This is a genomic window from Bacteroides sp. AF39-16AC, from assembly GCF_003602735.1.
Lineage (GTDB): Bacteria > Bacteroidota > Bacteroidia > Bacteroidales > Bacteroidaceae > Bacteroides > Bacteroides uniformis.
In genome coordinates this window covers 57,672-115,342 of sequence record NZ_QTLN01000014.1, presented here as the reverse complement: position 1 = coordinate 115,342, position 57,671 = coordinate 57,672, and the positions used below count along the sequence as shown (strand labels likewise).

At 45.7% G+C, this 57,671-nt stretch carries 52 protein-coding genes and 1 tRNA gene (2 of these 53 cut by a window edge); 14 read left to right on the top strand and 39 right to left on the bottom strand.

Translation table 11 applies throughout. The annotated features are described in order from the left end of the window. The 14 genes in view from DW039_RS13010 to DW039_RS12945 are tightly spaced (at most 56 nt apart) and all read right to left on the bottom strand, a layout consistent with a single transcriptional unit that may run on beyond the window. Positions 1–885 carry the 5' portion of a polysaccharide biosynthesis protein gene (locus DW039_RS13010; RefSeq protein WP_008663517.1) on the bottom strand. 189 nt of this gene lie to the left of the window's left edge, so 885 of the gene's 1,074 nt are visible here — the first part of the coding sequence; its start codon is at positions 883–885; the stop codon falls past the left edge of the window. A gap of 18 nt (positions 886–903) precedes the next feature. Continuing rightward, on the bottom strand, positions 904–2,046 hold the full coding sequence (locus tag DW039_RS13005; RefSeq protein ID WP_008663516.1) for an N-acetyl sugar amidotransferase: 1,143 nt from the start codon (positions 2,044–2,046) through the stop codon (positions 904–906). Positions 2,047–2,054: 8 nt separating this feature from the next. Beyond that, the gene (locus DW039_RS13000; RefSeq protein ID WP_008663515.1) at positions 2,055–3,278 is read right to left on the bottom strand and encodes a glycosyltransferase; all 1,224 of its coding nucleotides are present in this window, start codon (positions 3,276–3,278) and stop codon (positions 2,055–2,057) included. An 11-nt stretch (positions 3,279–3,289) separates the two neighbouring features. Then, positions 3,290–3,982 (bottom strand): LicD family protein, encoded by a 693-nt coding sequence (locus DW039_RS12995; RefSeq protein WP_117681074.1) that lies wholly within the window; start codon positions 3,980–3,982, stop codon positions 3,290–3,292. Further along, complete coding sequence (locus DW039_RS12990; RefSeq protein ID WP_117681075.1) at positions 3,979–4,770, bottom strand: phosphorylcholine transferase LicD; 792 nt, start codon at positions 4,768–4,770, stop codon at positions 3,979–3,981. Before DW039_RS12990 ends, DW039_RS12995 begins: the two co-directional genes overlap by 4 nt. Positions 4,771–4,778: 8 nt before the next feature. Further along, positions 4,779–5,852: a phosphonoacetaldehyde reductase gene (locus DW039_RS12985; RefSeq protein ID WP_117681076.1), complete on the bottom strand. Its 1,074-nt coding sequence runs from the start codon at positions 5,850–5,852 to the stop codon at positions 4,779–4,781. Positions 5,853–5,856: 4 nt separating this feature from the next. Beyond that, on the bottom strand, positions 5,857–6,987 hold the full coding sequence (gene aepY / locus DW039_RS12980) for a phosphonopyruvate decarboxylase (RefSeq protein ID WP_117681077.1): 1,131 nt from the start codon (positions 6,985–6,987) through the stop codon (positions 5,857–5,859). A 38-nt stretch (positions 6,988–7,025) separates the two neighbouring features. After that, positions 7,026–8,327, bottom strand: a complete 1,302-nt coding sequence (gene aepX / locus DW039_RS12975; RefSeq protein ID WP_117681078.1) for a phosphoenolpyruvate mutase — start codon at positions 8,325–8,327, stop codon at positions 7,026–7,028. Further along, complete coding sequence (locus DW039_RS12970; protein WP_165852455.1) at positions 8,293–9,561, bottom strand: O-antigen polymerase; 1,269 nt, start codon at positions 9,559–9,561, stop codon at positions 8,293–8,295. The genes aepX and DW039_RS12970 overlap by 35 nt, the downstream gene beginning before the upstream one ends. A gap of 56 nt (positions 9,562–9,617) precedes the next feature. Further along, entirely contained in the window at positions 9,618–10,538 is a 921-nt protein-coding gene (locus tag DW039_RS12965) for a glycosyltransferase (protein ID WP_117681079.1), read from the bottom strand. Between the two features lie 4 nt (positions 10,539–10,542). Further along, positions 10,543–11,085, bottom strand: a complete 543-nt coding sequence (locus tag DW039_RS12960) for an acyltransferase (RefSeq protein ID WP_117681080.1) — start codon at positions 11,083–11,085, stop codon at positions 10,543–10,545. A 7-nt stretch (positions 11,086–11,092) separates the two neighbouring features. Then, the gene (locus tag DW039_RS12955) at positions 11,093–12,202 is read right to left on the bottom strand and encodes a DegT/DnrJ/EryC1/StrS aminotransferase family protein (protein WP_120138207.1); all 1,110 of its coding nucleotides are present in this window, start codon (positions 12,200–12,202) and stop codon (positions 11,093–11,095) included. Positions 12,203–12,228: 26 nt separating this feature from the next. Continuing rightward, positions 12,229–13,674, bottom strand: coding sequence for a lipopolysaccharide biosynthesis protein (locus DW039_RS12950; RefSeq protein ID WP_118940794.1), 1,446 nt, complete (start codon positions 13,672–13,674; stop codon positions 12,229–12,231). 15 nt (positions 13,675–13,689) lie between these two features. Next, the gene (locus DW039_RS12945) at positions 13,690–14,208 is read right to left on the bottom strand and encodes a UpxY family transcription antiterminator (protein ID WP_120178065.1); all 519 of its coding nucleotides are present in this window, start codon (positions 14,206–14,208) and stop codon (positions 13,690–13,692) included. A gap of 762 nt (positions 14,209–14,970) precedes the next feature. On the opposite strand from DW039_RS12945, the gene DW039_RS12935 reads away from it, so the two are divergent. Beyond that, on the top strand, positions 14,971–15,294 hold the full coding sequence (locus tag DW039_RS12935) for a hypothetical protein (RefSeq protein WP_005836962.1): 324 nt from the start codon (positions 14,971–14,973) through the stop codon (positions 15,292–15,294). 122 nt (positions 15,295–15,416) lie between these two features. Further along, complete coding sequence (locus DW039_RS12930) at positions 15,417–17,546, top strand: VapE domain-containing protein (RefSeq protein ID WP_009038515.1); 2,130 nt, start codon at positions 15,417–15,419, stop codon at positions 17,544–17,546. 129 nt (positions 17,547–17,675) lie between these two features. On the opposite strand, the gene DW039_RS12925 is transcribed toward DW039_RS12930, so the two are convergent. Then, complete coding sequence (locus DW039_RS12925) at positions 17,676–17,936, bottom strand: DUF4248 domain-containing protein (RefSeq protein ID WP_005829216.1); 261 nt, start codon at positions 17,934–17,936, stop codon at positions 17,676–17,678. 277 nt (positions 17,937–18,213) lie between these two features. On the opposite strand from DW039_RS12925, the gene DW039_RS12920 reads away from it, so the two are divergent. Further along, positions 18,214–18,723: an HU family DNA-binding protein gene (locus tag DW039_RS12920; RefSeq protein ID WP_005829218.1), complete on the top strand. Its 510-nt coding sequence runs from the start codon at positions 18,214–18,216 to the stop codon at positions 18,721–18,723. A gap of 54 nt (positions 18,724–18,777) precedes the next feature. Next, positions 18,778–18,879 carry a smalltalk protein gene (locus tag DW039_RS20945; RefSeq protein ID WP_005829220.1) on the top strand — a complete coding sequence of 34 codons (102 nt, stop codon included), beginning with the start codon at positions 18,778–18,780 and terminating at the stop codon, positions 18,877–18,879. A gap of 126 nt (positions 18,880–19,005) precedes the next feature. On the opposite strand, the gene DW039_RS12910 is transcribed toward DW039_RS20945, so the two are convergent. After that, positions 19,006–19,203 carry a hypothetical protein gene (locus tag DW039_RS12910; RefSeq protein ID WP_120382005.1) on the bottom strand — a complete coding sequence of 66 codons (198 nt, stop codon included), beginning with the start codon at positions 19,201–19,203 and terminating at the stop codon, positions 19,006–19,008. Between the two features lie 176 nt (positions 19,204–19,379). Here DW039_RS12910 and DW039_RS12905 point away from each other — a divergent pair, with 176 nt between their 5' ends. Together DW039_RS12905 and DW039_RS12900 are read left to right on the top strand one after the other, a co-directional pair. Next, a complete protein-coding gene (locus tag DW039_RS12905) occupies positions 19,380–19,613 on the top strand; it encodes a hypothetical protein (RefSeq protein ID WP_120382004.1) in 234 nt (77 codons plus the stop codon). After that, positions 19,604–19,939: a type II toxin-antitoxin system RelE/ParE family toxin gene (locus DW039_RS12900; protein WP_005836958.1), complete on the top strand. Its 336-nt coding sequence runs from the start codon at positions 19,604–19,606 to the stop codon at positions 19,937–19,939. The genes DW039_RS12905 and DW039_RS12900 overlap by 10 nt, the downstream gene beginning before the upstream one ends. 168 nt (positions 19,940–20,107) lie before the next feature. Here DW039_RS12900 and proS read toward each other — a convergent pair whose 3' ends face one another. From proS to DW039_RS12840, 12 genes are all read right to left on the bottom strand, one after another. After that, a complete protein-coding gene (gene proS / locus DW039_RS12895) occupies positions 20,108–21,601 on the bottom strand; it encodes a proline--tRNA ligase (RefSeq protein WP_005829226.1) in 1,494 nt (497 codons plus the stop codon). A gap of 115 nt (positions 21,602–21,716) precedes the next feature. Beyond that, entirely contained in the window at positions 21,717–22,274 is a 558-nt protein-coding gene (locus DW039_RS12890; RefSeq protein ID WP_005829228.1) for a YhcH/YjgK/YiaL family protein, read from the bottom strand. Positions 22,275–22,321: 47 nt separating this feature from the next. Next, a complete protein-coding gene (locus DW039_RS12885) occupies positions 22,322–23,401 on the bottom strand; it encodes a metallophosphoesterase (RefSeq protein ID WP_005829230.1) in 1,080 nt (359 codons plus the stop codon). After that, the gene (locus DW039_RS12880) at positions 23,398–24,483 is read right to left on the bottom strand and encodes an aldose epimerase family protein (protein WP_005829232.1); all 1,086 of its coding nucleotides are present in this window, start codon (positions 24,481–24,483) and stop codon (positions 23,398–23,400) included. Before DW039_RS12880 ends, DW039_RS12885 begins: the two co-directional genes overlap by 4 nt. A 5-nt stretch (positions 24,484–24,488) precedes the next feature. After that, positions 24,489–25,157 (bottom strand): D-lyxose/D-mannose family sugar isomerase, encoded by a 669-nt coding sequence (locus DW039_RS12875; RefSeq protein WP_005829234.1) that lies wholly within the window; start codon positions 25,155–25,157, stop codon positions 24,489–24,491. A 29-nt stretch (positions 25,158–25,186) separates the two neighbouring features. Further along, on the bottom strand, positions 25,187–26,818 hold the full coding sequence (locus DW039_RS12870) for a sialidase family protein (RefSeq protein WP_057087653.1): 1,632 nt from the start codon (positions 26,816–26,818) through the stop codon (positions 25,187–25,189). A 13-nt stretch (positions 26,819–26,831) separates the two neighbouring features. Continuing rightward, complete coding sequence (locus DW039_RS12865) at positions 26,832–28,325, bottom strand: RagB/SusD family nutrient uptake outer membrane protein (RefSeq protein WP_120172630.1); 1,494 nt, start codon at positions 28,323–28,325, stop codon at positions 26,832–26,834. 31 nt (positions 28,326–28,356) lie between these two features. Next, on the bottom strand, positions 28,357–31,536 hold the full coding sequence (locus DW039_RS12860) for a TonB-dependent receptor (RefSeq protein ID WP_005836952.1): 3,180 nt from the start codon (positions 31,534–31,536) through the stop codon (positions 28,357–28,359). A gap of 166 nt (positions 31,537–31,702) precedes the next feature. Next, the gene (locus DW039_RS12855; protein ID WP_005829247.1) at positions 31,703–32,620 is read right to left on the bottom strand and encodes a dihydrodipicolinate synthase family protein; all 918 of its coding nucleotides are present in this window, start codon (positions 32,618–32,620) and stop codon (positions 31,703–31,705) included. A gap of 37 nt (positions 32,621–32,657) precedes the next feature. Beyond that, entirely contained in the window at positions 32,658–35,126 is a 2,469-nt protein-coding gene (locus DW039_RS12850; protein WP_120382003.1) for a sodium/solute symporter, read from the bottom strand. An 11-nt stretch (positions 35,127–35,137) separates the two neighbouring features. Continuing rightward, the gene (locus DW039_RS12845) at positions 35,138–35,884 is read right to left on the bottom strand and encodes a FadR/GntR family transcriptional regulator (RefSeq protein ID WP_005829254.1); all 747 of its coding nucleotides are present in this window, start codon (positions 35,882–35,884) and stop codon (positions 35,138–35,140) included. 335 nt (positions 35,885–36,219) lie between these two features. Continuing rightward, positions 36,220–36,292: transfer RNA gene (locus DW039_RS12840), tRNA-Gly, on the bottom strand. A 141-nt stretch (positions 36,293–36,433) separates the two neighbouring features. On the opposite strand from DW039_RS12840, the gene cobU reads away from it, so the two are divergent. Genes cobU through cobC form a run of 4 tightly spaced genes read left to right on the top strand, consistent with a single transcriptional unit; the run spans position 36,434 to position 39,324 of the window. Continuing rightward, a complete protein-coding gene (gene cobU, locus DW039_RS12835; protein ID WP_005829269.1) occupies positions 36,434–36,955 on the top strand; it encodes a bifunctional adenosylcobinamide kinase/adenosylcobinamide-phosphate guanylyltransferase in 522 nt (173 codons plus the stop codon). Positions 36,956–36,985: 30 nt separating this feature from the next. Then, a complete protein-coding gene (gene cobT / locus DW039_RS12830; RefSeq protein WP_120172632.1) occupies positions 36,986–38,023 on the top strand; it encodes a nicotinate-nucleotide--dimethylbenzimidazole phosphoribosyltransferase in 1,038 nt (345 codons plus the stop codon). 1 nt (position 38,024) lies between these two features. Then, positions 38,025–38,768 (top strand): adenosylcobinamide-GDP ribazoletransferase, encoded by a 744-nt coding sequence (gene cobS, locus DW039_RS12825; protein ID WP_117703333.1) that lies wholly within the window; start codon positions 38,025–38,027, stop codon positions 38,766–38,768. Between the two features lie 16 nt (positions 38,769–38,784). After that, on the top strand, positions 38,785–39,324 hold the full coding sequence (cobC, locus tag DW039_RS12820) for an alpha-ribazole phosphatase (RefSeq protein WP_044467839.1): 540 nt from the start codon (positions 38,785–38,787) through the stop codon (positions 39,322–39,324). Here the strand turns inward: cobC and DW039_RS12815 are convergent. From DW039_RS12815 to DW039_RS12795, 5 genes are all read right to left on the bottom strand, one after another. After that, a complete protein-coding gene (locus DW039_RS12815; RefSeq protein WP_118264384.1) occupies positions 39,305–41,266 on the bottom strand; it encodes a sensor histidine kinase KdpD in 1,962 nt (653 codons plus the stop codon). The two genes, cobC and DW039_RS12815, sit on opposite strands and share 20 nt — an antisense overlap. Then, complete coding sequence (locus DW039_RS12810; protein WP_120382002.1) at positions 41,263–43,143, bottom strand: HAMP domain-containing sensor histidine kinase; 1,881 nt, start codon at positions 43,141–43,143, stop codon at positions 41,263–41,265. The genes DW039_RS12815 and DW039_RS12810 overlap by 4 nt, the downstream gene beginning before the upstream one ends. A 108-nt stretch (positions 43,144–43,251) precedes the next feature. After that, on the bottom strand, positions 43,252–44,220 hold the full coding sequence (cbiB, locus tag DW039_RS12805; RefSeq protein WP_057087668.1) for an adenosylcobinamide-phosphate synthase CbiB: 969 nt from the start codon (positions 44,218–44,220) through the stop codon (positions 43,252–43,254). Between the two features lie 3 nt (positions 44,221–44,223). Then, complete coding sequence (locus DW039_RS12800) at positions 44,224–45,258, bottom strand: threonine-phosphate decarboxylase (protein WP_120382001.1); 1,035 nt, start codon at positions 45,256–45,258, stop codon at positions 44,224–44,226. After that, positions 45,251–46,768 carry a cobyric acid synthase gene (locus tag DW039_RS12795; protein WP_207810794.1) on the bottom strand — a complete coding sequence of 506 codons (1,518 nt, stop codon included), beginning with the start codon at positions 46,766–46,768 and terminating at the stop codon, positions 45,251–45,253. Before DW039_RS12795 ends, DW039_RS12800 begins: the two co-directional genes overlap by 8 nt. 177 nt (positions 46,769–46,945) lie before the next feature. Here DW039_RS12795 and DW039_RS12790 point away from each other — a divergent pair, with 177 nt between their 5' ends. The 4 genes from DW039_RS12790 (at position 46,946) to pncB (ending at position 53,193) form a co-directional block, all read left to right on the top strand. Beyond that, entirely contained in the window at positions 46,946–48,373 is a 1,428-nt protein-coding gene (locus tag DW039_RS12790; protein WP_120381999.1) for a TolC family protein, read from the top strand. Positions 48,374–48,385: 12 nt separating this feature from the next. Next, positions 48,386–49,381, top strand: coding sequence for an HlyD family secretion protein (locus tag DW039_RS12785; RefSeq protein ID WP_009038534.1), 996 nt, complete (start codon positions 48,386–48,388; stop codon positions 49,379–49,381). Continuing rightward, entirely contained in the window at positions 49,378–51,768 is a 2,391-nt protein-coding gene (locus DW039_RS12780) for an ABC transporter permease (RefSeq protein ID WP_120381998.1), read from the top strand. The genes DW039_RS12785 and DW039_RS12780 overlap by 4 nt, the downstream gene beginning before the upstream one ends. Before the next feature lie 240 nt (positions 51,769–52,008). After that, entirely contained in the window at positions 52,009–53,193 is a 1,185-nt protein-coding gene (pncB, locus tag DW039_RS12775; RefSeq protein ID WP_005829296.1) for a nicotinate phosphoribosyltransferase, read from the top strand. A gap of 31 nt (positions 53,194–53,224) precedes the next feature. On the opposite strand, the gene DW039_RS12770 is transcribed toward pncB, so the two are convergent. The 6 genes from DW039_RS12770 to DW039_RS12745 all read right to left on the bottom strand — a co-directional run. Continuing rightward, the gene (locus DW039_RS12770; protein WP_008663456.1) at positions 53,225–53,797 is read right to left on the bottom strand and encodes a cob(I)yrinic acid a,c-diamide adenosyltransferase; all 573 of its coding nucleotides are present in this window, start codon (positions 53,795–53,797) and stop codon (positions 53,225–53,227) included. A 3-nt stretch (positions 53,798–53,800) separates the two neighbouring features. Beyond that, positions 53,801–54,394 carry a zeta toxin family protein gene (locus DW039_RS12765; protein WP_005829300.1) on the bottom strand — a complete coding sequence of 198 codons (594 nt, stop codon included), beginning with the start codon at positions 54,392–54,394 and terminating at the stop codon, positions 53,801–53,803. Next, positions 54,394–54,591, bottom strand: a complete 198-nt coding sequence (locus tag DW039_RS12760; RefSeq protein WP_005836934.1) for a hypothetical protein — start codon at positions 54,589–54,591, stop codon at positions 54,394–54,396. Before DW039_RS12760 ends, DW039_RS12765 begins: the two co-directional genes overlap by 1 nt. 143 nt (positions 54,592–54,734) lie before the next feature. Further along, complete coding sequence (locus DW039_RS12755; protein ID WP_008663455.1) at positions 54,735–56,477, bottom strand: fimbrillin family protein; 1,743 nt, start codon at positions 56,475–56,477, stop codon at positions 54,735–54,737. 59 nt (positions 56,478–56,536) lie between these two features. Continuing rightward, a complete protein-coding gene (locus DW039_RS12750; protein WP_008663454.1) occupies positions 56,537–57,610 on the bottom strand; it encodes a fimbrillin family protein in 1,074 nt (357 codons plus the stop codon). An 11-nt stretch (positions 57,611–57,621) separates the two neighbouring features. Continuing rightward, positions 57,622–57,671: the 3' end of a fimbrillin family protein gene (locus DW039_RS12745; protein ID WP_120381997.1), read on the bottom strand. Its footprint extends 1,090 nt past the window's final position; 50 of the gene's 1,140 nt are visible here — the last part of the coding sequence; its start codon lies beyond the right edge, outside the window; its stop codon occupies positions 57,622–57,624.

The window sequence follows — 57,671 nt, the reverse complement described above, 5'->3', positions numbered from 1 at the left end:
ACGGGTGTCGCAGGGGATGCGGTAGTAGTCGCCCATGTCGACAGCCTTTGCCATCTCTTCGCGGGTTACCAGTGTCTCATACAGTTTCTCGCCGTGGCGCGTGCCGATGGTCTTCACCTCCGTCTCACCGTATTTCGGATCAACCTGCGCGTATGTTTCCTTCAAGGCCTGCGCCAGTACATCCAAGGTGGCGGCAGGAGCCTTCTGCACGAACAGGTCACCGTTATGCCCGTGTTCAAACGCATAGATTACCAAATCCACGGCATCGTCCAGCGTCATCATGAAGCGGGTCATGTTGGGGTCCGTTACCGTAATGGGCCTGCCGTTCTTTATCTGCTCCACCCACAACGGTATTACAGAACCGCGGCTTGCCATCACATTGCCGTAACGGGTGCAGCAGATGGTCGTTCCTGCCTCTTCACCCAGCGCACGGCCCTTGGCTATGGCAACCTTCTCCATCATGGCCTTGCTGATGCCCATGGCATTGATGGGATAGGCAGCCTTGTCGGTAGAAAGCACTACTACATTCTTTACACCATGCGCTATGGCGGATTCCAGTACATTGTCGGTACCGATCACATTGGTCTGCACAGCCTGCAACGGGAAAAACTCGCAACTGGGAACCTGCTTCAAGGCGGCGGCGGAAAACACATAATCCACTCCCATCATGGCACCGTCCACAGACTGGCGGTCACGGACATTACCAATGTAGAATTTTACTTTGGGATTTTGCAGGTGATGACGCATGTCATCCTGCTTTTTCTCGTCACGGCTAAAAATACGGATTTCCTTGATGTCACTATCAAGAAAACGACGCAATACAGCGTTACCAAAAGATCCGGTGCCTCCGGTGATTAATAAAACTTTGTCCTTGAATATAGACATAACTCACTAATATTTTTCCTATTTTCTAATTCTTTTATCCAATCCCAATAGTTGATAAAGTCTAATACCAATCTTAAATGCCCAGGCATTATTCTTATAGTGCAAGTATTTTTTCGGCAATTTATGATATGACATTAGTTCTTCCTTACTAATAGCCAGTTTCTCTGCCACTTCATCAAACATCTTTTTACACTCCTCATCAGAAGCAGGAGGATTCTTTAAAATTTCAAGAGCTTCTTCACGGCTCATTTGTCCCGTAATAATCAAACTTGATAATTGCGCCCTACGAATATCATAGCCAAACCGAGTAGGAAGCCACCAAGCCTCTAGAAACTTAGTAAGCAAATCCTCAAAATGTTTTTGCCCATAAGGTTGATAATCATATTCACGTTGAAGGGTTGCCAACATTTCAGCTTTTGTAAAAGGAACATAATTTAGGAGTTGCAACGTCTTTACTCCTTTTATGTATGGAAGAACAAATTTATGTTTAAAACCTGTAGTATAAATATAATTCTTAGTCTTCACATTGCCGTGCTTTTTTAATACATCCTTTACATAGGTTTTATCTGCCGTAGGTCCTGCACCATCAAACCAAGAGTCTGGGTCAGCAACAATTTCAGTACAAATATTATAACCATTCAAAATGTATTTCACACCCAATTCTTCCGAATATTTATCTATTTGAGCAATGAAAGCATGGTCTTGAGGAACATCCAACCCGGCATGTCCGGTCTTGAAAAATGCAATCTGCATCTGCTTCAACTCTTCAAAATCCAACTTCTGAATATGAAGATGGACATTCAGTTTATCACAGAGCTTTTTAATATTCTCTTCTGCTACAGGCAGATTCCATCCGGCATCAATATGAAACACAAAGGGACGAAGCCCCCACTCTTTGACTGCAAGATGCAGCATATAACAACTATCCAATCCACCACTCAGTCCTAAAATACAATCGTATTTTTTACCTTTTCCTGAGATTCTTACTTGCTCCAAAATGGCTTTCAACTCAACTTCGTGGCCTTTGCCATGGTTCCACCAAGGTAATATATGTTGTTCATACTCTCGGCATCTGTCACATACACCATTTTCATCAAAAGTCAGATTAGAATCAGTCGTATCCATTACACAATGGGTACATACTTGGTAATTTTTATCCATACTCTTTTCTACTTTAACAAAGTATCATACAATTTTATATAATCTTCAAAGCGTTCATTTTTATCATAATATTTAACAGCTCGTTTTCGACATATATGATGATAAACTTCTTTTCCTCGCTTTACTATTTCAGCTACAGCCCTCTTTATGCCTTTTATATCCCCTTTTTCTACAATATATCCAGTTTCATCTGATACAGACTCAACACTTCCGCCAGTCCGATATGTAATGACAGGTGTTCCACAAGCTAAAGATTCTAGATTTGTTGTTGGAAATGTATCTTCCCAAGTTGGGTTAATAAAGACAGAAGCTAAAGTGTACAAAGTAGCTAATTGAGTAACATTTTCAGTTCTCTCAATTCCAATTATGCCATCGGGGATTTCTTTCAACTGTGTTTTTGATAATCCCACTAAAACAATAACCCAATCTTCAGAAATCATGTTATACAATTGAACGAAATCCTCAAGCCCCTTGCGTTTATCCCAAATACTAGCTACTCCTAATAAAACACTAGTTTGCTCTGCTAATCCCAATTTATTTCTCATGGCACATACACTCTGCAAGGATTGAGGAGAAAAAAGTTTTAGATCAATTCCATTTTGAATTACATTTATTGGATAATTTTTCAAGAATGATTTCTTTACAATCATTCCTAGCCACTGTGATACCGGCACAATAGTCAAATTTTCCATAGATGTAAACAACTTTTTTTTTAGTTCATAATTTTTAAAAGACCTATCTATTAATACACTTCCAGGATATATTTTCTTTTGTACGCAAGTCTCACAATGCGTCAACCATTTCTCACATCCGACATAGTCAAAATGAGCACAATGCCCAGTCATTGACCAACAGTCATGAAAAACCCATACCACAGGTGTAGAAATAGAAGATAAATACTTAAATAAAACCTCCATATTCAAAAAATACCCATGAATGTGATGAAGTTGAATAATATCAGGATGAATTTCCTCAATCTGTTGTATTAATCTTCTAGTGGCTCGAGTAGAGTGAAGACAATGAGTATCAAACAAACGTGTCATAATTCCATGCCAATACACATCCCATTTTGTACCTATTTTAATAGTCATAGATTGACTAGGCAAATGATTACGAGCATAAGTTATATAACTCTTCCAACCATGTGCAAGAGCTACTTGCCCTATTTGTTCAGCAATACGTCCTACAGAACCAGAATTCACCTCTATACTAATTTGAAGAAGAGTAAGCATAAAGATTAAAACTATTTTAGGGATAAATCATCTGTTATATAATTATAATTTCTATTAGGAATATTCCAATTCTTGCCATATCGTAAAGTCAAATATTCATTCACATCAATTGGAACTTTAAAATACTCATCATAAAAGAGAATATCTTTTGTATTCGACAACAAATAGGCAGGAATTACAATCTTACGAATTTTAGGTTTAGATTTAGCTATAAGTAAATCCTGCAAAAAAGCCCCACCTAAATAGTTCATAAACGAAATTATAAAATAAATAAAATTCACTACTTGACGAGAAAAAGAATGAGAGTTTCTATAAAGAGCAAGTCGTCTTAAACAGTTATAAATTGAATATAATAAATCAGATCCTTCTACTTTTGTCATTGTTGAATTATAAAAAGTACCATTTCGCAAATATGATTTCAAATTTATTTCGCAATTACAACGACGTAGATGAACTGTATTTGCAGTAATAATTACATCAAACCCTACTAAATAGAGCTCTCTTCCTATTGTTTTCGCTAAATGTTTATCAAATAAGAAATCAATTATTGCGATATCAATATCATCATCCCAAGGAATAAATGCTCTGTCTCGGACTGCACCCAATAATGTACCTGTATCTAAAATATATTTTATAGAGAATCTATCCAATATATCCCGTACAAGTAATAAGGATGCTAACCATTCTTTTTCTTTCTGATTCATTTCTGCAATACTTTATAATTATGCGTTGAAATCCGTCTTTCAACAGGGGGCATTTCCATATAATTTCCATAGAGTTGCATAAGCCATGAATTTGTCCCAACAGGTGCACTATAAGACTCATTTTCAAACACAACATTCATTTTACTTTGAAAAATAGAAGCACAAACGACCTCCCTATTCTTATAAGCTCCCTCCAAAAGATATTCTGATGATTTCTCCATAGAATATTTCATTGCATAGTTGTTTATAGCTTTTAAAACTGTATATAATGGAAAGGGAATAAAAATAAATTTCAAGAATGCAAGAATGATATTTTTAATCATTCCTCTTTTTCTCACATATTTCATTAATTTAAGAGTTGCAATATTTTGCAAAAACCAAACAAAATGACAATGTATTCTTTTTCTCATTTCTGAACTTGGCAGACCATCTATCGGGAAAACATCTATATTAACCCCGATATCATAGGAAGAGGAAGAATCGTCTACTAATATTGTATTTTTATCTAAAACTTTTCCAAAATGATAAGGATAAGTAGCATCCTTACTTATTGAAAGAAATTCGAATCTATCATGTTTAAATAACTTTTCAAATTTTAAATAATCAATACGAGGCATTACTATATCAATATCATCATCCCAAGGAATAAAACCTTGATGCCTCACAGCTCCCAATAAAGTTCCATACGCTAAATAATAATTCAACCCATTTTTTTCACAAAATATTTTTATTTCACTCAATATTTGTATCTGAATTTGCTTAAATTCATCACAAGACAACTCCTTCATAATATGTTTCAAAACAATTCACTAAAATCATCTAAGTCCACTGGATTATTTTGCAATCGCTGCCTATTTACACTCTCTAAAATGAAATACTTATTAAAATTTTCCGGCAACTTCAATGGCAATAAAATTCTTTTTTCTATATAGTCACCAATATCAATATTACACAGATTTTTTAAATATTCAATCTTTTGTTTATACAGAGATGGGGATATATTTTTTCTAATTCTATGTATATCCATATTTATTGACCAAAAAAAAGGAAATGTCATTGCTACTGCATGCCCATGTGGATACCCATAATAAGTTGTAAATGAATAAGAGAAAGCATGAGGCGCAGTCGTTTTAGTGATATTTATAGCACGACCAGCCCAATAAGCCCCCTCCGACACTTTATTTCTCATACTATTAGTAGGAGAATTTACAACTAATGGTAAATTAGGCCACAAAAGTTCAATTGCTCTCTTAGCAAATTCATCTGACTCTTTTGTAGCATAAGCATTCCAGTAAGCCTCTATAGCCTGAGCCAAAGCATCAAAACCTGCACAAGCTGTCAAATACCTCGGAGTATTGTATGTGAATGGGGGATATACAATTGCAACATCAGGTAAAATAGCATTATGTTCTACAGAATATTTCACTTTATTTTTATACAATACTGCAAAATGGGTCGCCTCACTTCCCGTACCGGCTGTAGTGGGAAGAACTATCAATGGAAGCAAATCTTTCTCTTTTTCAAATTTACCACTTGTAGGCTCACCAGAATAAGAATAAAAAAAGCGAAGTAGTTTAGCCATATCCAATACACTACCTCCACCAACAGCGACAATGACAGAACAAGAGTACTTACGTAATAGTAATAACCCTCTTTCCAAATCTTCGATTTTAGGATTTTCTTCAAAATCAAAATACTCCGTTACTTCACAATCTAATTCACTAAAAACAGCAGTCATAATAGATTTGGCACCACAAGTCTCATAAGAGTTTCTGCCACGCACCAAAAAAAGGTGAGAAAAAGAAAACTCCTTCAAAACTAAGAGCAAATTTTCGATTGAAGACTCTCCCAAAAAACAACGCTGCTCCATAAAATCATTGATTATTCAAGAAAAGCATAAAGGTATCTTTATTTTGTAAGGGAGTAGTAGTCGGACGTCCCAAATCCTTACGTGCTCCTTTTCTTACCTTAACCTCTAACAAAATAGGACCATGCATATACGTAATTCTTTTAAGGGCTTCACATAAGCTATCACTGTCTGAAACAGATAAAGCTGCCTCATAACCGCAAGCCTGAGCTATTTTACACAAATCAATATTAAAGGCAACTGTGGGTTGTCCACCTACAGAATCATGAGCCCCATTGTTAAAAATAACATGTACATAGTTGTCTGGATGTAAGGAACCTATTATTGCAAGCGATCCCATATGCATTAAAGTTGATCCATCACCATCGAAACAAAAAACTTTGCATTTTTTTTTCTCAAGAGCAATGCCTAATGCTATTTGAGAAGCATGCCCCATAGAACCTACTGTCAAAAAATCCTTCTCATGTTCCATAAAAGCAGAAGTACGGTATTCAAATAACTCACGTGATATCATACCTGTAGTAGAGACAATAATATCCTCTTTTGACAATGAAGAAGCTATAAGTTGAATAGCAGCCTCTCTTTTCAAAGGTAATATCACCTCTCCATCTTGTTGAAGCTTATACTCCTCAAAAGTTCCTTTGGGAATTACAAAAGCGAAAGGTTCATGTGTCTCATTCATATAAAAATTGGCATAATTCAATTGAGATAAGAATTCTGTTTCATTTTGAGACATAATGGCATATTTTATACCCATAGCTTCAAGTAAAGGAAGTGTCACTTTGCCCTGCTTAATATGCTGGGGCTCATCTTTTACTCCTGGCTCGCCACGCCATCCCACAAGTAACAATAAAGGAATATTGTAAACTTCTTTATCCGTTAATGACATTAAAGGATTGACAGCATTGCCAAGACCGGAATTTTGCATATAAACAACTGGTATTTTTTTTGTGGCTAAATAATATCCTGCAGCTAAACCAACTGCAGCTCCCTCATTGGCCGCGATAACATTTCGTTCTGTAACAAAATGATCGGTGATATATGCACACACATTTTTCAATAAAGAATCGGGAACTCCCGTAAAGAAATCCATTTGCATGGAGCAAAGAGAATCAATGAAAAATTTTGAAGATATCATAATAACAAGAATCTCAAATTAATAGAATATAAACGAAGTTATTTAGTACCCGGAATCAATTCTAATATTTCTTTGACAGGCATACATAAATCATTAGCTTCATATGAACGGGCATTAGCCAAAATGGACTTTGCTGTATTTAGCATGGCGGGATATGCACTTCTAAGCATATGATTGGCATAAATTACTACATTCACTCCCCATGATGCTAATTCATCTTCTGTTATATGATTATATGTTGTAGGAACAACCACAATAGGTATGGATTTATGCTTCTTACGCAAAGTCATACAGAACTCCCTAATATCCTTACCCGATTTATCCTTACTATGAATCATAATGCCATCAGCACCAGCCTCAATATATGCTAATGCACGTTCCATTGCATCATCCAGACCTTTACCTGCAATAAAGCTCTCAATACGAGCTATTATCATAAAATCAGCCGTTATCTGAGCACGCTTACCAGCCTTTATCTTATCGCAAAAACCTTCAATTGTATCCTGGGTTTGAACAGCGTCTGTTCCAAAAAGCGAGTTCTTCTTCAGACCAATTTTATCTTCAATAATAACTGCTGATATCCCTAAGCGCTCCAAAGTACGAACTGTAAATACAAAATGCTCTATTTTTCCACCTGTATCTCCATCAAAAATTACGGGTTTAGTTGTACATTCCAAAGCGTCATTCAGATCATGAAGACGGGTAGTCAAATCAACAGCTTCAATATCCGGTTTTCCTTTAGAGGTAGAATCAGTAAGACTACTAGACCACATTCCATCAAACTCACGTTTAATACCGTTAACCTCAACACTCGTATTTTCGATAATTAAACCTGTTAATCCACTATGAGACTCACATATTCGAACAATTTTCTTGGCAGAAATCAGACGTTTTAGACGTTTCAAGCGAATTTCAGGGGTAGTACCAATTTCCTTTAACTGGGTATTTAACTGGGTGGAAGATATACCTTTTGTATAAGGAACATCTATCACTTTACCACCCCATTTAGAAATTGTATCTATGACACGTTGACGAGTTTCTTTTTGAATACCATCCTTCCAATCATCACCATGAACTACAAAATCAGGTTTTATCAACTCTAAATTAGGAACATAATCAAGAGTTGTTTGGGGAATCACTTCTTCAACGCCTTTCAAATTCTTCACAATTAGCGAACGCTGTTCATAAGTCAAATATGGCAAACGTTTATAACTAGCAATAGCAGCATCTGTCAATACTCCAACAGTTACAGAACCATATTTCTGGGCCTCGTGAATAATATTCAAATGCCCTGGATGAATAATATCAGCACTCATGCCGACATAAACTTTTTTGTTCATATTTCTGGTATATAATTAGTAATATAATTAACACTACTGAAGCTGTTTTATAAAAAGTCCATGAAAAAGTCGCAAATATTGCAGTATAAAAAAAGAATAACATTAATATCAATCTTGCGAAAGTTGCTTTTTTCTGAAACTTATAAACAGTAAACCGAGTTGTTATTCCCAAAAAGAATGGCCACAACAATATTCCAAAGTAACCAAAATCTAAATAATAAAATATCAATGCTGTATAAGCAAAATTGAAAGTTATACCATAACCGACAGTTATTAGATGTTCTTGAAGATAGCCACCTATAACTTGATTAGCGGTTGTATAACTTCCTCCTAACGCATGAATAAACATCTTTAAAAGTGTATCAAATCCACCAACAGTTGCTCTTCCATACCACAAGCCTAAAAAGGAATCATACTGATACTCAAAAGCATAATCTAACGCTCTAATAGGTCCCAACATATACCATACAAATTGGGACAACAATTCTTCAAATCCCATAAGGATGGTTTGTCCATCTATATCAGTGACTCCTTTTCTCAATGTAGTTTGAATAGAAACAATCACAAAAATTATTGCACAAAAGAAAAAAAGGAAAAAAGTAAATTTGAAAGAATATTTTCGAATATTGCAATGTAATTTTGAAGCAATCTGGGTTCTTAGTACAAATAACAATATAACATATAAAAAGAGAGCTAGATAGTTAGCCCTTCCTCCTCCTAAATAGCCATAAAGAAAAAAATAGAGAACAAATAACATTAAATATATAGGAGGAAACTTGCTCTTGAAGACTATACAATAAGCTAAAAAGAACTGCACTATTGTTTGAAAAGGAGTAAACAGAAACTGAAATAAATATATCTCATAATTTGTACTAAACAGAAGCCCAGATTCAAAAAGAGACTCTCTTGCTTCATCTGCACCTACCACCTCTAACAACAACAAATACTTACAAATATAATTATATAGAATAATGATACTTGATATTCCTGCTAACACATACCACCAATTAGTTTTTATGGCTAAAATATTAGCTCTATTTTTATAAATTGAATGATTGTATTTTATAGGAAATATACTAAAACCTATTAAAAAAGAAACAACATACCCTAACAATATAATGTATGTTTCATTTGAAACAAGAAATAAGTCGCAAGGATTAAATGTAGAACAAAATAAATATGCACCCCACCAAAACAAAAAAACATATAAGAATTTTTTTGATAAAAAATCCATTCTACTTTTTTTTAAAAGTAAAAATATGAGAGTAAAAAAGCAGAATACTATCAAACTCATTTCATACGAAATTTTCGACCTTTAGTCATCCACCAAACTGTCAAATACCCCCACCTATATATATCCATAATATTTCTAGGAAAGTATGAGAAAGAATAGAACAAAAATGTTACAGAATGGCATATGTAATTCCAGAGAGAGATATCCACTGAAGACAACATAGCCTTATTAACGTAAGCCATATATCTATAATATGGAAAATTAGAATTTATTTCTTTCAACTTTTTCGGGACAAATAAATCCCGTTTGTGAATTTGATAAGTTATATGACTAGTAATACCTATTTCGCTCTTTCGATATACACACATATTATCATAAAAATAATATATATCACCATAAAACGAACAAACTAGAAATAAAAAACGATCATAAGCAAAAGGAATTATGTCTATTGAAAGCAAGGGAATTATGTCACTTCTAAAAACAAAAGATGCAGTATGAAAAATACGATTTCCCATAACATCATCCATTTTTATTATATTCTTTCGTAATAGACAAAACAAATGTTCCCTATTTTCTTTTTCATATATAACAGTAGATTGATGAGCTGTTGCCGAAAAAGATTGATTTGCTTCTAACATTTTAATTTGAATAGATAGTTTCCGAGAATCCGTCCAATAATCATCTCCTTCACAAATAGCAATATATTTACCTTCGACCTTAGGATATATATATTTTGAAAAAATATCAATTCCTTTAGAATATTGATTCTCTTTTTGTAGAATAGTTTTAATCTGAAAAGGGCATTTCTTGATATACTGAGAAATTATTTCAGTTGTACTATCTGTAGAAGCATCATCATGTATTATCAATTCTACTTGAAAATCCACCTGCTGAGAAAAAATACTATCTAAGCATGAAGATAAATATTCAGCTTGATTATAAGTAATGCAAATAATACTTACCAATGGCTTCATAAAACTATAAATTCAATAATCCTCTACGGCGTTCTTTAATTTTTTTTACAGGTATTCCTGCATATACCCCCCATTCATCAAGGCTTTTATTAACCAAAGACATAGCTCCAACTACACACCCCTTAGATATTTTCAACTTTGGAAACAATATACTTCCTGAACCAATTTGCACATATTCTTCTAACAAAACGGAACCACCCTGAACATTTATTTTGCTTTTATCATGTATTGGACCTATTAAAAAATCACCACTAAAATCATCCATTGAGCTAAAAATTGTTGCACGAGGAGAAAGTCCTGTATTATCACACATCGTTATTCCATAGGCTCCATAAAGTGCACAATAAGCAGAAATATGAATATTTGATCCAAGTTTAATATTCCCAGATAATATACAAAAGTCGTCAATACGGACATTATTACCTATTTCAATAGTAGAAGGGGTATAAAAATGAGCAAAACGACTAATTTTCAAATTATCTCCATATTTTTTAAACCCTAACGATTTTATTTCTTCTTCCGTTAAAAAAGACGTACTACCAATCATAAAAAGATTATTTCGATATAACCGATATTACTCTATCGATTTCTATTTGTGATAAAGAATTATATATAGGCAAACATATTACACTATTTGCCACCCGATTTGCTACTAATAGATTCTCAGGCTTAGCCGATTCCAATCCTCGATAAGTAGAAAATTCGCTTATCAACGGATAGAAATACCTACGCCCCAATATATTCCGTTCCTTCATCTTGAAATAAAGTTCATCGCGTGTCATGCCATATTTCTCAGAATCCACGAATATGGGAAAGTAAGAGTAATTATGACGGACTCCGGGCATATCTTCCATAAAAGTGATACCAGGTACATGTTCCAAGCCTTTACGATACATGATAGCCACTTGACGACGAGCTTCAATAGCTACATCCACTTGTTTCAAATTCAACAAACCATAAGCACTACGTACTTCGTCCATCTTGCCATTGATACCCGGAGCTATGACAGTCGTTTCCCCTGCAAAACCGAAATTTTTCAAATAGTCGATACGCTTTTTAGTCTTCTCATCATGGCAAATCAGAGCACCACCTTCAATCGTATTGTAAACTTTGGTCGCATGAAAACTCAAGGTTGACATATCACCGGCATTCAGAATTGACTTTCCAGCAACTTCTACCCCAAAAGCATGGGCAGCATCATAAATGACCTTTAAACCGTATTTGTCCGCTATCGCTTGGATACGTTCTGTATCACAAGGCTTGCCATAAACATGTACCGGCATAATCGCCGTTGTCTTGGGGGTTATTGCCGCTTCTATTTTGTCCGGATCAATGTTACAAGTTTCTGGATCAATATCCACAAATACCGGTTTGATTCCATTCCACCACAAAGCATGAGTGGTAGCTACAAAGCTATACGGAGTTGTTATCACCTCACCAGTAATACGCAATGCTTGCAGAGCACACATCAAAGGCAGTGTGCCATTGGTAAAAAGACTGATATAAGGCACCTTCAAATATTCACACAAGGCTTTCTCCAATTCTTGATGATAATAACCGTTATTGGTCAGCCACTTACGGTTCCAAATATCCTGTAAATAAGGAATGAAATCGTCAAGCGAAGGAAGTAATGGAGAAGTAACTGTAATCACTTTATTTTCCATCTTACTATAAAAATATATACTGATTTCTATTTTTTGTGAAGAGCCGACAACCCAAGCCGTTTTACCTCAAGATACTCTGGTAATCTTAATCTTTCATAAACAGCAAAAGCTAATGTCAAACCAACAATAATCTGAATGGGCAATTGAATATAAACGGATATATCCAATAAGGAAAAAAGCCACATGACAGCAGCAATTGTCAAAGAAACTGCAAAAACCGGAAGCACATCCTTGATTTGTTCTATGGTAGAATAGCGTATCAAGTCGGCAGAATAGTGGCTATTTAAGAAATAGGCTATGAAAGAGGTTAAGACACTCCCCCACAGCATATATTCGATGCCATAAAAAATACCTATCAGAATAGGAAACACCGCAATGGTCTTCTTTATGATTTCTAATTTCAGAAACAAGTCCGAACGTCCTTTCACCTGCAAGATATTCAGATTGATGGCATGAAGCGGATAAAGCATACCACTGAAACAAATAATCTGCAGAAAGGAAACAGCAGTCAACCATTTCTCACCGATCAGAATTATAATCAAAGGTTTAGCCACAGCTGCAAGTCCCAGCATGCAAGCGAATGTCACAAGCATTGTAGTCTTTATTATCTGCCGATAAGCTTCGCGCAAGCGCTCCGGTTCTTCTTGAATGGAACTAAGCACCGGATAACTGACACGCTGGACAATACTGGTCAGATTACTGGAAAATATCGTATTGAACTGCTCTGCACGAGTATATTGCCCCAACTGTGCAGAACTGTAACAACGGCCTATAACCACATAATAAACATTCTTGTAAAGAGTATCCAATAATCCGGACAACAAGAGCTTATAGCCAAAGCCGAACATTTCCTTGAAGCTTTTTACGGAGAATTCCCATTGGGGCATCCATTTACAGAATATCCAAAGAAACAGAGAATTCAGAATCTGCCGGGAAAGCTGTTGCCACACCAAACTCCATACTCCAAAGCCCACTATAGCCATGCCTATGCCAACCAATCCACTTGAAACAGAAGAGATTATGGATACTTTGGTCTGTGTCTTAAAATCAATACCTCTTACTAATATGGTACGGGGAATGATACCCAATGCATTAACAATCAGAATCAGCCCTATTACCCTTAACACATCTATCAAAACCGGTTCTTTAAAAAACAGACTGATAGCGGGAGCAGCTACATATAAAAGGATGTATAAAACAATACTGACTATCAAGTTAAACAAGAAAACCGTATTGTAGTCTACCTTTTCAATACGTACTTTCCGTATCAGTGCATTAGAGAAGCCACTGTCGACAATGGAGTTGGACACCGCTATGAAGATAGCTATCATGGCCATAATGCCATATTCGGCAGGAGTCAAGAGACGGGCCAATATCAGGCCTACCAAAAAGGTAACACCGGAATTGGATATGTTATCGATAAAGCTCCACTTCGCACCATGGACAGCTTTATTTTTCAAAGATTCGGGCAATATTGTTACAAATTATTATTCGATCTCCTCCACCAGCGACGCATGCACAAACGTCGTCGCCACCGCCATCACCCCCTCGATGTTCACCACCACCCTCCTGTCATGGCGCACACGCACAAACACCCCTTCCACTCCTTCGAAGATGCCGCCGGTGATACGTACCCGGGTTCCTTGGGAGAGGTTCAGCTCGGTGGGTTCAAGATAGAGCACAGCCTGGTCGTAGGTGCCAGACACGGCGATGAAGCTGCGCATCTGTGAGTCCGGGATGACGATGGGCTGGCGGGTCTCGCGGTCCATGATATAGCGGATAGGGATGTTCATGCCCGGTTTGTTCTTTATTTCATCCATACGCTCGCGGGTGGAGCGGACGAAGACCAGGTTATGGACCGCAGGAACAAGCTTGCGCAGGCGGCGCTCTTTCCTCACGACATACTCATAGCGCATGGGAATATAGTTTTCAATGCCCTCTGCATCCAGGTAATCCTTGAAAAAAAGCTCTCGGCTATAGGTGACACGCACTGCATACCAGTGCATTTCTGCATTCTCGTTCACGAAAAAATATGATTGGGGGACACCGGAGTAGCGAAGTACCTCCCGGTCAAGTAATGTAATGCGGTTACTTTAAATAGGCTATATGCATTCATTTTATTTCAAAACCCTCCACCATCTCGGAAGGAAGGCGACGAAATAGTTATATTCAAGCTATCTTGCGATAAGCCGTTATCAACGAAACGTTTATGATGAAAGAAATGTTTTATAACACGTTCCGTTTAATGAACGCAAAGGTAACGTCAAGAAATGAAAGTACAAAATATTCTGATTGATAAAATGATAATCTTTTTTAATGCAGACATCATCACACTATATATCAAAGAATTACGCCTATTAGGTTAAGATACACGCGCACGCGCGTCATTTCTTATCTTTTTAAAGAAAGGGTGTGTTACATATATAACCATAGGTTCCGGTACCTCACCCTATACATACAGACTACACACACGCTTCACTAGTTCACGGAGAGGGGCACCACAGATTACACAGATTGGCACAGAGGAGCACAGAGAAGAATTCTTCGCTACGTTCTGAGTGACGGATACTCACGGAAACAAAAGGATGATACGCACGGACATACACAAAAGTGATACGCACAGAAACTACAAAAATCCGTGCCAATCCGTGTAATACATAGTGCACAGACTTCTCTTTTTTATTAATTTTGCACCCGATTCGTTAACTTAATATAAAATTAGATTTTCAAATTGTAATTATGAGAACAAAAAAACGCCAATTAGCGTGATGCAAATCAAAGGGAGAGATTACCAAGTGCTGTACACCAAAGAGAGCAAAGAGGTGCAAGTGGCCCTCGACCTGCTTTCTATGGTAGAACACAAGTCGTTAACCGTGGAATACAAGGAGCGGAAGGCTTTCCTGACACCCTTCATCCCACTGCTGATAAATCCCCAAAAGGAACACGGACTGAAGGGTGTAAGCCCCTTCGCCAAGCTGCTGCATCTACTTGTAAACTTTATGGACGCGGACGGAAGCGGCAATACGCTGAACCCCGATTGCATTGAGGATGAGATATATAAGCTCTTCAATGAGCTATATCCCAAGGAGTAAAACGGACCAAGGAATTCAAATTGTAAAAAAACGGCTGTCCCACTGCGGATGGCCGTTTTTGCTTCCTAAGGAAATAAACGGCATCTTTGCGCCGCCAATAAGGCAAACTTAATACAAGTAGAATGGAAAACATTCCAGTGACCACCTACCGTGGTTTCAGCGCCGTCAGCGGGGAGACAACCTTCACGCAGGACATGGCTGACATAAAAAACGGCAAGCATGCCAAGTTAATCATCAAAATCGCCAGCCTCGTGGCGCAGGGAAAGGTGGAGGAAGCCAACCACGTCAAGAAGCAGCTTCCCTTCAGGACCCTCACGGCCAACTACCGGGAAAGAAGGCTCGCACCGAGCATCACCCGCTACAACCCCGTCATCACGCTCGACATCGACGACCTGGAAGAAGGACAGTTGGAGCAGACCCGGACCCTCATCAACGAAGACCCGCACACCCTGGGCAGTTTCCTCTCCCCCAAAAGGCACGGCTACAAGCTGTTCGTCTTCATGCAGACGGAATACACCCGGCGTCTGTATGACCGTCTCCGGCAGGGCGAGGTGACCTACGCCACGCTCGAGGAGATACACCTGAAGCTGTACAGCGCCGCCAAAGAGCACTACGAGGCCCTTCTCGGAGTAGAGGTGGACGGAAGCGGAAAGGACATCTCGCGAGGATACTTCATGTCCTTCGACCCGCATGCCTATATCAATGCCGCACTGCTGGAACAGATTTCCCCGTTGCCGGCACGCATCATCCCGCCTGCGAAGAAGGAGAACAGCCCAAAGAAGACGCCCGTCGAAACGGTACACCCCCTCCCCGCCTCCTCTGCCGCCACGCCGCAGGACGCAAAGCCTTGGGAGAAGCTGATATTCTCCCAAGCCGTGACCGCCGTGAAGCGCACCACCAGGTTCCGGGCAGGCAACCGCGACAACTTCCTCTTCGCCCTGGGCAACAAATGCTACAGCAAGGGCCTGGACGAGCAGACAGCCATCAGACTGGCGAAAAACGAGTTCGGACAAGAGTATCCCGACGTGGAATCTCCCCTGCACAATGCCTACATCTATACCGACAAGACCAGCGAAGCCGCTACAAAGAAGGAAGAGAAAAAGCCCGTCATCAACCAAGTGATGAGCTTTCTGGAAGAGCACTACGGCATCCGCAGGAACCTCATCCTGGACCGCCTCGAATTCATGCCCTATGCCCTGTCGGCAGATGCCGGAAAAGGTTACCGCCCCATGCGCGGAAAGGACTACAACACCATATTCGTAGACCTGCAGATGGCCGGCATCTCCTGCTACCAGAATTTCCTCAGAGCCGTGATAGACTCCAACTACGCCAAGGAGTTCAACCCCTACACCGACTATCTGTACGCGCTTCCCCCCTGGGACGGGACGGACTACATCGCCCAACTTGCCGACACCCTGACGACCGAGAACCGGGAACTGTGGCAGGAGGGCTTCAAACGGTGGATAGTGGGCCTGGTGGACTGCGCGCTGAGCGACGAGGACATGAACCAACTCGTCATCATCCTCTACAGCGAGCAGGGAAAGGGAAAGAGCAGCTGGATTCGGCGCCTGCTGCCGCCCGAGTGGAAAGAGTACTTCTACAACGGCATAATAGACCCGAGCAACAAGGACGATGCCCGCCTGCTCGCCACGCGAATCATCATCAACATGGAGGAGTTCGAAGGCGTGAAGCCCGGCGAGCTGGCAGCATTGAAGCGAATCATCGCGCAGGACAACGTGACGCAGCGCAAGGCCTACGACATCGAAGCCTTCACCCTGCCCCGCCACTGCTCCTTCATCGCGAGCACCAACAACCGGCAGTGCCTGCAGGACATCGGTGGAAACCGGCGTTTCCTCCCCATCACCGTCACCGGCATAGACTACCACACCCCGGTGAACCATCCCGGCATCTACGCCCAGGCGCTCGCCTTGCTGAAAGACGGTTTCAGATACTGGTACGAGGGCGAGGAGATAGAACAGCTGAACAAGCACAACGAACGGCACCGCATGAAAGACCCCGTGGAGGAGAACCTCTTCGTCTTCTTCCGCAAACCGCTGCCCGAGGACCTGCAGGTAAAATGGCTCCCTGCCAGCGTCATACTGACCAAGCTCAGCATATTCGGGAAGGTGCAGGTGAACCCGCACACCCAGCTGGTACTGGTGCAGGCACTGGAAAAGTACGGATTCGGCACACGGACCAACGAGCAGGAGACGACCGAATATGAGGTAGTGGACATCCAGCTATATCAGTAACCGGTATTCGAGGAGAAGAGAGAAGCCCCGTAACATATATTGTTGTGCATGACAACATATATTGTTACGGGGCTTTACATATATTGGCGTTTTCTTTACACGGCTTCCCTATTTCCGGCCGGCATCCTGTCAGGGTTCTCCCAGATACTTCACCAGCACTTTCACTTCCAGCGGAGTGAAGGTGCGCCGGTATTTGTTGTAGCCCACCTTCTCCAGCTCACCCTTCAGCGCCTTGTTGTGGCGTATCCATGCCGCCAGGGTATAGATGGCATTGCTGATGCAGTAAGTCGGGTTGTAGAGCATGGCAAGCTCCTCCTTCGAATAGGCGTGGATGCGGAACGGACGAAGGTCTTCCTCCTCCTCTTCCCTCTTTTCTTTTTCTGTTTTCATTCCTTATGTTATTGGTTGATTATTACACCATAAAGATACTGAATATCAGCGGTATGACCAAGCGTATACAGACATAAACGGGCATCGGACGAAGAACTTTTCCTGAACAGAAAGGAAACGGGAAAGAGACGGCGTAACCCGAAGAAAGCCATGAGCAGAAAAAGCCGGAGAAGTACTTTTGCAGCACCCCTCTTCCCCCCCCTAAAGGAGAAAGAGAAGAGTATTGCAATACGGGACTTTAATTTCTAATTGTTAATTTTTAATTATTTAATTGTTTATGGGAGTACCATTCAAGAAGATTGCGAGGAAAGATCCTCGAAAGGCAGATGCGGTGGCAAAGTTCTACCCGCAGCTGGTGACACTGGGCGACAATGCGACGCTGGACGACATTGCGTATGTGATGAAAGAGAAGAGTTCGCTGACACTGGGAGACATCCAGAGTGTATTGACCAATTTTGTGGAGGCCATGATAACAACCCTCTACAGCGGCCAGTCAGTGAATATCAAGAACTTCGGCGTATTCAGCCTGTCGGCGCGTACGGCAGGCGTACTGGATGTAAAGGAGTGCACCGCCAAGAACATCAAAGCGGTGAAAATCAATTTCCGGCCTTCCAGCACCGTAAGACCGGACATCGCCGCCACGCGTGCCGGGCAGAAGATTGACTTCTACGACCTGGAGGCATTGGTGAACAAGGGAGACGGTGAAGGAGGAAGCTCCGGCGGCGGTTCCGGCTCGGGAGACGGAGGCGGTTCGGACGGAGACCAGGGCGAAAATCCGTTGGGATAAGTATGACTGATTTTACTACCGATTCGTATGTTCAACTTTTAAAACGTATATAGCATGAAAAAAAGTATCTGGGATAAAATTCTGAAAGTCGTAATTGCAGTAGCCTCTGCCATCTTAGGGGCATTGGGAGCCAATGCGATGAACGTGAGCATTTAAGTCGCCGGAAAGAAAGGACGGCAGGAAGAGGAAACCCCGAAAAAGGTTTCCTCTTTTTCTTCCCTCTCTATACAGCGCAAGATACGCCAGCAGCTACGCACCCAATAGCGGAAAGCCATGTTCGGGCTAAAAATGACAGAAGGCACACCGGCATCGTGCAGACATGACTTCAAGAGAATTTATGGAATGAATCTGTTCCAGGTTTTCACAGGCTTCGTCAGGCGTTTCACCGTAGGCGCTGCACAACACATTATTCATGAAATAAGCGTAAAAACCACCGCCGGCTGCCGCCTCTACGGTATAGTCATTTCTGTTCAGTTTCATATTCGGGCCTCCTTTCTTTTTTTACGCTGCAAAAATGAGGGAAAGTTGTTACGAGAAGATGTGAAGGAGGTTACAATAGTATGTAGATTGGTTGGCTTTGATGCAGTGGAAAATAAATGGATTGAATATTAGGAGTTTTCATTTATTCAGTTTACCTTTGATTAAAAATAAAAGCAATGGGTAAAATTAAACCATATAAAGAGCAGGACTCTCCCAAACAAACGGCACAAGAACCGATGATGGCAACTTATCATCAATCAGCCATACCGATGGACGACTTTATCAACAGTATTCCCCGAGATGCTTTGGTTGAAGCCCTTCTATTTGCCTTAGAAGAGAATAAAGCAGGACACTGTATATCAAACTCCCAAATAGAGAGTATGATAAATGAACGCATGGGATGGAAATAGTCTGGTCTAAGTTGGCTTATGAGCACTTTTTAGAGATACTTATTTATGTAGAGAATAATTTTGGCATGTTGACGGCACAGAAAACACGTCAAAAGATACAAGACAAAGTAAATCTTTTAGCAAAACATCCGTATATAGGAATTATAGACAGTGATTTTTCTACTCTATTTAACAACATTACTGTCCGTCATTTAAAACTTTCCCCTAACGTGATATATTATTTGATTGATGAGAATAGGATTGTCATTGCAGCAATGCTTCATTCAAAACAATCTCCGGAAACTGTACGCAAAACAATCTCAGAATTTCTGAAGCAATATAAATAGCTGTTCATCAATTCATGATGAGAGATAACTCTATAAATTTAAAACCGAGAGGACGTATCAAGATATACAATCACCCCAGATTACGCGGATTGACACAGATAAAAGTTTCTGATTATCAGAACTCCTAAAATCATCTGTGTTAATCCGCGTAATCCGGGGTGGGTATTATTAATAGGAACGTGCGAAAATCACGCGGCAGGCAGAAGGCTTGCCGGTAACCATACACTTGCCCGGTTCCTTGTCACCCGGAACAAATGAATCGAAAGGAATACAACGGATGGTTGCTTTGGTCTCTTCCTTGATTTTCTCTTCGGTTTCGGTAGTCCCGTCCCAATGAGCCAGAATGAAGCCGCCTTCTTCAATCTTTTCCTTGAATTCCTCGTAGCTGTCCACGCTGGTGATGCGGCTGTTACGGTAATCGAGCGCTTTCTTGTAGACATTTGCCTGAATGTCCTCGAGCAAATCCTTCACGTACTCTTCGATACCCTCGCAGGAACGCGTCTCCTTCTCCAGTGTATCGCGACGCATGATTTCCATTGTATTGTTCTCCAGGTCGCGGCCACCCATCACCAGACGAACGGGAACACCCTTCACCTCATAGTCGGCAAACTTGAAGCCCGGACGTTTGTTGTCGGCATTGTCGTACTTCACGGAAATACCCATTGACTTCAGCTTGGCAACAATACCTGCCACTTTCTCGTCAATCTTAGCCAGCATCTCCGCATTCTTGTAGATAGGTACGATGACTACTTGTATCGGAGCCAGGTGCGGAGGAAGTACCAGACCGTTGTCATCGGAATGCGTCATGATAAGCGCTCCCATCAGACGGGTGGAAACACCCCAGGAGGTAGCCCAAACATACTCCAGCTTGTTCTCCTTATTGACGAACTGTACATCGAACGCCTTGGCGAAGTTCTGTCCCAAGAAGTGGGAAGTACCGCTCTGCAAAGCCTTTCCGTCCTGCATCATCGCTTCGATGGTGTAGGTGTTGAGGGCACCTGCAAAACGCTCGTTGGCAGACTTCACGCCCTTTACCACGGGCACCGCCATGTATTTTTCGGCAAACTCGGCATATACATTCAGCATCTTTACCGCTTCTTCTTCGGCTTCCTCGCGGGTGGCATGTGCCGTGTGTCCTTCCTGCCAGAGGAATTCGGCGGTACGGAGGAACAGACGGGTACGCATTTCCCAACGGAACACGTTTGCCCACTGGTTGCACAAGATAGGCAGGTCGCGGTATGAATTGATCCAGTTCTTGTAGGTGTTCCAGATGATGGTTTCGGAAGTGGGGCGGATAATCAGCTCTTCTTCCAGTTTTGCAGCAGGGTCCACCACCACACCGCCGCCATTCGGATCGTTCTTCAAACGATAGTGCGTCACGACGGCACACTCTTTGGCAAAGCCTTCCACATGTTCCGCCTCGCGGCTGAGGAATGATTTCGGAATAAGCAAGGGGAAATAAGCGTTGACGTGTCCCGTTTCCTTGAACATATCGTCCAACTGACGTTGCATCTTCTCCCAGATAGCGTATCCGTAGGGCTTGATCACCATACAGCCGCGTACAGCCGATTGTTCTGCCAAATCGGCTTTTACCACCAACTCGTTGTACCACTGAGAATAGTTCTCACTACGTTTGGTAAGGTCTTTCAATTCTACTGCCATTCTATTTCGTTTTTTAAAGTTTTCGTTGATTTCTCTAAACAGTCGGCAAAAGTACAAATTTTAAAGGAAATTTATTTGAAAAACAAATAGTATTTTTAATAGAACCGAAAACACACTAATCTACATATTCTATTTTAATCACAATCTTCCTGCTTTTAACAAGTTCCCCCTTTCCCCGGACAGAAGGCTGGTGAATGTCCGAAGGGAAAAACAAGAAGAAACTGCCGGCATCGGCAGAGTAGTGTTTTATCCGGGAAGAGGTATAAAAAGCAACATCCTTTTTTGAATTATACGCCTGACGTACTTCGACGTCACTTGCCAGCCCCATCTTTTCATTTCCCCAGAGTACATACTGAAGGTCGACAAAACGGAGGTGACTTTCAATATTCCCTTTCTCCACCTCTTTGGGAATGTATTCACTGACCGTAGCCCAGCATTTCCCCTCCAGAATGACATGGTTGCCAATGGACAGCGCTTCCAAATCATGTTCGGCAAGAAAGCGGAATGCAGCATCCCAGACATCCTTGTTCTTATGATATTGGCAGGCAAATTCAACAGCATTGACTGATTTATGGGGAGAGACAGTCCAGCCATTGGACCAAACGGCACTTTTCATCCATTTCTTCGCATTTCCGGAAGTCCACTCCGGACTTGTCTGTGCTGATAAATACATACAAAAGAGTATTAATGAATAAATAATTGATATACGCTTCATATTTTTTATTTTATCGTGAATTGAAACTGGTCATAAGATTCCGTACGCCATGCCTTGTCCTTGGTTTGAGGAGAAAAGCCGAAAAGCGGAGAATAGGTCCTGACCTGCACCGTATGTCCGTCGGGCAGGAATTCGAGCAGACGCAGCCAGCCGTCTCCCCCGTTTCCACTCATGCCGCCACCCAACGCCTGGCAGTTGAACATCATCTGGTGCACATCGTGTCCGGCTGCATTCTTGTCGGTACGGAATCCCGTGGTATAGTCCAACCGTTCATTCGGAGTGGCATAGTGTCCGCACAACACAAGACGGATGTTGGCGGAAGGTTGCACCAGCTTCTGCCAGATGCCTTCGCCCGTATTGGACGGGGTTATCTTATAGCCTTCTTTGGTGATGCGCTTGCTGTCGAAGCCGGTAAGGTAGGAATGGGTGATGAGAATCACCGTATGGTCCTTGAAGCGCGGGGCAGCCACCAGCTCCCTGGCCCATGACAAGACCTCGTCGCGCGGGGCAAATTCAACGGCAATAATCAAAATCCTCCCCCAATGCTCGTCCGTTATCTCCATGGCGGCATTCTCCAGCGTAGGCAGGCCGTTTCTGTTATTGGTGGCGGCCACGATGGTCTTTCTCCATAGGCTGTTGCGCTCTATCGGGAAATATTCCGGGAAGCGGGTCATCGAGTTCTCCGAACGGGTGTAGCCGTAATCATGGTTTCCGGTAGAAATGAGATAAGGGACCTTGTTGTCCAACCGCCCGAAAGCCCGCGACACAAATGTCCACTGCTCCCGGCTCGTAAGATTCCCGAAACGCGGGAAGGGAGGTAGAATACATTCATTCTGGTCTACCAAGTCGCCCGTACAAAGCACCGCCTTTACACGGAGGGAGTCTATATGATGAGCGGTCCACGCCGTCATCAGCTCAAAAACCGGCTGGTTATAGTCATACTTCACGTAGTTTTGCGGGTCGCCCAGCAGGACGATGGAAAAAGAATTAGGATTGCACAAATGCTGCTGGTTGGTATTGACTTGTGCCCGGAGCTGGAGGAATGCCAGCAGGCATCCCAAACAAAGAATGATTCTGTTTTTCATGGTTGCGTACTGAATTGATAAATACATGTCTGTTTATAAAGGTCTCCTTCACGTAATACGATGGAGGGGAAATGCGGATTGTTCGGTGTATCGGGAAAGCACTGGGTTTCAAAGCAGACGGCGCTACGACGCGGATACACAGTGCCATGCATGCCCGTGAAGCCCGGCAAATAATTGCCGGTGTACATGATAAGCCCCGGCTCTGTGGTATAGATATCCATTCTGCGCCCACTGGACGGACTGATGCAGGTGGCGGCGAAAGAGAGCTCATGCAGCGCGGGTTTCTTCAAGACAAAACAGTGGTCATAACCGTGGCCGTTGAGCAACTGCAAGTCTTTCCGGTTGATGCGTTCGCCTATGGAATGGTAGTCGCGGAAATCAAAAGGCGTATCGCCCACTGCCCTGACTTCACCGGTATTGTTCGTATTCATGTCGATAGGCAGGTAGAAATCCGCGTTTATCCTCACCAGATGGTCTTCAATGGAAGTAGTGGGAGTTCCCATGCCCGCCAGGTTAAAATAGGCATGATTGGTGGGACAGAACAAGGTGTCGCGGTCTGTCTCCGCCTCATAATCTATACGGAACCCATTGTCGTCCGTCAAGGTATACATCATCCTTACCGTAACATTGCCCGGAAAACCGGCTTCTCCATCGGCATGGAAATGCCGGAGGAGAAGTTGGTTTTCACACGGTTGCTGTGCTTCCCACACCACCGTGTGAAAACCGTTATCACCACTGTGCAGAGTATTAGAAACAGAGTTAAGCTGTAAGTGATAATCTTTTTCTCCTACACGGAAAGCGCCGTGCAATATGCGTCCGGCTACGGGGCCTATAGTAGCTCCTATATAATAGTCCTTGCTTTGCCTGCGGGCCTCTTCCAGCGTATCGAAGCCTATGACGACATTTTCAAACTTACCATGACTATCAGGAGCCATGATGGATAAGACGATGGCCCCGTAGTTCGTGACGCACATCTCCATACCGCTGCCATTGCGCAGTATATAAAGGCCGGTATCCTTTCCGTTGATTACGGACCGGAAATTATCAGGATTCAATCCCGTCAGGTTGGTCTTATCTTTCATACTTTCTAAACTTCGGGATATTCGTTGCACAACAGATGTTCGGCCGGAACATCCTCTTCTATCTGCGGGAAACGCCCCTTGGGGGTGAGGAAACGGTTGTCTCTCATGTCATCGTTCACTGTAGAGACTTCGCCTACCAGACAATGGTCGTCCTCGGCCCAGAAAGTATGGTAGAGATAAGGCTCATAACAAATGCTTTGTCCGGGAGCAAGACGCACCGTTTCTCCGGGAGCTACCCGTGTACTGACTCCGTCGATGGAAACGACAAGCGGTTCTTCAGTCAGCATTTCAGTTTCCTTGTCGGCCTTCCACAGACGCATGCAGAGGATTCCTCCACCCCGGTTGATGATGTCTTCCGTTTTCAGCCAATGGAAATGGGTGGGAGTAACTTGTCCGCAGCGGACAAACATAATCTTTTCACAATAGGGTTTGTCTTTCTTCTGCAGACTTCCATTACGGAGGGTTACCAGCGTCAGGCCGATTTTCAGGAAATCGCCCCAGCCGAAGTCGGTCAGGTCCCAACCCATGGCTCTTTCCCGGATATCATCACATTCCGGTCCTTTGGTCTTCCAGTCGTCCGGAGTCCAGTCCGCCCATGGAGGCAGCATGAAGTGGTACTTTGTCATAAATGCTTTGGCTTCGCGGATATATTGATTGATTTCACTGCGTTTCATATTTATCTATTTTTTAAGGTGTTATACTTTTATTTCTTCAATAATTCTTTCAGCGGGATAGCCTGGAACTGAATGTCGGCTTGACTCCCCTCATAAAAGATACCTATGGTATGCTCGTCAATAGAAGTCATGCAAGAGTACCCCGCCCCCCTACCTTCATCCAACAACATCCAATACTCCTCGGGCCAAGTTTGCCCGTCATCGAAACTCACCTTAATGGTAATGTTGTTACGGCGCTCTTTTGAATTAGGATTGGCAAAGAGTAATACATGACGTTCTTCTCCGTCTTCAATATAATCATGGCGCAGCAAGGATGCCTGGCAAGCCGGTTCAATGAGAGCTCTGCGCGACGTGGGATGTTCCGTCCACGTTTTTCCCAAATCGGCAGTGACGGCAATGGCCCGCCCATTACCTTCCTGACGTCCCCGGTTGCTGCGCTCACGCATGTTCAACATCAAGGAATGGTCTGAAAGTTCTACCACCTGACATTCGTTGGTATTGTAGTAGGCCGGTTCGCCTACGGTCCAGTTTTCGCCCTTGTCTTTACTCCACATGATTGTAGAGAACTGAAGCCCGTCTTCGTTCCGCCCCTCTACCGGAAATACCAATGTACCGTCTTCCATTGTGATGCCACGACCCGGTCCGGGAGCAAGCAGCCACCATTTTTCCTTTTTTACTTGGCGGGTAATGTTACGCGGCTCACTCCAGGTAAGTCCGTCGTCGGTACTCTTACTAATCAGGAATTGAGAACTTTGTTTGACACCATATCCCGGCTGAGAACCGTGCGCACGCCACTGGTGGTTCCATACGGTCGAGGTATCGGTAAGATTCTCTATCCATTTGCCCGTCTTGGGGTCCAAGACTCCGTGCATCCATAACCCTATGACATAGAGGTCTCCGGTGAAATCATCCGACAAGATGCAACCATCACTCACTCCATTATATTTCTGAGGTAGCCCGCCCCATTCTTTCATATCCAGAACAGTCTGCATGGGTTGCCAAGTCCGCCCTCCATCTTCACTGCGATTGATGGCAATATCAATGTCGCCCTGCAAATCGTCATCTCTTTCATTGCGTGCATCATACAAGGCCAGCAAGGTACCTTTCGTCGAAGTCACCAATCCGGGAATGCGGGAAGTGTGTACCCCGTCCTGACCCGGCTGCCGCAGGGCCACTCCTATACGGAGCGGCTTTACTGCGGGCAACTGGCGGATGCCCACCAGCCCCAAGTCTGTCTGGACACTGCTGCATGAGATTTCAATCTTGCTTGTAGCCTGCGCCGCATCATCCCTCAGTCGGAGTGTCACCCAGCATGTCAGTGTATCTTCCTCTATCTGCCGGCCTACCTTAAAACTCAATTGTTTGTTCACCGGTTTGGCACTTGCACAAACCTGCCCACAATTCTCATCCAAGAACAGCGAAGCGGAAACGACATCACCGGAACGGACAGTTCCATCCAAAGTGAAATTTATCTTTTCCAACTGATATGCCACGCCGCTGTTCCTAATCAGACGCAGACACAATACCGGATTATGCTCCTTCAATGTCAACACCGGATATACCGGTTGCCGAATCTCCACCGCTATCTTATCCGTATAATTTTGGCATGCCATGATGCCCCAAGCAGACAAGACCAGTAAAAGTATAGTCTTATATCTCATATCATCCCAATATTTATTTGTAACCTTCCGTTTGTGTTATATTCGGATTAGTATTGAGACAAGCAGGAGCAATAGGCCACAAGGTAACATTCTTCTCCCCTTCACGCCCCTTCAAGGTCTCAATAAGCTCGAATTCCTTATTAAAGCGAAGGTATGCCCACCATGCTTTTGATTCTGCGACAAACTCTTTCAGTATTTCGCTGATAATGGCATTGTCTATGGCATCCTGAGTCCTTGCCGTGTAGTAGTTGTCTACCCCATAAGCACGCTTGGCCACTACATTCAGATTCTGCAAAGCGGCATCCGTATTTCCCAAGGCATTTTCCACTTCAGCTTTCAAAATATAGGCTTCGGCCAAACGATAGACGGGGACATCACTGTCAAAACTACGCGTATCATTGGCAAAGGAGCCTTTGAACTTCACAACCATCCTTTTAATCTGTACTTCTTCCGTCAGGAACTTATCCTCGAATACCCGTACTGAAACATCCGTACGCGTGTCACGTGCATCCTCAGCCAGGAAATCGCAATAGGCTTGCGTGGGCACAACATACTGGGCATGGGAACCGGCAGGAACCTCATCCTCGGTATATCCGGCTTCCCTCAGCCGGGTTCTGTCACCGTTAGGTGCCAGATAATAGGCGAAAAAGTTGGGGGATGTTCCCGGAGTCACATTTTCATTGACGATATAGGGCAATGTCCAGATAAGCTCAGAATTGGCTTCGTTGTTTAAATTGAAAATATCGGCAAACGTGGGAAGAAGTGCATATCCGGCTTTCAATACCGCATCAACAGAAGACTGCGCCGTACTCAGAGCCGCATTCCCTCCTCCCAGACGCTTTGCCTTCCATAAGTAATATTCAGTACGCAACATGTTGATGGCTGCCGGAGATGCCTTATGGAGAAGCTTGGAAGAAGCGGGCATCAACCTTAAAGCTTCTTCTATATCGGTTTCGACCTGAGCATATACTTCAGAGGCCGCCGTACGGCTGGGATACATGTCCTCCTGCTTTTCTGACTCAAAGCCGGAAGTCAGTAGTGGACAGTCACCGAATACCCGCACCAGAGTAAAGTAACAATATGCCCGTAGGAAATAGGCATTGGCCATCACCTCATTACGTGTAGCTTCATTGGTGAAAGAGATTTCCGGAGTATGCTTCAGAATCAAATTTGCACTATTAATGGTAGTATATATGCTACTCCAATTTGTACCTGCATCACCGCTCAGCAATACGTTTGTACCCACTCTATTAAAAAACGCATCATTTACCGCCCCACTCTCATACCAGTTTGAGCGCATCTCTCCATAGATGTTGAGCAAATCGGAAAAGGCAGAACGGAATTGAGTATATGCTCCATTTACCGCACTCGTAGCATCGCTCTCCTCTGTCCACATGGACAAGCTGGTGAACTGGCTGGGCTGTATCACATTCAGGTCTCCATGACATGATGTAAAAAACGAGACCCCACTTATAAGAAGAATGCCGGATAATATTTTTATTTTCATAATTCTTATTTTTCGTATTAAACTTCTTTTATCACAAAGTAACTTTACATCCGATAGAGAACTTACGGATAGGCGGATAGGTGTTGAAACTACCGGAATAGGTACTTGATGCACCTACTTCGGGAGAAAGGCCTATTACTTCCGTAAAATAATGCAGATTGTTTCCGGCCAGGGTCAATACCAGCCCTTTCAGACCAATCTTTGCCAGCAATGCCTGAGGCAGAGCATATTGCAGAGAGATTTCACGGATACAGAGATAATCGGCTTTCTGGGTGAAAACATCGGAGTTGTCCCGGAAATTCTTATTCAACTCATCGGAGTCATTGCCTGAGAAACGGGCATACTTGGCCTTACTCGGGTCATCCCCCACATTCCAGCATTTTAGGATTTCAGCAGGCAGGCTGGTGTTTCCATTCATGAAATTACACATCTGGCGTTGCAGATAACCATTGGAAATGGAGTGCCCCAAAGCAAAATCAAGATAGACATTCAAAGTGAAGCCCTTGTAAGTGAAAGTATTGTTCAAACCTCCGGTGGTATGGGGAATCGTATTTCCCAGCAGGAACATATCATTGCTGTTGATGATATCGTCTCCGTTCAGGTCTTTCCACTCATAGTCTCCGATAGTCTTTTTTCCGACACCCAGTTTCTGTTTCGTGGTCCAGTCCCAACCTTTGGATGAGGTGTCATAACGGGCATTGGCAGCCTGCTCGGGAGTTGTAATGATAAAGTCTTTCTTATATCCATAGAAACGCCCCAACGGTTCACCCTCGGCAACACCTCCGAATTCTTTGGTCGTGCCATCCTGCATTTTTACAGAGTATCCTCCCTGGCGGTTCTTGTCCCGTCCGTTTTCGGGCAGTTTAAGCACCTTGTTCTTTACGTAAGTAATGGTGAATTTAGATTCCCACGTGAAATCCTTCTTGACAATGTTACGTGTTGTTATTTCAGCATCGAAACCACGGAAACGTACTTTTCCAAGATTGGTAAGGATGGAACCGTATCCCGACGTATTGGGCAATACTTTGGAAGTAATCAGGTTATCCGTAATCTTATTGAAATAGTCTATACCCAATATGATGCGGTTCTTGAACAAGCCTAAATCAAAACCTAAATCCAATTGTGTGGAAGTCTCCCATTCAAGAGCCTTGTTAGGCATGGCCGAAGAAACGGTCGCAGCACTTTGATCATAACTGGTGGTAATGGCATACAATCCTAATGCATCGTAATAGCCGATGGAGTTGTTACCGGTCTGCCCATAACTGCCACGCCACTTCAAATTACTTATAAAACCGATATTCTGCATAAAAGGCTCATCACTCATAACCCATCCGACAGACAATCCGGGGAAGAATCCCCATTGGTTGCCTTTGGCAAAACGGGAAGAGCCGTCCTCACGGAAAGTAGCAGTCAACATATATCTTTTCAGATAATCATAGTTCAATCGGCCGAAATAACCGATATTCACATCTTCCTGCTTGGTCGACGTTGCATCGGAATAAACAGAACCTCCGTTCAATGTCGGTATCTTGTCGGAGCTGTGTCCGGTAGTGGCAGCATACACATACTTGTACAAATATTGCTGATAGGAATATCCTACCATCGCACTGATGCTGTGTTTATCGGCAAACGTTCTTGTATAGCTGGTGTAGAATTCCAGTTTCTTCCGTTGCTCATCCGTCATGTTGGTAGTCGCCTTCCGCGTTCCATTCATCGGGTTGGCACGCATGAATGTATCTCCATGGCTGTTTTGCGTAAACAAAGAAGCGGTGCCCACAGCATGCCATCCTTTCAAAACTTCCCAATCAAGAGAGCCGACTAACCCCAAACGGTTGGTACGCTGATTGTTATCATTAAAATACGAGTAGAAGCTCGGATTCGGAGACGAAGAGTTTGGACCTGGCGTCGGGGTTCCGTACCATTCATTGTCAGACACCCAATATTTACGTTGAACGGCCGGGGTCATCAGTCCACGGGAAATCACCTGATACTGACTGGCATACTCTTCGCTATTCGTCTGGCTGTAATCTATGTTGCTACTGAAAGTCAGGTTCTCTCTGATTTTGGCAGTTACATTAGTACGGGCATTGAAACGGTCGAATGCCGTGCCTACACCTACACCGGAATCTTTCATATAGCCAATACTGCCCACATAGCTCAATTTCTCCGTACCTCCTTCTATCCCCACATAATAATTTTGCCAAAGAGCATTCTTGAAACAAGTACTGGCCCAATCATTATCTTCAAAAATCAAAGTCTTACTGGGATCCAACGGATCAGCCACAGACTTCCATCCTGCCGGAATGCTCTCTCCATCCCTCAGGTAACGGGTAGAAAACTTGGAAGCATCCGTATTGCCGGAACTATAAGCATATCCGTCAAGGTATAACTTTTCCGGACTGGGTCCGGAAGCCCAACGATCGCGCATGATAGTAACAGCTTGGGTAGCATCCAGATACTCAATCATCCGCTCCACATTCTCGTTTGCAAAGGAAGCCTCAAACGTCACTCGAGGAGCACCGCTTTTTCCTTTTCTTGTCGTAATCAGGACAACTCCATTCGATGCACGCGAACCATAAATAGCAGAAGAAGCGGCATCCTTCAAGACTTCGATAGATTCGATGTCATTGGGATTGATACCCGCTGTACTGCGCTCTACGCCATCAACTAATATTAGAGGAGAATTACTCTGACTGATAGATGAACCACCACGAATCAAGAACGTAGCCTCTGCACCCGGAGTATTGTTCTCATTGTACACGCGTACACCCGCAATTTTACCCTTCAGCCCTTCTCCCACAGTATTGATAGGAGTTGCCTTCAATGTTTCTCCATCCACCTTGCTGATGGCGGATGTTACGGTACGCTTGGATTGGGTACCATAACCTACAACCACCACTTCATCCAGCCCCATGGTGGTCGGTTCCATCCGGATGTTAAGAATCTTTTGATTAGTAATCAGGATTTGCTGTTCATCATAGCCCACATAGGAAAATACAAGAGTTTCCCCCTTGCTTACTTTCAGCTGGAAAGCACCATTCATATCCGTAATAACTCCTCGAGTCGTACCCTTCACAGCGATGGAAACTCCTGGAAGAGTTTCACCAGTATTGTCCACTACTACACCTGATAGGTTAAATTCTTGTGCCCAAAGCAAAAATGGGCAAAATAGTAGAAAAGTTATGAGGTGAAAATGAAATATTTTTCTCATCTTTGTTACGATTTTAATAATAAATTGTTTCAGTAATTTATTTAAGGGGAAACGGGAAGTGCCAATACTCGTTTCCCCTCCCTTTTCGGGGGTCAAACTTAAGTTGACCAATGAGTTTTTTCATTGGATGTATTGTTGCAATATCTCCATAGGCAATCGTTTTTAGTTAATTAATGTATTTGAAGAATTCCGTATTTTTCAATTCGTTTCTTGTCTCCTCCAGCTCTTCTTCAGAACAAGGAGCTATCGGCAATCGACATGGTCCACAGTCTATTCCTGCCAGTTTCATGAATATCTTACCAGCTCTGACTCCTCCCCCATGCTTTATCAGCACATCAATGATTTCAACAGATTTCCATTGCATTTCACGGGCTGTTTCAAGGTCTCCCTTTTCCATGGCTTCCATCACAGCTTTGTATATACCCGGAACATAGTTGTAGGTACTGCCTACGGCAGCCTTAGCTCCAACCGACAATCCGGTAATCAGTATCTCATCAAAACCGTGCAAGACTTCGAACGCCCCACCGTCCGCATGAATGCACTGCTGCATCTCCATCAGGTTGTTATGAGTAAACTTGACTCCCACCAGATTGGGAATTTGCTTCTTGCCCTCTATAAGGAACTTGTGTACCGGCAAGGAAACCCCGGTTATGGACGGCATGTTATAGTAATAAAACGGCAAGCGGGAAGCCGATGCAGCTATCGGCTTGAAAAAACCTATCAGCTCATCTACAGAACCGGGCTTGAAAAAGCAGGGCGCCATGGCTGCTATCATATCAGCTCCAATAGCTTGCGCATGGGCTGCCAGCTCGGCACACTGAACCTGCGACATGCCACCTACATGCACTATCACTTTCAGTTTTCCCTTGGCTGCCTCCATCCATTTTTCCGCAACAGCCTTTCGTTCTTCTGTTGTCAGAGAAACGGATTCTCCCGTCGTGCCACAAATAAACACTCCCGTCACACATTTCTTTTGCATCAGAAACTCTGCATACGGCCCGATCACCTGCAAATTTAAGGAACCATCTTCGTGCATTGGCGTAAATGGTGCAGCGATTAATCCTGTTAAAAGTCGTTTGTTCATAAATAAAATTATATTATAATTAATGATAGGTTCAAACCTATTTTTTCTTAAAGAACAAGCTTGCCAGATAACCTATGACAAAACATGAGATAAAGCCGGATGCCGTGTACAAAAGCAAATGGAACGTCTGGAATCTGGCAACAAACAATTGTACGATGATACTTGCGACTATACCAATGATTGCTCCTCCGGAATTGGCGCGTTTGGTAAGCATGCCCAACATGAACAGTCCTCCCATACTGCCCAATATGAGCCCGAGTATCTTGTTAAATTCGTCCCACAATGAAGCGATATTCCATGTTGCCATAAGAAAAGCAAAAGATAGACTAATGATTCCTATCACACAAGTTGCCATACGTGCCGCATGCAATTCATTGCCACCCTCTCCCTTATGAAAGAAACGTGAATAAATGTCTACTATATAAGCTGTGGCTGCCGAATTCATACTGCCGCTCAAAGTGGACATTGCCGCAGCGAAGATGCCCGAAATCAACAACCCTACAATACCGACCGGTAATTGGGTAAAAATATACCACGGGAAAATAGCATCGCCGTTAGGAATACTGATACTCAGATTCTCAGGATACACCTTGTAATAGGCATAAAGCGCAGTGCCTATAAAGAAGAAAATCAGTGTGGCGGGAACAGTCAGTATCGCATTGGTCCATACACTCTTCCGTGCCTCTTTCATCGAAGAGGTAGTGAGATAGCGCTGAACCATACTTTGGTCCGTCCCATAGGTGGTAAGATGGGTAAAACATGCGGCAATAACGACGGTCCACATCGTAGCATCCTTCAAGTCAAAGTTCGTCGCTCCCAAATCGAACTTGCCGTTTGCCGCGGCAATATCAATCGTTTCACCCAATCCGCCGGGAAGAGAACACGAGATGTATATCACTGCAAATATCGCTCCTCCCAACAGGATGATTACCTGAATGGCATCCGTCCATACGACCGCCTCTATTCCCCCTATCATTGTATATAGGATACTACAGACTCCCATAATACCGATACACAGGAATATGTCCAATCCGGTCACCACATTCAAGGCAATGGAGGGCAGAAAAAGCACGACACCCATACGCCCTACCTGGAAAATAATAAAGGCCAGACTGCAAATAACCCGGATAAAGACATTGAAACGTATCTCCAGATATTCATAGGCAGTCGTTATATTCAATTTCCGGAAAAAAGGAATAAAGACATAAACAATGACGGGAGCCACAAACACAATACCGGTATTGAACAACACATAACTCCAGTTAGTGGCATATGCCTTGGAGGGTATAGCCATGAAGGTGATGGCGCTCAACGCGGTTCCGAAAAGACTCAGCCCGGCAGCCCACCACGGAATGCGTCCTCCACCCTTGAAATAGTCGTTCGTACTTTTCTGGCGCCGTGAAAAGTAAATTCCAATTCCGGCCAATACGGCAAAATAACCGATAATCACAAGGATATTGACAAGTCCCAACCCCTTTTCCAAAGGAACAATATCCCCTTGAAGGCTGTACAGTCTATTCGTTCCGGAACTGGCATTGCTACCGAGTATAACGAAGGAACGGTTTCTTTGCAAGACTTGCATGGTGTCATAGGTACCTGGAATACATTCAGACTTGACAAGAGTCTGCGTAATTGTATGGTATTTCCATAAAGCATTCTCTTTTTTAAGATGCTGTGTATCTTCCGGCTCTTTCTGAAAAAGAAGTATATGGTTGGCTCCGCTGGCGACAGCAGCACATATTCCTTTCGGAAAATCCGAACCTAATGAACTCCATTTACCCAATTGGGGGTTATAGACATATCCATCAGTCAAGCAAGAAGACAACCCTTCTTCCGTTTCCGTCTGTCCACCCAATAAATACAGACAAGGGGAAACGCCGTTGTTCTGTACCACGAGAATTGCATCTTCCCGGACGCATCCCGGATAGCCCGGTAGTTCTTTCCATCCTCTGGACTTGTTCGACAAGTCCAGCACAAAAAAAGAATCCGATAACCTGGACGGACTTACCGACTTCCTGCCTCCAAACAAATATACCTTATTGTCCAGTAGTGCTCCTGCCGCGTTAGACAACGGAAAAGGAAGTGGCGGCCAATCTTCCGAAACATTCAGTTTGCCCTGCTGCATTGTGACAAGAAATACATCTTCGTAGCATTGGGAAGAATCACGCCCTCCAATACACAAGATACCGTCAGAGAGTGTTATGGAAGCGCCATAAGCCAACGGCTTGGACAACACATCTTCATACAAAGCGAATCCGGCATTTTCAGAAAGGCATACCGCATTTCTTCCCCATCGGCTATAATCGTCGGAAGTGCCGCCTGCCAATACAATTTGTCCGCCAAGTACTCCGGAAAAGAGTCCCAAAGTGTTGTGTTCCTCATTAAAAACACTCTCGTTGCCCCACTTTATCTGCTCAGAATGAGAAGCATCTGCAGCTCTCAGGCTTTGACCCCAAAACAAACAAAGGCATACCAATGCAACACAATTATTTACAATCCGTGTCATTTGTCATATTTTTATTGTGATTGACCCTTATTCTGTTCTCCTAACACTGCCCTATCATAAATCAGCTTCTTATAGACATAAAAGTGTTGCTCGATAGCATTTCTGTAGCCCATTTCATCCTTATTCTTGATAAAGTTCAATAAATCGGTGTGAGTTACAATCTTTCCCTTTTTCTCCAGTTCTATATTTATAGCTTCCACCCGTTCCCTCAAATTGGTTTTTACAAAGTTCATAACCGGATGAATGATGCTTTGGAACTGTACAATCGTCTTATTCCCCGTTATTTCGTATAGTTTTGAATGGAAAGTATATTCGCTGAGATTGGCATATTCGTTGTTCCCCAATGCAACGCCTGCATTAACAATCTCTTCCAGTTCCATAATATCCTGCTCTTTAATATTATGAAATATGTCACTACTGATTCCTATCTCCAAGGCAACCCTAAATCCCAAAAGATCGAGAAGTGATTCCTGGCTCATAATACGGGGATCAACCACTCTCTTCATTCCCCCTAAGATGAAAGGCTCAGTTAATATCATTCCACGACGTGTACGGCTTTCAATCATTCCCATCATTTTCAGACGGCTAAGAGCTTCCCGAAGAACACTACGAGCTACCCCCAACGCTGACGACAACTCAATTTCGTTAGGGATAGAATCACCCACTTTCAAGTCCTGACTTCTGAAATAATTCAATAACTTGTCTTCCACTTGGTCTACCAAAGTAATCGACTGCCCATCAATTTTTAAGTTTTCCATATATTAAATCGTGTTATTATTAGTCCTATTAGTATTATTTGTCAGACAAATAAATGGATAATTTTTAATAAAAGCAACATATAAAGAATATATTATTTCTTCTTTTATATTTATTAACTTTTAAAGTGTTGCATTTTTGCAAATTTACTATTCACGATGTAATATATGTTTCGGCTATATTACATATGCGAACAAACAATAAGAAAAACAGAAAAAGGGGAAAAACAATATAAGTGCAGCTTAAAAAATAGTTTAGAAGAATTATTAATACCTGAGAATGAATGTTCTTAAAAAAGAAAAAGACTGAATAACTAAGTATTCAGCCTTTTATAAAGAGCGGCAAGCGAGACTCGAACTCGTGACCCTCAGCTTGGGAAGCTGATGCTCTACCAACTGAGCTACTGCCGCATAAACATTTCCAAGGTCATGCCTTAAAAACGGTGGCAAAGTTAATAAATTCCTTCCTAAAAAAACAAACGTTTCGTCAAATATTTCCTATTTTTGCTCGGGAAAACAAAGATATTCTTTCAAAATACAGACTAAATACCAATGAAACGAATCATACTCATCACCGGAGGAGCACGTTCCGGCAAAAGCACCTATGCGGAAAAGCTGGCACTCGAGCTCTCTCCCACTCCCGTTTATCTTGCCACGGCACGCATCTGGGACGAAGAATTCCGCCAGAGGGTAATCCGGCATCAGGAACGCCGGGGACCGGAATGGACAAACATCGAAGAGGAGAAAGAACTCAGCCGCCACCGGCTGGAGGGACGGATCGTCCTGATAGACTGCATCACCTTATGGTGTACCAACTTTTTCTTCGACCTGCATTCAGATACCGACCGGGCACTTGCCGCAGTAAAGGCAGAGTTCGACCGCTTCACGGCACAAGACGCAACCTTCATCTTTGTAACCAATGAAATAGGTATGGGAGGAACTTCCGAGAACGAACTGCAACGAAAGTTCACGGACATGCAAGGCTGGATGAACCAATATGTAGCCGCCCGTGCCGACGAAGTGATACTGATGGTATCCGGCATCCCACTTACCGTAAAAAACACTCATTCATAAAACAACAGACAATTAAAATCCAACAGACTGATGAAAACATTTCATATCACCCGTCCGGACGAGTCAATCCGTCCCGCATTGATTGACAAAATCAACAACCTGACCAAACCCAAAGGTTCATTGGGCATTTTAGAAGAACTGGCACTCCAAATCGGACTCATACAACAGACATTATCCCCCACCTTGAAACATCCGCAAAACATTATCTTCGCCGCCGACCACGGCATTGTAGAAGAAGGGGTCAGTCTGTCTCCAAAGGAAATCACCTGGCAGCAAATCAGCAACTTCCTTCATGGAGGGGCAGGTGTCAATTTCCTCTGCCGGCAGCACGGCTTTACCCTGAAAATAGTAGATGCAGGAGTAGACTACGACCTCCCCTACAAGAAAGGCATCATCAATATGAAAGTGCGCAAAAGTACCCGGAGTTATCTGCACGAGGCAGCCATGACGGAAGAGGAAATGGAGATGTGCCTGGAACGGGGTGCCGAGGTGGTGCGCCAATGCCATGAAGAAGGCAGCAATGTCCTCAGCTTCGGTGAAATGGGTATCGGAAACACCTCTTCATCCTCCTTGTGGATGACCTGCTTTACCGGTATTCCTCTGGAACAATGTGTCGGCGCAGGCAGCGGACTCGACAGCGCGGGCATCCGCCACAAATACGAAGTGCTGAAACAGTCTATGGAGAATTACAAAGGCGACGGCTCTCCCCGGGACATCATCCGCTACTTTGGTGGACTGGAAATGGTAATGGCCATAGGCGCCATGCTGCAAGCTGCCGAGCTGAGGATGATTATCCTTGTTGACGGATTCATCATGACCAACTGCCTGCTTGCCGCCGCCAGGCTCTACCCGGAAGTGACGGATTACGCCATCTTCGGACACTGCGGAGACGAGTCGGGCCACAAACTGGTACTCGACGCCCTGCATGCCCGTCCGTTGCTGAATCTGGGGCTGCGTTTGGGAGAAGGAACGGGGGCCATCTGTGCATATCCCATTGTCGACTCGGCCGTGCGGATGCTCAATGAAATGGATAACTTTGCACATGCCTCCATCACCAAATACTTTTAACATGAATAATATCTTAGCAGCATTCATCATGCTCACCCGACTGCCCTTCTGGAAAATCAAGGAAGTACCGGCAGAGTGTTTCAAGCATGTGGTTCCCTATTGGCCGCTTGTAGGCTGGCTGACGGGAGGCGTGATGGCGGCAGTGCTGTGGCTTGCCGGACAGATTATGCCGGTGTCATTGGCATGGATTCTTGCCCTCATCGCACGCCTGCTTGTCACCGGTTGCCTGCACGAAGACGGGCTGGCGGACTTTTTCGACGGTTTCGGTGGCGGCACCACCCGAGAACGGACTCTAGCCATCATGAAGGACTCCCACATCGGAAGCTACGGTGTCATCGGATTGATATGCTATTTCCTGCTGTTGCTCCAACTTCATCACCTGCCACTGGGACTTCTCTGCATCCTTGTGCTCTGCGGTGACTGCTGGTCCAAGTTCTGTGCCTCCCAGATTGTCAACTACCTGCCCTATGCCCGGAAAGAGGAAGACAGCAAAAGCAAGACCGTCTACAACCGCATGAGCTGGCACGAGTTACTGGCCGGATTTCTTTGCGGCCTGCTTCCTTTCGTACTGCTGCTGCCTATAAAACTGTGGATTGCCACCCTCTTCCCCCTGCTCACCTTCTTCCTGCTCTACCGATTGATGAAGCGGCGCCTACAAGGATATACGGGTGACTGCTGCGGGGCCACTTTCCTGCTATGCGAACTGTCCTTCTACTTGGGAAGCCTTATTCTAATTATAAATTAACAACTGAAAATTAAAGATGGAAGTAATACTCATTCGACACACTTCGGTAGATGTTCCTCCGGGGATGTGCTACGGTCAGACCGATGTTCCCCTGAAACCCACGTTTGAAACGGAAGCCGCCGTGACGGCAGAAAACTTGAAGGCATACCTTCCGTTCGACCACGTCTACACCAGTCCCCTAACCCGCTGCGTGCGCCTCGCCACCTATTGCGGCTATCCCGATGCAGAACGGGACAAACGGATTATGGAAATCAATTTTGGCGACTGGGAGATGAAGCCGTTCGAGCAGAATGAAGACCCACGCCTGCAGGAATGGTATGCCGACTACATGAACGTGGCAGCTACCGGTGGAGAATCTTTTACCATGCAATACCGGCGTGTCAGCCAGTTTTTGGACGAATTAAAGAAGAAGCCCTATACACGCGTTGCCATCTTCGCACACGGAGGCGTATTAATCTGCGCGCAACTCTATGCCGGAATCCTCAAAGCCGAAGAAGCCTTCGACGCATTGACGCCCTACGGCGGCATCGTCCGCATCAATCTCGACAAGGAATAGTGAACGAAATAGTAGGGCCTTCCTCCGCTTCGGTTTGCACCTTGTAGATACCTCCAAAATAATGAATAAAATGGGCATTGATTTCATGGCGAATCAAGCTCGTTTTATTCTCAAAATGTACCTTTGCAAACGGGGCGTTGACCACGTCGAAATAGAGGGCCGACCTAGTGCGGTCCCGTCTGATGCGGATAATCGCCTCATAACGGGCAGTGTCATTCTCTGACGGAGTCAGCATGCTGACAAGCAATGTATCGAACCACCTCCGGTCCGTCCTTGCAAGCTGTTCCTTGAAATCGGTCTGCAGGCTGACAGACACAGTGCTCTCCCCACGACCGTTCACTTTATCCAGCACCTCACTGCACAACTGAATAATGTCACACTCCTCGTCCTCATACTGAATCTTGCCGGACTCCAAGCGGGACAACTCCAGAATGCTGTTGACATAATTCAGCAGACTTTCCGCATTGGTCTGAATCATCTGCCCGTATTCCCTCTTAGTCTCCTTATCCAGCTCCTCCTTCCCGGTCAGCAATTCGGCAAAGCCCACCACCACATTCAGCGGAGTACGTATATCATGGCTGATTTCCGATTTCAGACGTTCCTTCGCGATGTTGTCCGTCTCTGCCTGCAAAGCGGCTTCAGCCGTCTTCTTCTCTACGACAGCAATCTTTCCGGAGACATAGCGCGTATACAGATAGAAAAGCAGCATCAGCAGCAGACAGACGCCCAGGAGTATAAATCCTATACGGTAATTCATGTCCTGAATCTTCTGCTTCTCCAACAGCAGCTCGTCAATGTGGTAAATCTCCTTCACCTGCTTCAACTGGTTGGCCGAGAAGGCATTGTTCAGCGAATCCTGCTTGCGTATGAGGTAGCGCCGGGTCTCGATGGCCCCGTCAATGTCCCCCTTGTCATATTGCGTACTCGCCTTGTAGTTTATCAAAGTGGCAAAGGTGGAGACGTAGTTGTTCAGTACCGTAGGGGTCACCTCGTCTATCAATGCGATGCTTTTGTCATACTCATCGGTCTTGGCATAGTATTGAAGCTGTATCAACTGGACATTCAGCCAGAAGACGGGATCTACATGCGGTTCAAGCAGTTTCTTTACTTTCTCGATATGCTCGTGCGCCACTGTAAAGTTCTTCCGGTTCATGTAGTGCAGGATATACTTCACTTCGCAGTCAATCTCGAAATTGCTCCAGTTCTTCCGTGTCTCGGGTTCTTTGGAAATAACCGTCTGCAACGTCGTGTCCATTTCATGCAAATAGGGCAGCTTCAGGCTGTCTTTACCGCCATTGCCGTATACCTGGGCAATACGCGACAGTATATCCACCTTCAGGCTGGCCTTTGTCTGGGGAGAGAAATTCCGGTAAGCCTCCAAGAAAGAGTCCAGTGCCTCATTCGGGCGGCTGGACACTCCGTAGGCACATCCCAGACTGTTATACGCTGCTATCATCCCGTTATTGCTATGGCGGAGTTTTGATTCCTCCAACGTCTCCTTAGCCACATACACCGCTTTCTCTATCTGTCTCTTGGAAGCCAGGGCGCGGCTGATGGCAGCCTTCTGCTCCAGATAATAATCGTAAGTGCCTACCTGAGGGACAAAATCCTTCAGCACATCCACCCAATACGACAGACTGTCCGGGTCGTGTTTCTTGTCATAACATGCCGCCAGATAGTAAGCGCCCATATTCTCATAGAAAGCGTTCTTCTGCCGCCGCGCCTCCTCGTACAGACGGGTGGAAAAAGTCATGTTATAGGGAGCATACTGGTGCTTGTAGGCCATGTCACGGAGATACGTCAGCCGGACAAGGGTGGCCGGCAGGGTATCGGCAACCTTCAGGATGCTGTCCTGATACCGGACAGCCCCCGTGTCTTCTGCCAGCAGCGGACAGATATATCCGCAAAACAAAACATGGATGAGAATAAGTATTCGTTTCATTGCGCCGTTCCTCCGTGTAATGCGGGATTATACTTCAAAGGATGCGTAAAACAGAAACGCGCGCCACGGGTGTACCCACTGTCCACCCACAGCTTGCCGTTCATATATTTCACAATCAGTTGGCAGATGGAAAGGCCCAGTCCGCTTCCCTGCACAAAATCATTCAGCTTTTCAAAGCGTTCAAAAATCAAGTGCTGCTTCTCCGGTGGAATGCCGCATCCGGTATCCGTCACGGAGAAAAGTGCCGTACCGGCATCAGCCATCTTCAGTTCCAGCACGATGGAGCCTTGTTCCGTAAACTTGGTGGCATTCACCAGCAGGTTTATCAAGACTTGGCGGAGGCGCGCATCGTCCGTATCCAGCATCAGGACGGACAAATCCGTGTCAAAACGCATTTCAACCTCCAGCTTGCGCGAGGCCATCACGGTCTCCACGACCTCATTACACAACTTCACGGCATCATGCGTGCGGATGTTGAAGGTTATATTGTCATTCTCGAAATCCGAGAAATCCAGAATGTCATTGATAAGTTTCAGCAACTGAAAGGAATTCACCTTGATAATTTCGGAGAACTCCCGGCGCGATTCGTCATCGAACGACTCGTCCTCATCCGTCAGTACCGCCGAGAATCCGACAATGGCATTCAGCGGCGTACGTACCTCATGGCTCATGTTCGAAAGAAACATATTCTTCCGTTGTATGGCTTGCACCGCTTTCTCCTTCATCGCCTCCTGCCGCATTTGGGAACGCTTCAAACGGAATATCTTCTTCCAGCCCAGCACCAGGAGGAATATCAGAAACAGTACGGACACAGTGATGCCTGCCAGATAGAAACGCATGGATACAATGCGGTCGCGTTCGTTCTGGTAGGCCAGTTGGTCGGCCTGGAAACGGGTACAGAGCCGGTCTATCTCCTTGGGATAGTTCTTCTCGAACGAAGTCTTGATATACGAAAAGACCTTGTCGTACTGTCCGTAGGCTTCTTCCTTGTTTCCCATCTTCACCAGTAAATCCGCTTTTTCGAGCAGAGCTTCCTTGTAGATGTTATGGTTTATCCGGGCATATTCGGTTTGAAGGAAATCATTGTAGGCGGTCAAGGCTGCCTCATGCTCTCCGGTGGCCACCAGATAACGGGCATCTATAATCAGAAGGTATTGCCGTATCTCCGGAATCAGCTGCGTTTCAAGCTGGCCTATCTGTACCAGACAATGGCTGGCAGCTTTCAAGTCACCCTTGAATAATTGGCAGGAAGCATTGGAGATGTGACGCATGGCCAGCTCCAGCGGAGAAAGCCGGTCTTCCGGATAGAGGTTCAGACGTGCAAGATAACGCGAGGCACCGTTTACATTCCGTATGCGCAGGTTATAATCTATCAGTTCCACCAGTAGCATACGGATATGCACATCCTCCCCGTCCATCCCATCCAGCAGTCTCAAGGACTCTTCATAAGCGACACCGGCTTCCCGGAGCCTGCCGGTATAGCTGTACACCTCTCCCATGGCATTCAGCGCAAGGGCATTGCCGAAGGGGTAGGCAAGCGCGCGGGCTTTGGAGTACATCTGGTCGCTCTGGGCAATAGCCATACGGATTTCTCCACGGAAAAGGGAGGATTTTATAAGTATTCTTTCCAGTTCGAAATAGGTGTAATAGCGCTGGGATTCATCCAATTGGGACAAAAGGCCGTCGGCATTCAGCGAGTCACACTCCTCCCGGGTCAGATAGTCGAAACCGAGGCTGTTGTGAAAAGTGGAGATGACCTCATGGACTATACTTTCCTTTTCTTTAGTCCAAGAATCCGCTTTATCTGTTGCCGATGCAATTATTGTGCTCCCGAACCAAATAAAGAAAAGGAATATATATAGTTGCTTTATCCTCATTTATAAGACTTTGTCTGCTTTAAAAGTTACATTTTTAATGCAACGCGGTCTTGCAAAGATATTATATCTTTTTGGAACGGACAAAGAATCAGTTAAAATAACAACATTTTAAAAACAAAAGGAAGCCAAGGTCGATGTCACTATTACGGCAACCACCATCCACCACTCCACACGTCGGTTGATGCGGACAGCCACACGCATATCTTCCGTCTTCAGAGGCCGTTCATTAGAACCGATATAAGGTTTCCATACCTCCTCGCCGAAATAGTTGTGCGGACCTCCGAAACGGCAGTCCAGAATACCGGCAAGGGCGGCTTCCGGATAACCGGAATTGGGACTGGCATGCTGGCTGCCATATCTGCCCACAAAAGCAAACAAGGAAAGACGACCGGAAACCAGTACCATCAGAAAGGCTGTCAGACGAGCAGGAATATAATTGGCAACATCATCCAAACGGGCAGCAAAACAGCCGAACCGACGATAGCGTTCATTCTTGTAGCCGACCATGGAATCCAGCGTGTTCACCATCTTATAGGCAAGCATGCCCGGAACTCCCAACAGCAGATACCAGAACAAGGGAGCAACCACCCCATCGCTCAAATTCTCTGCCAAAGTCTCCAATGCCGCGGTTCTCACCTCCTGCGCCGAGAGTGCAGACGTATCACGCCCTACGATACGTGCCACTTGCATCCTCCCTTCCTCCAAGGAACGGTCCACCGCCTTGAACACCATACGCACCTCGCGAACCAGCGTAGTGCCCGCCAAGCAATAGAATATCAGCAATATTTGCACCGTCAGAAGCATGCCCGGAGAAAAGAGTGCCGCCAAGCGGAGCAACAAAAGCGTAATGACATATACCCCCAAGACAAGAGACACCGCCACAAACGCACCTTTCAGGAAACGCGAATCGCCCCGGTTCAACCGGTGCTCACAGAAAGAAATGGCTTTGCCGAAAGCCACCACCGGATGGGGTAGCCACGCCGGGTCGCCCAGCCAATGGTCGAGCAGCCAGGCAGTGAGAAGCGGCAGGTTCAAGTTGAAGGCGACACCCAAAAGTATAAGCACATCTTCTTCCATCGGTCATTCCTCCTCAAGCCATTGTCCTATTGCTTTTACAAGCCTGTCATTCTCCTCCCGGCTCTGGGCGGCTATACGGAAGAAGCGCTCATTCAGTCCGTCGAAGTTGGAGGCGTCCCGAATCAAGATACCATGCTCCCCTGCCAGATAGTCTTTCAAAGCGGAAGCTCTACCCATACGGAGGCACACCAGCATGAAATGGGTTTCGGTGGCCCATACCTCCAGTCCTCCCAATGCCTCGAGCGCACTGCGCAGGCGGGCAGCCTCTTGCAAGTAAGACGCCACATCCAGCGGATTGGGAACATCATGTTCCAGCAGATGGAGCCCTGCCTCAATGGCAAGCTGGTTGACCGACCAGGGCATACGGTTGGTACGCAGACGGTGCAGCAGGTGGGGGGCGCCGGTGACATATCCCAGTCGCAGACCGGGAACGGCATAACGCTTGGTCATGGAGTGCAGCAGCAGAACGTTGGGAAATTCCGCCGCCTCGGCAGCAGAGAAAAGCGGACGCAAGGTGAAAAACTCGTAAGACTGGTCGATGACGAAACATACCTGCGGATTATGACTGATAAGTGTTGCCAGATATTCCTTCTCCACGACCGTTCCGGTAGGGTTATTGGGATTGCACAGCCACAGCATGCGCACCTCTTCCGGCAAGCGATACCCCTCGCTCTCCGCAGGAAGCCGATAGAGGGAAGTGACCCGATGGCCGTGCATGCGGCAGGCATCGGCATATTCACTGAAAGTGGGCTGCACAATGGCGGTGTTTGTCCCGCGGAAAGTCTGTGCGGTGAGATAAATGGCTTCGGTAGCTCCGTTCGTCACGCACACTGCCTCGGCAGGAAGACGGTGGCGGCGGGCAAGGCAGGCCTCAAGCGTGTAAGGCTCCGGTTCGGGATAGTTGCCGATGCCGTCAATCCGGGCACACAGATGCGCCTTCAAGGCAGAGAGGTCTACCCTGCTGTAAACATTCGAGCTGAAGTTTGCCGTAATGGGACGGCTGTATTTATAGGAATCGTCTCCGTGTCCTTCAATCATGGTTCTTTGTCAATATTTGGTAGATAAGCGGCAGGTTGACGTGGCGGCGCACGTGCTCGGCAAGCCTATCGTATTGTTCTTCTTTGAATGTATGGTAATCGAAAGCGCCGGCATTCCCGGACAGTTTGTCTGCAAAAGGCGCAAGCAGGAAATCTATGAATTCCGGATTGTCGAGAATGCCATGAATATAGGTCCCCATGCAGGTGGAGTCCACGTAGTAACCATCGGTAGAGCCGTTCTCCAGAAGATTCAGAGGAGAATCGGGAGTACCTTCCACAGGGGTGGTCACTCCCATATGGATTTCATAGCCCTGCATTAATGGAGAATGGAGAGTGGAAAATGGAGAATGGGGATTGCACAGACCGAACTTCACCTGACGGGTCACCTTCTCTCCCGACATGCGGGTACTGATGGGCAACAGTCCCAGTCCGGGCAGGCGTTCAATGTCCCCCTCCACATGCTCAGGGTCGAGCACCTCCTGCCCCATCATCTGATAGCCGCCGCAGATACCCATCACGGTGGCACCTTCACGGTGGGCACGGATGATGGCAGCCGCCACACCGTTACGGCGTAATTCGTAAAGGTCATCAAGCGTGCTCTTGGAGCCGGGCAGCAGGATGACGTCGGCCTTTGCCAGCTCATCCACATTGTTGGTATAGAAGAGATGTACGCGCGGGTCACGTTCCAGGACATTAAAATCGGTAAAGTTACTGAGGTGGCGCAGCAGAATGACGGCGATGTTCACCTTTCCCTTCTCGGCACGGACAGACTTTGCGGCAAGCGCCACGGAGTCTTCTTCTTCAATGTAGATATCACGGTAGTAAGGTACTACCCCGACAACGGGAATGCCGCAAAGCTCCTCCAGCATCGTAATGCCCGACTCGAAGAGACGTATATCCCCCCGGAACTTGTTGATAAGAATTCCTTTAATGCGTTCCCGCTCATGGGGACGAAGCAACATCAGCGAACCATAGACACTGGCAAACACACCACCACGGTCAATGTCCCCCACAAGGATTACATCGGCTCCGGCATGCAGGGCCATCGGCAGATTGACAAGGTCGGTATCCCGCAGATTGATTTCGGAGATGCTTCCCGCGCCTTCCAGCACAACGGGATTATAGCGAGCGGCAAGGCGGTCGTAGGCAGCACAAACCTCCCGGCGCAGCTCGTCGCGTCCTTCCTTGCGGAAATACTCATAAGCATTGCGGTTGCCGATAGGACGCCCGTTGAGGACAACCTGCGAGGTATGGTCCGACTGTGGTTTCAGCAGTAGCGGATTCATGTCCGTGTGGCAAGGCACTCCGGCGGCTTCTGCTTGCACAGCCTGGGCACGGCCTATCTCCAGCCCTTCGGGAGTGGCAAATGAATTGAGCGCCATATTCTGTGCCTTGAACGGTGCGGGCTGATAGCCGTCCTGCTTGAAGATGCGGCAGAAGGCGGCAGCAATGATGCTCTTTCCCACATCACTGCCCGTCCCGGCAAACATAATCGGATGAAGTTTCTCCATAAATTCCATTTTAGCGAATGCAAAGATAGTGCAAATCCGAATATCTCTCCCATTCATAAGCCATATCTTCGGAAACTATTCGTTATATTTGTAACGTTCTATTCAAAAAGATGACTACTGAACAATTCCCACCTCCTCTTGTTTAGAGAAACAAGAACCCCTAAACCGAACGAACTTATGAATAATCTATTATGCCGGAGATTTTTTCCGGCTGCTGCCTGCGTGCTGCTTGCCATCGGTGGAGTGGCCGCACAAACCTCCCTTCCCCTTAGCTTCGGTGATGCCCTAAGGCAGATGCAAAACGGCAACCGCAGCCTGAAAATAGCCGACAAGGGAATTGAAGCCGCCCGTGCGGAACGTGACAAACTGAATGCCCTCTGGTACCCCTCCCTGCAAGGTGCCGGTACGTTCGTGCATCTTTCCGAAAAGATAGAGGTAAAACAGCCCCTTTCTCAGTTCACCGACCCGGCAAAAGACTTTGTGCACAACATCGTACCGGACGACCAATTCATCAGCAGCATACTCGACCAGATAGGCTCCCATACCCTTGCCTTTCCACTGGCTCCACGCAACCTGACTTCCGTCGGCCTGACCGCCGAATGGGTCGTATTCTCCGGCGGCAAGCGCATCCGGGCCTCGAAGATAGGCAACACCATGATAGACATTGCCCGCGAAAACCGGGGACAGACCGATGCCACGCAACGCACCCTGCTGACAGAAAGCTACTTCGGGCTGAAACTTGCGCAAGAGGTAGTACGCGTGCGGCAGGAGACTTACAACAGCTTGCAACGCCATTACCAGAATGCCCTTAAACTGGAAGCTGCCGGCATGATAGACAAGGCAGGCCGGCTCTTTGCCCAAGTGAATATGGATGAAGCTGCCCGTTCACTGGAGGCTGCCCGGAAGGAGGCCTCCGTCGTGCAAAGTGCCCTGCGCACCCTGCTCAACCTGCAAGACACATGCAGCATCCATCCTACCTCGGAGCTTTTCATCAACGACCAACTGCCCGCTAAAGAGGAGTTCCTGCAAGCCATGCGGGTGGAGAACTACACCGTGAACCAACTGCAACTGCAGTCACAGATTGCCCGCCAGCAGCTCCGCATCGACCAGAGCGGCTACCTGCCGGACATCGCCGTATTCGGCAAGCAGACCCTCTATGCCCACGGCATACAAAGCAATCTTGTCCCCCGCACCATCGTAGGTGTGGGCTTCACCTGGAACCTGTTCGACGGACTGGCGCGTGAGAAGCGCATCCGCCAGTCGAAGATAGCCCAGCAAACCCTCGCCTTGGGACAAGAAAAAGCCAAAGAAGACCTGAGCGTAGGCATCGACAAGCTCTACACCCAACTGCAAAAGGCACAAGACAACGTACGCGCCTTGAATACCACCATCGAGCTGAGCGAAGAGCTGGTGCGAATCCGCAAGAAATCCTTTGCCGAAGGCATGGCAACCAGTACCGAGGTCGTAGATGCGGAAACGATGCTGGCAACCGTCCGCGTGGCGCGTCTGGCAGCCTATTACGAATATGATGTGGCACTGATGAACCTGCTGGCTATCTGCGGAACGCCGGAACGGTTCGAGAAATATTTCGAGACAACTTATTAAAACCTACCCTTTATGAAAATCAATAATAAAAGCATCAGCATTGCATTCGTCATTATCCTGGCCGCAACGGTCATCATTTCGCTTGCCGGCATATTACTCATGAGCCGGCAGCCCCTGGTCCTGCAAGGACAAGTGGAAGCAACGGAAATACGTATCAGCGGAAAGCTGCCCGGACGTGTGGACTCCTTCCTCGTACAAGAGGGCGACTGGGTGAAGGCAGGCGATACGCTTGTCGTCATCAACAGCCCCACCATCGAAGCCAAATACCGCCAGGTGAATGCCCTGGAGCAGGTGGCCCAGGAGCAGAACAAGAAGATAGACGCCGGTACCCGCCGCCAGATTGTGGCCACCGCCCGGCAACTCTGGAACAAGACGCAGAGCGACCTTGCCCTCGCCAAGACCACTTACCAGCGCATTGTAACGCTTTATAAGGACAGTGTCGTCACCTCCCAGCGGCGTGACGAGGTGGAAGCCATGTACAAAGCCGCCCAAGCCGCCGAACGTGCCGCCTACGAGCAATACCAGATGGCCGTGGACGGAGCGCAGAGCGAGGACCGTGCCTCGGCCCGCAGCCTGGTGGAAGCGGCGCGAAGCACCGTCGATGAAGTCTCCTCCCTCCTCGTCGACTCCCGCCTGACTGCTCCCGAAGATGGCCAGATAGCCACCATCTTCCCCAAACGCGGAGAGCTGGTGGCCCCCGGTACTCCCATCATGAGCCTTGTCGTGATGGACGATGCACACGTGGTACTGAACATACGCGAGGACCTGATGCCGCAATTCAAGATGGGAGGCACTTTCCGTGCCGATGTCCCCGCCATCGACGGCAAGGACATTGAATTCCGCATCTACTACATCAGTCCGCTGGGCAGCTTCGCCACCTGGAAATCCACCAAACAGACGGGCAGCTATGACATGCAGACGTTCGAGATACACGCACGTCCCACACAGCAGGTAGAGGGATTGAGACCGGGGATGTCCGTACTCTTAAAAATGAAGAATAAAAAATGAAAGATAAAGAATTTGGCTACGCAATGAAAGCGCTCCGCATGGTTATCCGTCGCGAATGGCACCGCATGACCTCCCGCCGTCTATACCTCGGCGTCTGCGTCGTGCTACCCTTGCTCTGTCTGTTCTTCATGGCCACCATCTTTGGAAACGGACAGATGGAGAACATTCCCGTGGGTATCGTCGACCTGGACAACACTGCCACTTCGCGCAATATCTCCCGGCGCATCTCTGCCGCCCCCACCTTCCGTGTGACGGAGCACTTCACCGACGAAGCCGACGCCCGCCGGGCATTGCAACAGAAGGACATATACGGCTACCTCGTCATCCCGCCCCGCTTCGAACAGAAGGCGGTGACGGGAACTGGCGCAACGCTCACCTATTATTACCACTATGCCCTTCTTTCGGTAGGCAGCGAGCTGATGGCGGCGTTCGAGAATACGCTTGCCCCCGTGGCGCTCTCGCCCATCGTGATGCAGGCCGAAGCTCTGGGAGTCAGCGGAGAACAGATACAGACCTTTCTGCTCCCCGTAGAAGCCAGTACCCATCCCCTCTACAACCCGGACATGGACTACTCCATCTACCTGAGCCAGCCTTTCTTTTTCGTACTGTTCCAGATACTCATCCTGCTCACCACCGTCTACTCCATAGGCAGCGAACTGAAATTCGGCAGCGCCGGCGAATGGCTGGAGATGGCACGAGGCAATATCCTCACTGCCGTAGCAGGGAAACTGCTGCCCTATACCCTCATCTTCTCGTCCATCGGTATCCTGGCAAACTATGTACTGTTCGGCCCGCTACATATCCCCTTCGCTGGCAGTCTGTGGCTGATGAATGCAGTGACCGTGCTCTTCATCATCGCTACCCAGGCATTGGCGGTCTTTATCTATTCTGTCTTTCCCAAGATTGCCTATATCATCAGTGTAGTATCCATGGTGGGGTCGTTGGGGGCTACGCTGTCCGGAGTCACGTTTCCCGTTACAGCCATGTATGCGCCCGTGCATGCGGCCTCCTACCTCTTCCCCGTGCGGCACTTCACGGAGGCGGCACAAGCCATGATTTACTTCGATGCAGGATTTGCCTACTTCTGGCAGTCGGTAGCTACACTCTTCATCTTCCTATTGGCAGCACTGCTGATACTGCCATTGCTGAAATGGTGGATAAAAAAAGAGATAAGGGAAGAAGCAATCTCCGCCTCCCCATCACCTTGCCCACCTACCGCATTGTCAACAGCTTCCGTCATCCGCCACGAGTGGCATGCCATCGCCACCAATCCCGCCATCCTGCTCGTGCTGGCAGGCGGTATCTTCCTCTACGGACTGCTCTACAACTACATGTACGCCCCCAACCTGGTGCGCAAGGCTCCCGTCGCAGTGGTAGACCTCTCCCACTCCGCCCTCAGCCGCGAATACATCCGACTGCTCGACGCCACTCCCCAGACCGCCGTCTACGGCCAGACACCCAACATCCTCGAAGCCCGCCAATGGATGAAGCAGGGCGACGTGGCAGGCATCCTTTACCTGCCTGCCGACTTCGAGGCACGTGTGGCACGGGGCGAGACTTCGGTCTTCGTACTCTATGCCGCCACGGACGCTTTCCTCAACTTCAAAGGACTGCAAGAATCCAGTGCGCGCGTCATGCTTGTCGTGAACGATGCCCACCGCATGGAGGGCACCGTATTCCTACCTCCGCAAGGACTGCTGGCAGTGGCTTCGTCCGCTCCCGTCAGCGTGTCCGGCACGGCGCTCTACAACTATACAGAGGGCTACGGTTCCTATCTGATTCCCGCCGTCCTAATTGTCATCATCTTCCAGACGATGCTGATGGTGATTGCCATGCTGACGGGCGAGGAAGCGGAAGCCCGAAGAAAAGGAATACGGCTGATGCGTGCCGACTCATTGAAGGATACATTACGGATTGTCGGAGGTAGGACCTTCGTATACTTCATGCTCTACGTGGTGTTTTCCCTATTCCTGCTGGGACTGTTGCCGCACCTGTTCAGCATCCCACACATCGGCAGCGGAGGAGACATCGTCACAATGATGATACCCTTCCTGCTGGGCACGAGTTTCCTTGCCCTGGCCGTCTCCCGCTGGTTTACAGACTCCGAAGCACCGTTGCTGATGATAGCCTTCTTCTCTGTGGGCTATATCTTCCTTTCGGGCGTGTCCTATCCGCTGGAGCTGATGCCGTGGTATTGGCAGACAGCCCACTATCTGTTTCCGGCAGGTCCTGCCGTACTTGCTTTTGTAAAACTGAATTCAATGGGTGGAACGCTGGCCGACGTATGGCCGCAGATGCTGACGATGTGGATACAAGTATTGGTCTATGGAACTTTGGCGCTCTGCACTACACGCCACCTCTACGGAAAAGGAAAAGTGAAGGCATAAAAAAAGGCTATCTATCCCAGACAGCCAATCTTTTGTTAACCTTAAATCTAATACTATGAAAAACACATTGCAAATATACGGACTCCTCCGAATTCTCCAAAATTTCAGCTCATAACGGTCTTATTTATAACATGGTTTAATAGGAATATGCCGTTGTTAACAGATAGAGGCTGGTCAAATAAGAAATTTTCACTATCTTCATCCCCAAAATCGAACATCATAACTAAAGAATATTTTGCCATGATTCATACCATACTCGATACAGACCTTTACAAATTCACCACCTCGTATGCCTACATCAAATTGTTTCCCTATGCCATGGGCACTTTCAGCTTCAAGGACAGAGACGACACCGCCTATACGGACACGTTTCTGAAGGAACTGCAAGAGGCGGTGGACAGCCTGGCACAGACCGTACTTACTGCCGAAGAGCTGGAATACATGACCCGCCACTGCCGTTTCCTGCCGAGGGTCTATTGGGAGTGGCTCTCCTCCTTCCGCTTCCAGCCGGAGAAGGTAAGCATCCATCTGGACGAGGACCGGCACCTGAACATTGAAATCACGGACTATCTGTACAAGGCCACCCTTTACGAAGTCCCCCTGCTTTCTATCGTATCCGAAATAAAGAACCGTTCTTTGGGAAACGTGGCCGACATGGACGGCATACTCTGCAAACTGTCCGAAAAGGTGGCACTCTCCAACCGACACCAGCTGTATTTTTCAGAGTTCGGCACCCGGAGACGCTTCTCGTTCGAGGTACAGGACAAAGTCATAGACCGTCTGAAGGAAGCCGCCGAATACTGTACCGGGACTTCCAACTGCCACTTCGCCATGAAATACGGCATGAAGCCTATGGGGACGCATCCGCATGAATGGTTCATGTTCCACGGCGCACAGTTCGGCTACAAACACGCCAACTACATGGCCTTGGAAAACTGGGTGAACGTGTACGACGGTGACTTGGGCATCGCACTGTCCGATACCTATACCTCCGGCATTTTCTTAAGTAACCTGAGCCGCAAGCAGGCCAAACTATTCGACGGTGTACGCTGCGACTCCGGCGATGAATTCGATTTCACCGACAAGCTCGTTGCCCGCTACCGCGAACTGGGCATCGACCCTACCACTAAAACCATCGTCTTCAGCAATGCGCTCGATTTTGGCAAGGCACTCGACATCCAGGAGCATTGCAGGGGCAAAATCCGCTGTTCCTTCGGCATCGGCACCAATCTGACGAATGATACCGGATTCAAGCCCTCCAACATCGTAATGAAACTGACGCAATGCAAGATGAACGTCAACCAGGAATGGCGCGAATGCGTGAAGCTGTCCGACGATGCAGGAAAGCATATCGGCAGCGAAGCGGAAGTACGGGCATGTCTGTATGATTTAAGGCTCGGACAGCAAATAGAACCCCTATGCTGAAAACAGCTTCCCGGCGGTTAGCGATAAGTGCTTACAGTCTTTTCCTTTTGTAGGCAAACTCTTGCCATTTCTCCTCCGGCCAGTCCTGCCGCTGCATCTCCATGCGGGCCATGACGAAGAACAAGTCCGAAAGGCGGTTGATGAAGCGCAGAATATCCTCGTTCACAGGGTCTTGGCGATGGAGTGTCCACAAACGGCGTTCGGCACGGCGGGCCACGGTACGGGCAAACTGCAGTTGGGCTGATATGGGAGTGCCACCAGGCAAAAGGAAGTAGCCGTTGTCCGTCATCAGCAGGACGGTCATGGCATCCATCTCCTGCTCACAGCGCAGCGTGAGCTCTGCGGCAGAAAGCGGATTAGGGTTCACCACTCCCGAGGGAGTGGCCACATGGCTCATCACCACCATCAGTTCCCGCTGGACAGCATGCAGCAACTCCTGCCATCCATCTTCTGCCGCCAGCATGGAGCGCACGATACCAATCACGGCATTCAATTCATCAAGGCATCCGTTTGCCTCGATACGGATGTCATCTTTCGGCACACGCGCGCCACCATGAATACCCGTTGTTCCTTTGTCTCCAGTTTTGGTATAGACTCTTTTCATTCTCTATTTGATAAGGAACTGTGCCCACTGCGGGATTTCCTCTACATATTGTTTGAAGAGGGTCCCGTTTACAGTGCGGAACAATAATCGAGGAATTTGATTTTCTATTGAATTATCGTAGACATATACCCTATCAACCAAGGATATTGCTTTGCCTATATTCAATAACGATTTATAATAACGGGAAATAATTTTGGAAATGGGAACTTCATGCCCTCCATTCAAATAGCGCTGTGTAATACGCCGTACATTTATCTCAGGATTATTTGTACAGACAAAAAAAATGCGAATAAAAAATCCTGCTTTTTTTGCTTCTTCAACAAATGCAAGTTTTTCGTCTGAGGAAAAGACTGTTTCAAATACAAAATCTTGCCTTTTCCTTAAACACTCATAACGCATTTTAGTCGCCAATTCTGCTGCCTTCAATACTGCAACGGGAGAATTCCAATCACCATATTGTTCTTGCGCTATATTATCAGGATTAATGTAAAGGCTATTTTCTGCCCATTCATTATGAAGCAGTTGCACTGTCGTAGAAGTTTTACCCGAACCATTCGGACCAGCTACTATACAAAGTGTCGGATTTTTTTCGTTCATCACATGGATATATCACTTACATTTTTAGCTCTATATGCTTTCAATTTTTCTCTCACCTCTTGCATTCTCCGCTCCAATTCTCTTTTTGCCTTGCGAGAACTTTCACGGGCCGCAACAGCCACTTGTTCCATCAAAGCATGCAGTTGTTCATCAGTAGGGTCTTCCAAAGAAGACAAGCGATAAGTATTCAGTTTCATAATCATAATATATTTAAATGAAAACAAAGATACTCCACTATTTCGAGAACACAAACGAAATTACATAAAATATCAATGCGCTATCCGGACTTTTTCATAATGAATTCAAACTTAGATTAGGACTATTTTTAATCAAGGAATGATTAAAATGCAAAAAACGGCCGGACATGCCATGCAGAAGTCTTATTATATCCTTGTAAGCAAACCCTTTCCCACTTATATAAGGGATCATCAATATGCCAGAGAAGCATCCAGCTTCTATCTTTATCATATTGAGAACTGCAACTGAAACCAAGTCTGTAGTTCACGTTAAACTGCGGTAACGATTTACCAACTTTGGATAACTGTCCTTCTAATTTATCTAACGTTTCCTGTCCCCACTTTTCATCTTGTAAACCATTACCGGTATTGTGCTGGAAGTTTTCCGGAGATCTTCCACAAATATTCACCAATACATCAAACCATTGCCCTATGCTTGGCAGAAACCACGGACTACGTTCGATCCCATCCGGCACCTTATTGCTGTTATTGTAAGTTTTCACCAGATAAAAAGCACGACAGTCGCTTACAAAAGATGCATCACCCTCATGATTTGCCAGCATTTGTAAAGTTTCAGAGTACCCGTTCATGTTATTCTTAATTCTGCTAAAATCATGCTTTGACTTCACATCAGCTATTGATATTGTATCAATATCCGCTTCGATTAAATCCATCGGTCCCCAATTCCCTTCTTTCAAACTATCCAACATCATCACATAGGCATGATTCCATCCTTTTTTATTACACCTCTCGTCTGTCATCCTTTCCGGATCGCAAGTAATTACCATTCCGATAGCATTTTCATAATCATAGATTTTCCCATCTTCTTCCAACTTCCCGTTTCCGGGATGTACTTCTATTCTTTTATCGATTTCGTTCTGAAAGACAAAATCCCCGGGATAAAGCTTTCTTTCTATACTTCCTTTACCGGGTACGGGACTAATAACCTTCAAGGTATAGCATTTTCCAGAAGTAAAACTGATGGAGCTGCCCGAATAATTTATCTTTACATTCGTATCATCTCTGCCATCGGTAGTCATATAGTTTCCGGTAACCCGTGCATTTGCTTGCGGCGGAACAATGGCACAATATTTCAAAGAATCTATCTGATATGGAGTAATACCGTTCAGACTCACATTAATAGCCGCCGAGTCTGTTCCTAAAACCCTCGATTCCCTATGGTAAACAAAGCCTGCTTTTTCTGGTGCAAAACAACCTACGTATACTTGCGGTTGCAATACAAGCAATGCAAACTGGTGTTGAAACAGCAAGTTCAGGATTATTCCGGAAGAATTGTCAATAGCAGGTACGCCGGTGGCAACCAACAAATCGCTGGCAATATGCTTTTCTGTTGTGGACTGGTCCTTCGCAGGTTGCAGTTTTTCATTCCCGGTCAGTGAAGCAATGGCTCCGTCCATACCTTTTGAGAGATCTATTGTGATATTCTTCCTATATGGATAGTAAGCGACATAACTCACTCCATCATACCAATAAAGTGTACCATTTCCCACCGGATTCCAACTGCCGCTTGACATATTGTAAACCAATTTGGCATTATCAATATTATCCATTATAGCACCGTCCTTTATGGCAAAAACACCAATCGAATCACCATCGACAAACTCCATTTTAAAATGTTCGTCCCTTACAGAGGTACGTGTAGAGGACTTTCCTGCATTGGAGAGCTCTTCAAAATCAGCGACTATAGCCCGAACTGTAAAGGGTACTCCCTCACAGCACTCCTTCATACCTCCATTGTTTGCTTCGTATTCGTCAGTGCATGCACTACACACTAAAAGGATGCCCCCAAATACTATTCCAGTGAAAAATTTCATATATCTTTTCATATTATCTTACTTTAAACAGATTGGCATCTTTTTGCGAAGTCCAGAATTACCCCGTCAGGTCAATCAGTTTCTTGTTTTGCTTCCGTTCCAATAACGGTCTCGGTTTCAGTATTCTCTTCCCATGATACGGGGCCGTTCTCCGGCATCACAGTAATTGCCTTTCTTGCTATACCTATAGTATAGCTGACAGCCCTTCCCAAAGCCCAATTGTCAGTCAGAGGTAAAAACAGGTTTTCCATACTGACAGTTTGAACAACAAGAGCATTATTACTATCTTTGGCCGTATATTGATAAGAAATATTGAACTTACTTCCTGCCCCGGCAGGAAGCAGAAAGAAGGTTGCAAGCAGTTTCTTTTCTTCTATAATTGTATCCGGTACCGGAAAACTTATTATACCGGTGGTAAAGTTTTCCTTTTCATCAGCCGATGGATATGTCCACTTCCAGCCTATGTCACTATCTGCTGTAGGATTATAATAGGTAAGCAATCCACTCTTCATTCCCGTAATCGAGAAGGAAGTTACTGACTTTCCCTCCGTATTATCATTACTTTTTATATAGACATTGACCTTGGTCAGTGTATGGTGCAGTTTGAAAGTTACATTACCATTGCTTTGATTCATTACCGGAGTTGCGGCAAGAAAATCTATCTGATTATTTACAGCTATCGGAACGGTATACCCCAACACCGGAAATCCGCTTGCCGTTCCTTCATTCTGAAAAGAGAGGTAACCATTTTCCACTTCATTCACGTAAGGGGCATAAGCAAAGAAACTGATTTTATCCGTGGTGGAATTGTCCGGCCAGAACTTGACCGGACTATAAGACCATGTTCCCTCATCCAGTTGTTTTTCCACAAGCTGGTTATACATAAAATTCGGTATGGCAGTATTCTCGTTGAATTTTCCATGTGTAAAATATGCAAACACTCCCACATTCTTAAGTTCACCGGCAGTGGCAAATTTCCCGGTTCCCCTCGTCATTGTAATAACTCCAGAAAAGCCGATAGGAAGATTCTCCTGCGGAAGTCCGTTCTTACTTTCTTCCCCACTGCATGCTCCCAACAACAAAAGTAATGCAAGGAGGATGCTACACAACCGCTTCATCCCTATATCTTCTGCTTTTCCTTTCATACTCCTTCTACCTAAATGTTACTTTCCCCATTACTGGTCCATCCCGTCATATTGTCATCAA

Excerpts from the sequence above, each read along its gene's own strand:
- DW039_RS13005 (WP_008663516.1), bottom strand. The coding sequence starts at position 2,046 with ATGGATAAAAATTACCAAGTATGTACCCATTGTGTAATGGATACGACT.
- DW039_RS13000 (WP_008663515.1), bottom strand. The coding sequence starts at position 3,278 with ATGCTTACTCTTCTTCAAATTAGTATAGAGGTGAATTCTGGTTCTGTA.
- DW039_RS12995 (WP_117681074.1), bottom strand. The coding sequence starts at position 3,982 with ATGAATCAGAAAGAAAAAGAATGGTTAGCATCCTTATTACTTGTACGG.
- DW039_RS12990 (WP_117681075.1), bottom strand. The coding sequence starts at position 4,770 with ATGAAGGAGTTGTCTTGTGATGAATTTAAGCAAATTCAGATACAAATA.
- DW039_RS12985 (WP_117681076.1), bottom strand. The coding sequence starts at position 5,852 with ATGGAGCAGCGTTGTTTTTTGGGAGAGTCTTCAATCGAAAATTTGCTC.
- aepY (WP_117681077.1), bottom strand. The coding sequence starts at position 6,987 with ATGATATCTTCAAAATTTTTCATTGATTCTCTTTGCTCCATGCAAATG.
- aepX (WP_117681078.1), bottom strand. The coding sequence starts at position 8,327 with ATGAACAAAAAAGTTTATGTCGGCATGAGTGCTGATATTATTCATCCA.
- DW039_RS12970 (WP_165852455.1), bottom strand. The coding sequence starts at position 9,561 with ATGGATTTTTTATCAAAAAAATTCTTATATGTTTTTTTGTTTTGGTGG.
- DW039_RS12965 (WP_117681079.1), bottom strand. The coding sequence starts at position 10,538 with ATGAAGCCATTGGTAAGTATTATTTGCATTACTTATAATCAAGCTGAA.
- DW039_RS12960 (WP_117681080.1), bottom strand. The coding sequence starts at position 11,085 with ATGATTGGTAGTACGTCTTTTTTAACGGAAGAAGAAATAAAATCGTTA.
- DW039_RS12955 (WP_120138207.1), bottom strand. The coding sequence starts at position 12,202 with ATGGAAAATAAAGTGATTACAGTTACTTCTCCATTACTTCCTTCGCTT.
- DW039_RS12945 (WP_120178065.1), bottom strand. The coding sequence starts at position 14,208 with ATGCACTGGTATGCAGTGCGTGTCACCTATAGCCGAGAGCTTTTTTTC.
- DW039_RS12935 (WP_005836962.1), top strand. The coding sequence starts at position 14,971 with ATGCAAATCAAAGGGAGAGATTACCAAGTGCTGTACACCAAAGAGAGC.
- DW039_RS12930 (WP_009038515.1), top strand. The coding sequence starts at position 15,417 with ATGGAAAACATTCCAGTGACCACCTACCGTGGTTTCAGCGCCGTCAGC.
- DW039_RS12925 (WP_005829216.1), bottom strand. The coding sequence starts at position 17,936 with ATGAAAACAGAAAAAGAAAAGAGGGAAGAGGAGGAGGAAGACCTTCGT.
- DW039_RS12920 (WP_005829218.1), top strand. The coding sequence starts at position 18,214 with ATGGGAGTACCATTCAAGAAGATTGCGAGGAAAGATCCTCGAAAGGCA.
- DW039_RS20945 (WP_005829220.1), top strand. The coding sequence starts at position 18,778 with ATGAAAAAAAGTATCTGGGATAAAATTCTGAAAGTCGTAATTGCAGTA.
- DW039_RS12910 (WP_120382005.1), bottom strand. The coding sequence starts at position 19,203 with ATGAAACTGAACAGAAATGACTATACCGTAGAGGCGGCAGCCGGCGGT.
- DW039_RS12905 (WP_120382004.1), top strand. The coding sequence starts at position 19,380 with ATGGGTAAAATTAAACCATATAAAGAGCAGGACTCTCCCAAACAAACG.
- DW039_RS12900 (WP_005836958.1), top strand. The coding sequence starts at position 19,604 with ATGGAAATAGTCTGGTCTAAGTTGGCTTATGAGCACTTTTTAGAGATA.
- proS (WP_005829226.1), bottom strand. The coding sequence starts at position 21,601 with ATGGCAGTAGAATTGAAAGACCTTACCAAACGTAGTGAGAACTATTCT.
- DW039_RS12890 (WP_005829228.1), bottom strand. The coding sequence starts at position 22,274 with ATGTATTTATCAGCACAGACAAGTCCGGAGTGGACTTCCGGAAATGCG.
- DW039_RS12885 (WP_005829230.1), bottom strand. The coding sequence starts at position 23,401 with ATGAAAAACAGAATCATTCTTTGTTTGGGATGCCTGCTGGCATTCCTC.
- DW039_RS12880 (WP_005829232.1), bottom strand. The coding sequence starts at position 24,483 with ATGAAAGATAAGACCAACCTGACGGGATTGAATCCTGATAATTTCCGG.
- DW039_RS12875 (WP_005829234.1), bottom strand. The coding sequence starts at position 25,157 with ATGAAACGCAGTGAAATCAATCAATATATCCGCGAAGCCAAAGCATTT.
- DW039_RS12870 (WP_057087653.1), bottom strand. The coding sequence starts at position 26,818 with ATGAGATATAAGACTATACTTTTACTGGTCTTGTCTGCTTGGGGCATC.
- DW039_RS12865 (WP_120172630.1), bottom strand. The coding sequence starts at position 28,325 with ATGAAAATAAAAATATTATCCGGCATTCTTCTTATAAGTGGGGTCTCG.
- DW039_RS12860 (WP_005836952.1), bottom strand. The coding sequence starts at position 31,536 with ATGAGAAAAATATTTCATTTTCACCTCATAACTTTTCTACTATTTTGC.
- DW039_RS12855 (WP_005829247.1), bottom strand. The coding sequence starts at position 32,620 with ATGAACAAACGACTTTTAACAGGATTAATCGCTGCACCATTTACGCCA.
- DW039_RS12850 (WP_120382003.1), bottom strand. The coding sequence starts at position 35,126 with ATGACACGGATTGTAAATAATTGTGTTGCATTGGTATGCCTTTGTTTG.
- DW039_RS12845 (WP_005829254.1), bottom strand. The coding sequence starts at position 35,884 with ATGGAAAACTTAAAAATTGATGGGCAGTCGATTACTTTGGTAGACCAA.
- cobU (WP_005829269.1), top strand. The coding sequence starts at position 36,434 with ATGAAACGAATCATACTCATCACCGGAGGAGCACGTTCCGGCAAAAGC.
- cobT (WP_120172632.1), top strand. The coding sequence starts at position 36,986 with ATGAAAACATTTCATATCACCCGTCCGGACGAGTCAATCCGTCCCGCA.
- cobS (WP_117703333.1), top strand. The coding sequence starts at position 38,025 with ATGAATAATATCTTAGCAGCATTCATCATGCTCACCCGACTGCCCTTC.
- cobC (WP_044467839.1), top strand. The coding sequence starts at position 38,785 with ATGGAAGTAATACTCATTCGACACACTTCGGTAGATGTTCCTCCGGGG.
- DW039_RS12815 (WP_118264384.1), bottom strand. The coding sequence starts at position 41,266 with ATGAAACGAATACTTATTCTCATCCATGTTTTGTTTTGCGGATATATC.
- DW039_RS12810 (WP_120382002.1), bottom strand. The coding sequence starts at position 43,143 with ATGAGGATAAAGCAACTATATATATTCCTTTTCTTTATTTGGTTCGGG.
- cbiB (WP_057087668.1), bottom strand. The coding sequence starts at position 44,220 with ATGGAAGAAGATGTGCTTATACTTTTGGGTGTCGCCTTCAACTTGAAC.
- DW039_RS12800 (WP_120382001.1), bottom strand. The coding sequence starts at position 45,258 with ATGATTGAAGGACACGGAGACGATTCCTATAAATACAGCCGTCCCATT.
- DW039_RS12795 (WP_207810794.1), bottom strand. The coding sequence starts at position 46,768 with ATGGAGAAACTTCATCCGATTATGTTTGCCGGGACGGGCAGTGATGTG.
- DW039_RS12790 (WP_120381999.1), top strand. The coding sequence starts at position 46,946 with ATGAATAATCTATTATGCCGGAGATTTTTTCCGGCTGCTGCCTGCGTG.
- DW039_RS12785 (WP_009038534.1), top strand. The coding sequence starts at position 48,386 with ATGAAAATCAATAATAAAAGCATCAGCATTGCATTCGTCATTATCCTG.
- DW039_RS12780 (WP_120381998.1), top strand. The coding sequence starts at position 49,378 with ATGAAAGATAAAGAATTTGGCTACGCAATGAAAGCGCTCCGCATGGTT.
- pncB (WP_005829296.1), top strand. The coding sequence starts at position 52,009 with ATGATTCATACCATACTCGATACAGACCTTTACAAATTCACCACCTCG.
- DW039_RS12770 (WP_008663456.1), bottom strand. The coding sequence starts at position 53,797 with ATGAAAAGAGTCTATACCAAAACTGGAGACAAAGGAACAACGGGTATT.
- DW039_RS12765 (WP_005829300.1), bottom strand. The coding sequence starts at position 54,394 with ATGAACGAAAAAAATCCGACACTTTGTATAGTAGCTGGTCCGAATGGT.
- DW039_RS12760 (WP_005836934.1), bottom strand. The coding sequence starts at position 54,591 with ATGAAACTGAATACTTATCGCTTGTCTTCTTTGGAAGACCCTACTGAT.
- DW039_RS12755 (WP_008663455.1), bottom strand. The coding sequence starts at position 56,477 with ATGAAAAGATATATGAAATTTTTCACTGGAATAGTATTTGGGGGCATC.
- DW039_RS12750 (WP_008663454.1), bottom strand. The coding sequence starts at position 57,610 with ATGAAAGGAAAAGCAGAAGATATAGGGATGAAGCGGTTGTGTAGCATC.